This window comes from Pseudoalteromonas sp. APAL1, assembly GCF_021532475.1.
GTDB classification, from domain to species: domain Bacteria; phylum Pseudomonadota; class Gammaproteobacteria; order Enterobacterales; family Alteromonadaceae; genus Pseudoalteromonas; species Pseudoalteromonas lipolytica_C.
This window is the reverse complement of record NZ_JAKGAW010000013.1, coordinates 57672-103744: the sequence shown is the minus strand read 5'-3', so window position 1 is coordinate 103744 and position 46073 is coordinate 57672. Positions and strand designations below refer to the sequence as shown.

Annotated in this window: 39 protein-coding genes (1 of these 39 only partly in view); 13 read left to right on the top strand and 26 right to left on the bottom strand. The window is 40.2% G+C overall.

Annotation, left to right across the window (positions count from 1 at the left end; genetic code table 11):
- The 3 genes from L1264_RS08940 to iadA form a co-directional block, all read left to right on the top strand.
- Positions 1-760 (top strand): TonB-dependent receptor domain-containing protein (locus L1264_RS08940; protein WP_235403880.1); only part of this gene is annotated, 760 nt, incomplete at its 5' end.
- Between the two features lie 148 nt (positions 761-908).
- Positions 909-2318 (top strand): putative basic amino acid antiporter YfcC, encoded by a 1410-nt coding sequence (gene yfcC / locus L1264_RS08935; protein WP_199526900.1) that lies wholly within the window; start codon positions 909-911, stop codon positions 2316-2318.
- 11 nt (positions 2319-2329) lie between these two features.
- Positions 2330-3496, top strand: a complete 1167-nt coding sequence (iadA, locus tag L1264_RS08930) for a beta-aspartyl-peptidase (RefSeq protein WP_199526901.1) — start codon at positions 2330-2332, stop codon at positions 3494-3496.
- Between the two features lie 17 nt (positions 3497-3513).
- On the opposite strand, the gene L1264_RS08925 is transcribed toward iadA, so the two are convergent.
- The 4 genes from L1264_RS08925 to L1264_RS08910 all read right to left on the bottom strand — a co-directional run bounded on the left by L1264_RS08925 (position 3514) and on the right by L1264_RS08910 (position 7937).
- Positions 3514-4803 (bottom strand): hemolysin family protein, encoded by a 1290-nt coding sequence (locus L1264_RS08925; RefSeq protein ID WP_199526902.1) that lies wholly within the window; start codon positions 4801-4803, stop codon positions 3514-3516.
- Between the two features lie 130 nt (positions 4804-4933).
- A complete protein-coding gene (locus tag L1264_RS08920) occupies positions 4934-5632 on the bottom strand; it encodes a substrate-binding periplasmic protein (protein ID WP_199526903.1) in 699 nt (232 codons plus the stop codon).
- Between the two features lie 127 nt (positions 5633-5759).
- A complete protein-coding gene (locus tag L1264_RS08915) occupies positions 5760-6869 on the bottom strand; it encodes an arginase family protein (protein WP_199526904.1) in 1110 nt (369 codons plus the stop codon).
- A 288-nt stretch (positions 6870-7157) separates the two neighbouring features.
- Positions 7158-7937 (bottom strand): DUF2189 domain-containing protein, encoded by a 780-nt coding sequence (locus tag L1264_RS08910; RefSeq protein WP_199526905.1) that lies wholly within the window; start codon positions 7935-7937, stop codon positions 7158-7160.
- Between the two features lie 145 nt (positions 7938-8082).
- Between L1264_RS08910 and udp the strand changes: the two genes are divergently transcribed.
- Complete coding sequence (gene udp, locus L1264_RS08905; RefSeq protein WP_135926553.1) at positions 8083-8838, top strand: uridine phosphorylase; 756 nt, start codon at positions 8083-8085, stop codon at positions 8836-8838.
- Here the strand turns inward: udp and cdd are convergent.
- Both cdd and L1264_RS08895 read right to left on the bottom strand, forming a co-directional pair.
- Positions 8835-9767 (bottom strand): cytidine deaminase, encoded by a 933-nt coding sequence (gene cdd, locus L1264_RS08900; protein ID WP_199526906.1) that lies wholly within the window; start codon positions 9765-9767, stop codon positions 8835-8837. The two genes, udp and cdd, sit on opposite strands and share 4 nt — an antisense overlap.
- A gap of 165 nt (positions 9768-9932) precedes the next feature.
- Positions 9933-10301 carry a hypothetical protein gene (locus L1264_RS08895; protein WP_199526907.1) on the bottom strand — a complete coding sequence of 123 codons (369 nt, stop codon included), beginning with the start codon at positions 10299-10301 and terminating at the stop codon, positions 9933-9935.
- 339 nt (positions 10302-10640) lie between these two features.
- On the opposite strand from L1264_RS08895, the gene L1264_RS08890 reads away from it, so the two are divergent.
- The gene (locus L1264_RS08890) at positions 10641-12677 is read left to right on the top strand and encodes a tetratricopeptide repeat-containing sensor histidine kinase (RefSeq protein ID WP_199526908.1); all 2037 of its coding nucleotides are present in this window, start codon (positions 10641-10643) and stop codon (positions 12675-12677) included.
- Here the strand turns inward: L1264_RS08890 and ppc are convergent.
- Positions 12674-15319, bottom strand: coding sequence for a phosphoenolpyruvate carboxylase (gene ppc / locus L1264_RS08885; RefSeq protein ID WP_135926549.1), 2646 nt, complete (start codon positions 15317-15319; stop codon positions 12674-12676). The genes L1264_RS08890 and ppc overlap by 4 nt on opposite strands.
- A 423-nt stretch (positions 15320-15742) precedes the next feature.
- On the opposite strand from ppc, the gene L1264_RS08880 reads away from it, so the two are divergent.
- Entirely contained in the window at positions 15743-16489 is a 747-nt protein-coding gene (locus L1264_RS08880; RefSeq protein ID WP_199526909.1) for an SDR family NAD(P)-dependent oxidoreductase, read from the top strand.
- Between the two features lie 10 nt (positions 16490-16499).
- Complete coding sequence (locus L1264_RS08875) at positions 16500-17108, top strand: flavin reductase family protein (protein WP_138558174.1); 609 nt, start codon at positions 16500-16502, stop codon at positions 17106-17108.
- A 3-nt stretch (positions 17109-17111) separates the two neighbouring features.
- Here the strand turns inward: L1264_RS08875 and L1264_RS08870 are convergent, their stop codons facing one another.
- Complete coding sequence (locus L1264_RS08870) at positions 17112-18191, bottom strand: M24 family metallopeptidase (RefSeq protein WP_235403878.1); 1080 nt, start codon at positions 18189-18191, stop codon at positions 17112-17114.
- A 129-nt stretch (positions 18192-18320) separates the two neighbouring features.
- Here L1264_RS08870 and L1264_RS08865 point away from each other — a divergent pair, with 129 nt between their 5' ends.
- Together L1264_RS08865 and L1264_RS08860 are read left to right on the top strand one after the other, a co-directional pair.
- A complete protein-coding gene (locus L1264_RS08865; protein ID WP_199526911.1) occupies positions 18321-19541 on the top strand; it encodes a M24 family metallopeptidase in 1221 nt (406 codons plus the stop codon).
- Between the two features lie 160 nt (positions 19542-19701).
- On the top strand, positions 19702-21108 hold the full coding sequence (locus L1264_RS08860; protein ID WP_199526912.1) for a YfcC family protein: 1407 nt from the start codon (positions 19702-19704) through the stop codon (positions 21106-21108).
- A gap of 228 nt (positions 21109-21336) precedes the next feature.
- Here L1264_RS08860 and L1264_RS08855 read toward each other — a convergent pair whose 3' ends face one another.
- The 3 genes from L1264_RS08855 to L1264_RS08845 all read right to left on the bottom strand — a co-directional run bounded on the left by L1264_RS08855 (position 21337) and on the right by L1264_RS08845 (position 23244).
- Positions 21337-21666, bottom strand: a complete 330-nt coding sequence (locus L1264_RS08855) for a HigA family addiction module antitoxin (RefSeq protein WP_199526913.1) — start codon at positions 21664-21666, stop codon at positions 21337-21339.
- Between the two features lie 10 nt (positions 21667-21676).
- Positions 21677-21964 (bottom strand): type II toxin-antitoxin system RelE/ParE family toxin, encoded by a 288-nt coding sequence (locus L1264_RS08850; RefSeq protein WP_199526914.1) that lies wholly within the window; start codon positions 21962-21964, stop codon positions 21677-21679.
- A gap of 308 nt (positions 21965-22272) precedes the next feature.
- A complete protein-coding gene (locus tag L1264_RS08845; protein ID WP_199526915.1) occupies positions 22273-23244 on the bottom strand; it encodes an integron integrase in 972 nt (323 codons plus the stop codon).
- Between the two features lie 251 nt (positions 23245-23495).
- Between L1264_RS08845 and L1264_RS08840 the strand changes: the two genes are divergently transcribed.
- Together L1264_RS08840 and L1264_RS08835 are read left to right on the top strand one after the other, a co-directional pair.
- On the top strand, positions 23496-24278 hold the full coding sequence (locus tag L1264_RS08840; protein ID WP_199526916.1) for a hypothetical protein: 783 nt from the start codon (positions 23496-23498) through the stop codon (positions 24276-24278).
- A 121-nt stretch (positions 24279-24399) separates the two neighbouring features.
- A complete protein-coding gene (locus tag L1264_RS08835) occupies positions 24400-25248 on the top strand; it encodes a DUF4062 domain-containing protein (RefSeq protein ID WP_075593592.1) in 849 nt (282 codons plus the stop codon).
- Positions 25249-25468: 220 nt separating this feature from the next.
- Here L1264_RS08835 and ppiC read toward each other — a convergent pair whose 3' ends face one another.
- The 7 genes from ppiC to L1264_RS08800 all read right to left on the bottom strand — a co-directional run bounded on the left by ppiC (position 25469) and on the right by L1264_RS08800 (position 33657).
- Complete coding sequence (ppiC, locus tag L1264_RS08830; protein ID WP_054552145.1) at positions 25469-25747, bottom strand: peptidylprolyl isomerase PpiC; 279 nt, start codon at positions 25745-25747, stop codon at positions 25469-25471.
- A gap of 63 nt (positions 25748-25810) precedes the next feature.
- Positions 25811-26443, bottom strand: coding sequence for a lysoplasmalogenase (locus tag L1264_RS08825; RefSeq protein WP_199526917.1), 633 nt, complete (start codon positions 26441-26443; stop codon positions 25811-25813).
- 58 nt (positions 26444-26501) lie between these two features.
- A complete protein-coding gene (locus L1264_RS08820; protein WP_199526918.1) occupies positions 26502-26900 on the bottom strand; it encodes a thiol-disulfide oxidoreductase DCC family protein in 399 nt (132 codons plus the stop codon).
- 2 nt (positions 26901-26902) lie between these two features.
- Positions 26903-27925 carry a zinc-binding dehydrogenase gene (locus L1264_RS08815; protein ID WP_135926535.1) on the bottom strand — a complete coding sequence of 341 codons (1023 nt, stop codon included), beginning with the start codon at positions 27923-27925 and terminating at the stop codon, positions 26903-26905.
- A 13-nt stretch (positions 27926-27938) separates the two neighbouring features.
- On the bottom strand, positions 27939-29345 hold the full coding sequence (locus tag L1264_RS08810) for a TolC family protein (RefSeq protein WP_199526919.1): 1407 nt from the start codon (positions 29343-29345) through the stop codon (positions 27939-27941).
- Positions 29338-32484 carry an efflux RND transporter permease subunit gene (locus L1264_RS08805; RefSeq protein WP_199526920.1) on the bottom strand — a complete coding sequence of 1049 codons (3147 nt, stop codon included), beginning with the start codon at positions 32482-32484 and terminating at the stop codon, positions 29338-29340. The genes L1264_RS08810 and L1264_RS08805 overlap by 8 nt, the downstream gene beginning before the upstream one ends.
- A 6-nt stretch (positions 32485-32490) precedes the next feature.
- Positions 32491-33657, bottom strand: coding sequence for an efflux RND transporter periplasmic adaptor subunit (locus L1264_RS08800; protein WP_199526921.1), 1167 nt, complete (start codon positions 33655-33657; stop codon positions 32491-32493).
- A gap of 118 nt (positions 33658-33775) precedes the next feature.
- Here L1264_RS08800 and L1264_RS08795 point away from each other — a divergent pair, with 118 nt between their 5' ends.
- Entirely contained in the window at positions 33776-34720 is a 945-nt protein-coding gene (locus L1264_RS08795) for a LysR family transcriptional regulator (protein ID WP_135926531.1), read from the top strand.
- A gap of 12 nt (positions 34721-34732) precedes the next feature.
- Here the strand turns inward: L1264_RS08795 and L1264_RS08790 are convergent, their stop codons facing one another.
- The 3 genes from L1264_RS08790 to L1264_RS08780 form a co-directional block, all read right to left on the bottom strand.
- Positions 34733-35776 carry a GGDEF domain-containing protein gene (locus tag L1264_RS08790; RefSeq protein WP_199526922.1) on the bottom strand — a complete coding sequence of 348 codons (1044 nt, stop codon included), beginning with the start codon at positions 35774-35776 and terminating at the stop codon, positions 34733-34735.
- 118 nt (positions 35777-35894) lie between these two features.
- Complete coding sequence (locus tag L1264_RS08785) at positions 35895-37730, bottom strand: serine hydrolase domain-containing protein (RefSeq protein WP_199526923.1); 1836 nt, start codon at positions 37728-37730, stop codon at positions 35895-35897.
- Between the two features lie 111 nt (positions 37731-37841).
- The gene (locus tag L1264_RS08780; RefSeq protein WP_199526924.1) at positions 37842-38693 is read right to left on the bottom strand and encodes a DUF6279 family lipoprotein; all 852 of its coding nucleotides are present in this window, start codon (positions 38691-38693) and stop codon (positions 37842-37844) included.
- A gap of 549 nt (positions 38694-39242) precedes the next feature.
- Here L1264_RS08780 and L1264_RS08775 point away from each other — a divergent pair.
- On the top strand, positions 39243-39965 hold the full coding sequence (locus tag L1264_RS08775) for a tetratricopeptide repeat protein (protein WP_135926527.1): 723 nt from the start codon (positions 39243-39245) through the stop codon (positions 39963-39965).
- Between the two features lie 71 nt (positions 39966-40036).
- Here L1264_RS08775 and L1264_RS08770 read toward each other — a convergent pair whose 3' ends face one another.
- The 5 genes from L1264_RS08770 to L1264_RS08750 form a co-directional block, all read right to left on the bottom strand.
- Positions 40037-41449: a coniferyl aldehyde dehydrogenase gene (locus L1264_RS08770; protein WP_235403877.1), complete on the bottom strand. Its 1413-nt coding sequence runs from the start codon at positions 41447-41449 to the stop codon at positions 40037-40039.
- A gap of 138 nt (positions 41450-41587) precedes the next feature.
- Entirely contained in the window at positions 41588-43018 is a 1431-nt protein-coding gene (locus L1264_RS08765; RefSeq protein ID WP_235403882.1) for an SLC13 family permease, read from the bottom strand.
- Positions 43019-43075: 57 nt separating this feature from the next.
- Positions 43076-44035, bottom strand: coding sequence for a porin (locus L1264_RS08760; RefSeq protein ID WP_199526926.1), 960 nt, complete (start codon positions 44033-44035; stop codon positions 43076-43078).
- Positions 44036-44248: 213 nt separating this feature from the next.
- Positions 44249-45619, bottom strand: a complete 1371-nt coding sequence (locus tag L1264_RS08755; RefSeq protein ID WP_199526927.1) for a sigma-54-dependent transcriptional regulator — start codon at positions 45617-45619, stop codon at positions 44249-44251.
- Positions 45616-46073: the end of a sensor histidine kinase gene (locus L1264_RS08750; RefSeq protein ID WP_199526928.1), read on the bottom strand. 1282 nt of this gene lie beyond the right edge of the window; only the last 458 of its 1740 coding nucleotides appear in the window; the start codon falls outside the window, past its right edge — the gene reads right to left on this strand; it ends in the stop codon at positions 45616-45618. The genes L1264_RS08755 and L1264_RS08750 overlap by 4 nt, the downstream gene beginning before the upstream one ends.

The following is a 46073-nucleotide window of genomic DNA, read 5'->3' as shown; positions in this document are numbered from 1 at the left end:
AGATAGAGCTATAACAGATGCTTCTCTTCGTCACTGTGGGCTAGTACCACAAGGTCAAGAAGGTATTTCGTACGAGGAGCAGCTGTGTGAAGTAACCGATAATGCTGGACTCAATATCGAAAGTGATGGCGCTAACCTTTCAGAGATCCTCACAAACTATATTAGTGAGTTTAACCCGCGAGAAGATGAGCTATTCCTGCCATTATTTAGAGACCATGTTATTCCTCTTGAAAATACCGGCACCCAGACATTAGCAGGTATCGATTTTAAATTTGATCATCGATTTAATTTTGCAAAAGGCAATTTAACACTCGCTTTCGATGGTACACACTATTTAGAGTTTGAGCGAAATAAATCTGGCTCAGATGCAATCGAAAAATTAATCGGTACTTATCGCTACCCTGAAAATGTAGGCAGATTTTCTATTGATTGGGAAGCTGAGAGTTATTACTTAAATCTCGGTGCCAATTATACCAGTAGTTATGAGGATGATATCGAAGGGCTGCGTGGTCGTGAAATAGACGAACTAGAAGAGCTTGGAGAGCTTAACGAGGAGTTAAAACGTGACGTTGATGACTGGTTAGTATGGGATTTATCAGCTGGCTATTTTGTCAATGATGCATTATCAATCCGCGCTCGTATTGATAATATCTTCGATAAAGAACCCCCTAAGCTATATGGCTCAAGCCGCGGGTTTGATTCAATCAATCATAATGCATATGGCACTCGCTATACGTTGAGTCTGAGCTATCGCTTTTAACATTAATGTGGGCGGCTCTATGTCGCCCACATTGCTAAGTTTGTGTTATTAATAACTCAAACTCGCGGCTCTCAGTGTTAATCTTTCTCAGCAAGGGCTACAATAACTTGCTTTTCTCACATTCTTCGAACAATCGTTAAGTGACTTTATGAAAAACAAACAGTTTGCGATGCCTGATGCGAGCATCATTTTGTTATGCGTCGCAGTCATCGCCTATTTAGCCAGTTTATTTATAACACCCGGTGTGTTTAATGCCGAACAAGATAGTCACAGTGTTGAATTATCACAGTATCAAAAAGCAACAGAACATACACCACCTGCCCTTTTTGCAGAAGGAGGAGGCATTGGTCTAGCCAATGTATTGTTTGAAGGCTTAGTCTCTGGTGACAAATATGGTGCAGCCATCGGGGTAATGGCATTTATTTTAATCACAGGTGGCGCCTTTGGCGTTATTTTAAAAACGGGTGCGATTAATAACGGCATTATGGCGCTGATTAATAAAACACAACACGTAGAGTGGATATTCATTCCTTTGCTATTTGTGCTTTTTTCATTAGGAGGCGCAGTATTTGGTATGGGTGAAGAAGCCATCGCCTTTTGTATTGTGTTATTCCCCATTATGAAACAACTCGGTTATGATGCAAAAGTAACTGTATTAACAACTTATGTTGCGACACAGATTGGCTTTGCTACCTCTTGGATGAACCCATTTAGTATCGCAATTGCTCAATCAATTGCAGAGATCCCGGTGTTTTCTGGTGCAGGATTCAGAATGGTTACGTGGCTGGTTTTTACCTCATTTGGCCTTCTATTTACTATCCGATATGCTAATTCAATCAGATCGGCAAAGAACCTAAGTGCTCAAGAAAATAACAAGTCAATTAGCTTAGACAGCGCAGATAAGCTTATCTTAATAACCTTTATTGCAGGTATTATTTGGGTTATTTGGGGTGTTATGGCAAGGCAGTATTATATTCCTGAATTAGCTGCGCAGTTCTTCTGCTTAGGTGTAGCCTCTGCTGTGATTGCTAGTCTATTTAAAAAACAAACAGCAAATGAAAGCGCAAATGCATTTAAAGAGGGTGCACAAGAACTCCTGCCCGCAGCGCTTTTGGTTGCTTTAGCAAAAGGCGTTATTTTAATACTTGGCGGTAGCGATTTAACATCGCCTTCAACTCTAAATACTTTGCTTTACTATAGCGCCACCAGCATCTCAGTTGTACCAGACTATATCGCCGCTTGGGGTATGCTATTATTTCAAAGTGTGTTTAACTTTTTTGTATCTTCAGGTTCAGGACAAGCAGCAATCACAATGCCGCTAATGTCACCACTGGGTGATCTATTAAATATTTCACGGCAGATTGTAGTGCTGGCGTTTCAATTAGGTGATGGACTAACCAATATATTTATTCCCACCTCAGCAAGCCTCATCGGCTGTTTAGGCATTGTCAAACTTGATTGGAGTGAGTGGGCAAGCTTTATTTGGCGTTTTACCTTAGCGCTATTTGGCCTTGCTAGTTGTTTTATTTTTCTCGCACATTTTATTAACTATCAGTAAAAGATTTAATTATGTTAACACTTATAAAAGGCGCAGATATTTTCGCTCCTTCGCCGCTTGGAAACCAAGATGTTTTAATCGCGGGCGGAAAAATCGTGGATATACAGCCTGAAATTAATATCGAAAATTATCATGGTGTTACCATCGTTGATGGATCTAATTGCATTTTAACTCCGGGGTTTGTTGACTCTTTAGTCCATATAACAGGTGGTGGCGGTGAGGCTGGTTTTGCTAGCAGAACACCTGAAATGAACCTAACAGATGCAACATTGCATGGTACAACAACGGTTGTCGCTGCCCTTGGTACTGACTCAAGTAGTCGAACCCATAGTAATTTAATTGCAAAAGCAAAAGCACTTAAAGAACGAGGATTAAACGTATTTTGCCATACAGGTTCATATCACTTACCTGCTAAAACACTGACTGGTTCAATAACAAATGACATTATGTATATTGAGGAGTTTATTGGTGTCGGTGAAGTCGCCATTTCTGATCATCGCAGTAGTCAGCCAACGGCTCAGCAACTTGCTGAACTAGCCGCTGAAGCAAAAGTGGCTGGCATGTTAAGTGGCAAAAAAGGCACGGTTAGTATTCATGTAGGTCCAGTAGATAGTCACTTATCTTTATTACATGAGATAGATAGCTTAACTGATATTTCGCTTAGCCAGTTTTATCCTACGCATATGAATCGAAATCTTGCTTTACTCAATGCGGGTGTGGCGTTTTGCAAAGCGGGTGGCACTATCGACTTTACAACAAGCACGACAGAGTATGATCTTGCCCATGGTGAATATTCAGCCGCGCAGGCACTGGCTTACTGCCTTAAAAATAATGTACAACCGACTAAGCTCACCATGAGCTCTGATGGTCATGCAAGCTTACCTATTTTTGATGATAACTTTAATCTATTAGGTCTTGAAGTTGGTAAAGAATCAACATTGCATAGCTCGTTTGTAGAAGCCGTTCAAGAATATGGTGTATCGGTTGAACACGCATTAATGGCTATTACCTCAAATCCAGCTGATGTGCTTGGTATTAATAAAGGTAGAGTGACTATCAATGCAGATGCAGATCTGGTGTTACTTGATAATGCATCACTGCAGCCCATTGAGTGTTGGTCAAATGGCGTACACATGGTGCATCAAGCTAAGGCAATAGTGAAAGATACTTTTGAATAAAGGCTGCATGAGCAGCCTTAATTGCTTTCTTCTGAAATTCGAGTAACTAAGAGTTGCTCGACCTTCACTCCTTCAACATCAACAACTTCAAATTTAAACCCGCCAAAATGTATAAACTCGGCGCGCTTCGGAAGTCGTTTCATCGTATAAATAAGGAATCCGGCAACAGTTTCATAATGTGATTGATCAGGAAACTCTTCTATCTCTAACACTTTAGCAAGCTCAACCACTGGTGTCAGGCCATCCACTAACCATGAAGTGTTATCACGTTGAATAATTAACTCTTCGCCCTGATGACTGATCAAATCACCCATAAAGCCTTTCATTAAATCTTTAACAGTGACAATGCCAACCATCAGTGCATATTCATTAACAACAACAGCAAATGGCTCAGCTGCTTTTTTAAAGGTATTTAATGCTTCAGAAAGACTGAGTGTTTCTGGTAAGTAAAAAATATCACGGCTGATTAACTCACTATCTATCTCAGCAGTTTGCCCTTTAAGTACTTTACGAAGGATATCTTTTGATTCAACCGAACCAATTAATTTGTCTAAACTACCATCACACACTAAAAAGTGATTATGCGGGTGCTCAATAATTTTGGTAGCGACTTCTTGGGCATCAGCTTTTACATCAAAAAATACAATTTGATCACGTGGAGTCATCACACTCGATAAAAACCGGGCCTCCAAATCAAACACATTGCCTATTAACTCATATTCCTGTTGCTGTAGGCTGCCATATTCAGCCCCAGCATCCATCATAGCAACGATGTCTTCTGTGGTAACAATATCTTCTCGTTCAGCCGGAACTTTAAAGGCGCGTAAAATTAAGTTTGTAGTGCCATTAAAGAACACAACAAATGGCGTTAATGCAAAGGTAACCCAGCGCATTATAGACACCACATTGACAGCAACAGCCTCTGGCATAATCATCGCTAGGCGTTTAGGCAGTAAATCTGCAAATAAAATGAATAATGAGGTTATGCTAAAAAACGAAATCAAAAAGCTAATTTGACTTAGTAACGGGCCTTGATAAATCATCCCTAAAATTTGTTCAATATAAGGTGATAAAGCTTGCTCACCGACAATACCACCTAAAATAGCAATCGCATTTAAGGCAATTTGTATCATCGCAAAAAATGCCCCCGGCTGCTCTTGCAACGTTAATACTGCCTGGGCTTTTTTATTGCCTTCGTCGACCATGACCCTTAATTTTATCTTACGTGATGCAGCAATAGCTATTTCGCTCATTGCAAACAACGCACTGATCAAAATTAATATCATAATAACGAGTAAGTCACTCATTGTGGCTCCTAGTAAAAAGCATTCAGACTGTTGAATGCAAACAACTTTTTGCTCACTTATGCTGTTTAGAGTTTGGCGAGAATGGTCAAAAAGCAGCTGATTATAACTGCTTTATAGCAATCAACAAGTGCTATTTTGAATCACTGGAAACAAAGGCTTTATTGAGCTTATCTAAAGTCACTGGGTCGATATTTCCGTTACAAGCAAAGTATAAATCAGCGCGTGCAACAGGTAGCTGATAAACGGGCTCTAGAAAAGAAAGGCTTTGATCATTTTTACTTTCAAATTGATATTGTTGGTCACTTAATACCACTAAATCAACAGTTGTACGACGACTCTTAAGAATGTCGTAAATATTTTCAAAGCTATCAAGCAGGATTAACTGTTTATTTTCATTAAAACCCTGCTCTTTTAAATAAACATGGGAGTAGTTATTTTTTAGAACTGCAGTACGATATTTTTTCGCATCATCGAGGTTATTGATACTCAGCCGATTTGATTTAAATGCATAAAAAGATGCTGAAAAGCCTTCAAGTTTATGTATCCACTTAAATTTTTTCTCTCTGGAAGGAATACGTGCTAATGAAAAAATACACGTGTTTGCGTCACGTAAAGCAGCATTGTATGTAATTGACCAAGTATTAATTGATATGTCGTACTGCATCCCTGATTTTTCGAGGGCAGCTTTAACTTTGCCCACGACAGAGCCAACTAACTCACCTTGTTCGTTCTGATATTGGAAGTTTGGAAAGTTTTCAGTTACCACTGTTATTGCTGCAAAACTAGGTTTAGCAATAATAAGCAATAACAAGGCTAGAGATTTCCACATCGCAGACAAACCAAATTTATAATTATTTTTTATAATAATATAGCGTGTAGTTAGGAATAATGGAATATTTTTAAGACTAAGGAATGAGTAAGGGGAGTAACACACTCCCCTGTTGCATCAAGGCAAATTACTTGTTCATCGCAGCAATTAAAAAGGCAGAAATTTTTGCACCTTCTTTAAGCGTTGTTTCAGAACTCGTTTGACCAATCAAAGAGCTGTCTGTAAATGGTGCAATTTCCATCATATCAGCCCCAGTAATTGGAAACTCATCAGCTAAAGCAACTAAAATGTCTAACGCATGCTGTGGTGTTAAGCCACCTGCTTCAGGTGTGCCTGTCGCAGAAGCAAATGCTTCGTCTAGTGCATCAATATCAAAGCTCACATAAAGCTCATCAACCTTATCTGCTTTAAGCTGAGCAATTACTTCTTCAGCAACAGCTTTAGCACCACGCTCAATAATTTCTTGTGCCCAATGTTGCTTAACACCAAAAGTCTCTTCCCAGTGTTGTTTCGGTTTACCACTTGAACGAATACCAAATTGAATAAGGTTACGCGGTGCAGGTAGGTACTCAAGGATATGTGTACACCATGAACCAAAACATAAATCGATACCTAAGCGCTCTACAAGTAAATCAGTGTGGGCGTCAAAATGGATAATTGCAGTGCGTTTACCTGCATCACGCTTTGCTTTTAAATACGCTTTAGTCAGCGGATAACTGATTGAATGGTCACCGCCAATCCCGAAAATACCTTTATCTGGGTAGTTGGCATAAAACCCATCACACACATCTTCAGTGATAGACAATGGTGATACATGGTATTCGCTGTTTTCATCAGCATAGAGTGCTTTTTGACAGTTTGTGATTGTAGCTTCGTTTAGGTATTTATCATGCAATAAATGAGGAATAACACGAACGTCACCTAAGTCGAACGCGCGAGCCTGTGGTTGTTGATCAATTAAGGTAGAACGTAAAAATAACGGGCCCCAGTTAGCACCACGTAAAATACCCCCACCACAATCAGAGCTGATCCCAAGAATCACAGCTTTATGTTCTGAGTCGGCTAGTGTCTCTAATGACTCTTTCCAAAGAACGTCTACGTTCTCTGTCTGACCGTATAATTTTGTTCGTAAGGCATCTTTACGTTCTTTCGCTGTATTTACCGTAAAAACACCATCGCCTGGTGGGCAAAGACATTGACTTAGTTTTTCGTGAAATGCTTTTTGTGTGTTACTCATTTCTACTCCGCTGCTAAATAACTGCATATTCATTCGTAATCGTTAAAATTACGCTTTCTCATAATCTAGAAACCGCGATGCAAGCATCACATTTATCATGAGAAGAAGGAAAAATTAACCTCTTGAAATTTATAGTTTATTATTTCTAAAGAGACTCATTATGGGTGCTCAATAACTCAATGAGCGTGGTATTTTGGCAGGTATAACATGCACGGAGGGAAAGTCAAATTTTGCAGCAACCTATTAGATTGCTGCAATAGATTTATATTCAAGCTAGGTGAATACTCATTATTCGTAACCCCTTGGCTTCTTAGTTTTTATCACCGCAATGTAAGCATGCCAACTCGCGTAGCTTAATAATGGCATAATAACAATGAAACCTGCCGTTCCAGTTACAAATCCCAGAAATACCATGAATATTATTAAAGCAGCCCAAACAACCATTGCGCCTACATTGGTTTTTACTGCATTCATCGATGAGATAACCGCCGTCATTATATCTACGCGTCTTTCCATCATTATCTGCGGGGTAAATGCTGAAATAGCAAAAACTGTTACCAGCAAAATGCCGCCAACTATCGAGCCAAGCGTAAGAAACGCAGATAGCTGTTCAAAGCTAGGATCTACAACATTCGGATACAGTGCGTGGATCAATGCAGCAAGTCTCATCCACACAATCATAATCACCATTAATAATACTGCAAATCCCCATTCACCAGCGGGGTTTCTAAACATTGATTTTAAACTGTGCATTAAGGTCGGTTTATGCCCTTTTTCTAGCTCCCAAGCAACATCGTAAAGCCCAGCCGCAAATGCAGGGCCAATAAGAGCAAAGCCAACAACCGCTGGCAAAATGACAAGATGTGTATCAAATTGATACACAAAGTACATTATTGCTGCAGGTATTAGTGTAAAAACTAAACCGTACACTAAGCTTAGGATTGGCGCATTGGCAATATCTTTAAACGCTAAAGCAAGCCAATGAAACGGAGCAGCCATAGAAACATGAGCACTCTCTAAACAGCGAGCAAATTCATGATGTTTACTCATAGATGATGAAGCAGGCATAATAGGTCCTCTTTTATCGTTACATCTTTAGGTTTAGGTTATCTGTGCAAATCTTGCAACATTCGTAATCTAATAGGACATCTGTCCTGTACTTTAAACACGTATGATTAAAGTATTACGCTTTAGACAAAAATAAGGTTTAATAATGGAAAAGGTATTTCATTTAGGGCTCACTCGTGAGGACTTAAACGGTGCAACACTGGCAATCGTCCCTGGTGATCCTGATCGCTCTGCCCGCATTTCAACACTTCTCGATAACCCAAAGTGCTTAGCGAAGACCCGTGAATTTCATGTATATCGTGGTGAGTTAAACGGCCACAGCGTGGTAGTTTGTTCAACTGGTATTGGTGGGCCATCTACATCAATTGCTGTTGAAGAGCTTGCCCAGCTAGGTATTGATACCTTTTTACGCATTGGTACAACAGGTGCTATTCAACCACACATTAATGAAGGCGACATTTTAATTAGCCAAGCATCTGTTCGTTTAGATGGTGCAAGTCAGCACTTCGCGCCATTGAGCTACCCTGCGGTATCTGACTTTTTTGCAACACAAGCTATGGTCAATGCTTGTGATAATTTAGGCATTAATTTCCATATTGGCATTACAGCTTCAAGTGACACCTTCTATCCAGGCCAAGAACGTTACGATACCTATTCAGGTTATGTTCCTCGTTCATTACAAGGCAGCTGTGAAGAGTGGCAAAAGCTTGGCGTGATGAACTATGAAATGGAATCAGCAACACTTTTCACTATGTGTGCAGCACTTGGCTTACGCGCAGCGTGTGTTGCAGGTGTATTAGTAAACCGTACTAAGCAAGAAATTCCTAATGTTGACCACGGCGAGATTGAGAAAAAGTCAGTCGCCGTAGTCATTGAAGCTGCAAAACTATTGCTAAACTAATCTTTAACTAGCTTAGCAATACAGTGCTCAAATGCTGGTGGGTTATCAAAACTTGCCAGCACACTTTTAGCCACATCATACTGATTTTCGGCCCCTTGTGTTTCTAACAAGGTGATCGACTTAACCGTCTTATCATCAAACTTTAACCCAGCAAGATAAAACTGACTTAAAGCACTTTGAAGTGGTGATAAACTTGGGCTGTAAGCCGCATTTTCAGCATAGCTTCCGTAAAAATTATCGTTTTCAAAAGTCGTGATTTTAACGCTACAGTAGTTCGCGGTATAAGGTACGTAAGCTTTTAGCGCTGTTTCAGCTAATTTCTGATCGAGCTCATTAACACTATCGAAATGACCGTCGTTTTTTTCCTGTGAGAATAAGCTTTCGTTATTCCCTAAGTCTGTTGGCCCAAACGAATACGGCAAAAGCTCATTTAAAGTAAAGTGTCTTTCAGGAAGTAATATTTCAAGTGATTGCGCTGTGCTGAGCTCATTCATAAACTGGCGACAGTATCCACAAGGGGCATCACTGATCGCAATTTTATCTATTGATTGAGCACCGTTTAACCATGCATTATTTATCGCAGATTGTTCTGCGTGAACAACTAAACTTAGCGCTTGATGAGAAAACTCCACATTAGCACCAAAATAGAATGTCGTTTCACCTTGCTGATTTTTACCTTGTGCAATAGCACCGACATAGAATTTTGAAATTGGTGCGACAGAAAACAAACTCGCAACAGGTACACACGCTTTTAAGAGTTGTGACTCTGTTAACTGATGTTGCTCACTAAGTAATAAAATATCAGCTTGAGATAAGATGCCACGTTGGCTTTTCAACTGACTAAAAAGAGATTGCTTTTGCTCATCACTGAAGTCAAAAGGTGTTGTTCTTGACACAGAATTAGATACGTCTTTCCTAGTTACTGTCATAACAAATTATAATTATTAATTGGCTAAACAGTTTAAAAGGTTATGCATTTAAATACTAGGTTTCAACGCGCCGCGTCTCGAAATTTACAACAAAAAAAGTGTTAAATAGGCATTTTTTGTAAGCGCAAATATACACAGAAAATGAATTTCAGCTAGTTTCTCTGTTTATTGATGAACTAGCCAATTTTTAGCTTTACTAAAACACTCAAAATTCTCGGCTTGAAGGTTGTAACGTTTAGCTTTTTGCACAAATAAGTCATGCATAAAGCCATCGAAACTCACCACAATAGCTAATACAGCTCGCTTTAACGAGTTAGCAATCACTGGCATTATAGTAAACAAGTCTGCTGGTGCGAAGTCATGGGTTAACTCAGATACATCAACAAGAATTTTTTCTGACCCATATAATACTGAATATTGATGGGCTATTTGGTAAAAATTAATCACATCCTGTGCACTTGCAGTCCCTCTTAACGTCATCATCACTAAAGACGTCGATGCATCATAAGTGATGCACGTTGACACTTTCGACATAGGTTACTCTAAAATGCGTGGGTAAAGGTAAAATTAATGGTTGCTGAATAAAAGCCGGGCTATTTTATGGATCTGCCTTGCTTAGTCAATACCTAGCAATAAAATAGGTATGACCAGTTGTAAAGTTCACACTTAAGGATTGGATTTACACCCGCAAATGTTACCTCCTTTCATAATCTATTTACCTTTTGAATATGTATGAGTTTTCTAATCCATTATTAAGCTTTTTCGTATAACTCTATTTCTAATTAAAATCCATAATAAATAACCTCACATATGTAGACGAAAGGATTATGCACTTTCCATCCTTACTCTGGTTTGTATAAAGGATTATTTGTAATGAAAATTCGTTTTCTGTTTTATCTATGCTTGATGCTGTTCACAAGTACTGCTCTGTCACAAGCAATCACAGAAACTGAATTCAAAGAAATAGAAACCTCAATTACTGAAACCTATGCCAGCTCTCCTACCAATGCCCTGCAGCTAGTCAATTCATTATTATCCTCTGACACAGTAATATTTTCATTAGAACAACGAGCAATAATCACAAATTATAAGGCTTGGTTTTTACTTGAAAACGATGAATTAGAGCAAGCCATGAAAACACTAGTTCATTTCATGGATATAGCATTACAGTCGAGTAATAAGGATTTAATGTATGGCTACTTAAACATATCTGGCGGTATTTATGCCCGATTAGGCATGTATCAAGATGCATTACACTATTATAGCGATGCATTACCTGTGGCAAAAACAATCGGAAAGCACCTTTTACAACAAACCGAAATCAATATTGCTCTGATTAACCTCAATTTAAAACGTTACCGTGACGCTACCATCGCTTTTGAACAATACAGAGATACCGCAAAAATAGAGAATCAGCCCCTAGATGAGTCGTTTGCAAGTACCCACCTTGCAATAGCGCTAATTGGTTTAGGTGATTTTGATCATGCATTAGATGTATTAAATGACGCGATAATATTACAACAACGCCACGGCTTTACTGCTCATCTAAGTAAAAGTTTTGTATTGAAGGGAAAGGTATTACGTTTAAAAGGTATGTTAAATGAATCAGAAGAATTTCTAACTGATGCGGTAGAGCTTATAAAAACTCAAGCCTACAGCGGTGATTACTTAAGTGTGGTTTTATGTTTAGCGCAAACATACGATGCACAAGATTCAGCTAACAAAGCTCTTAATTTACTCGCTTCGATTGAAACAGATACTTTTAAGCTCTCTGATATCACAACTCAACTTGAAGTAACCAAGTTGACTGCACAACTACTTGAAAAGCAAGAACAGTATGCTGAAGCACTGATTGCATACAAACACTATGCACAGATCAATGCGGAAATTTTAAAACGCCAAGCAAATGTTAATTTAGCTAAAGCGTTAGCGCAGGCTGATGCAAAAGCCAAAGAGCTCAAAATTGCAGAACTTACACGCGCAGAGCAAGTAAAAGCAACAAAAGCGCAGGCGTTTAAAGATCTTACTATCGTCATATCAATATGCTTGGTAATCATCTTGTTTGGTTCTTTTATCGCGATAAATAATATTGATAAGCGAAAACAAGAACTTGAAAAGATACTAATACAATTAAATGAAACGCAAGATCATTTAATTGAAATCGAAAAGATAGCCTCTTTAACCTCATTAGTCTCTGGCATGGCCCATCAATTAAATACACCAATAGGCACAATTGTCACAGCAAGTTCACTCATCGACGAATATTTAGAGTCTTTGTCAGATAAATTTAAACAACAAAATTTATCAAGCAAATACTTCCATGAATTTATTACCAACACCGACAAGGCCAAGGATCTTGTTATTTCTGCTATTAACCGCTTAGCAGGTATTGTTGAGGAATTTAAAGCACTTAATGTGTCTATTAACTTAGACAAACCCTTATCGAGTATTCCATTAAAAAACTTTATTCATCATAAACTAGAGCCTATGAGTAAATATTTGGGTAAGAAAATTACTTATCATGTTGATGGAGACAGTGTAGCCATTACTTCCTGCCCTTCAATTTTAGAGGATATTCTAAAAACTCTGGTTATTAATTCATATGAACATGGTTTTACACATACAGCAGAAGGAAAGGTAGACATTACCATCCGCGCAGGTAATGACAACGTCAAAATTATCTATCAAGACAACGGCGTAGGCATTAAGGAATCAATCCTGCAAGAAATTTTTACCCCATTCTATACCACTAATTTAGGTGGCCATCACTTAGGGCTTGGTTTGAACGTGGTTTTTAATGCTGTGAAATATAACTTGAAAGGCAATATTTGCGCCGTACCATCAAAGCACGGCGCACGGTTTGTGATTACATTACCAATCGATGCACGATTAGTTGACGACATCAATTAACCTGTATTGCGCATACCTGCAGCAATACCAGTCATTGTAATCATTAGGGCATTATCGATATCACCTTCAGAGTTTTCATCTGCTGCACGTGAACGACGTAATAGCTCCACTTGTAGTAAGTTAAGTGGATCAGTGTACGGGTTACGTAGTGCAATCGACTCTTTGATCCAAGGTTGGTCAGCAAGTAAGCTTTTTTGTGGGCTTAATGACTGCACCAGCTCAATTGCCTCACTCAACTCTTGGCGAAGCTTCACACCAAGTGGTTTATATTGCTCAGTTACCAATGCATCATCGTAATGAGCACTTAACCAACTATCGGCTTTACTAAATACCATTTCTAGCATCTCTAAACGAGCACGGAAGAAAGGCCACTTTAAGCTCATTTCGTGAAGTGTCTCGATGCCATATTTATCTAAAGCAGCTTTAAGACCTGTTAACGCACCTAACCAAGCAGGCAGCATTAAACGGTTTTGGCTCCAAGCAAAAATCCATGGAATTGCACGAAGGCTTTCTACACCCCCATTGGGGTTACGCTTCGCAGGGCGAGAACCCAGTGGTAGTTTAGAGAGCTCTTGCTCTGGCGTTGCCATTCTAAAGTAAGGAACAAAGTTTTCATCATGACGCACAACTTGACGGTAATGCTCACACGAGTCAGCACTGATAAGCTCCATCACCTCACGCCACTCGCTTTTCGGCTCTGGCGGTGGTAGCAGGTTACTTTCAAGTACTGCACCGGCGTAGATATTTAAACTTTGTAGTGCTACAGCTGGCAAACCAAACTTAAAGCGGATCATCTCACCCTGCTCTGTTACACGCAGGCCACCTTTTAATGAACCAGGAGGTTGTGAGCGAAGTGCTTGCGCAGCTGGCGCGCCACCGCGACCAACCGTACCACCACGGCCGTGGAATAAAATAAGCTCAATGCCGCGATTCTCGGCTAATTGAACCAGCTTATCCATTGCTTCATATTGTGCCCAGCCTGCAGCCATCATACCTGCATCTTTTGCAGAATCTGAGTAGCCAATCATGACATTTTGTTGGTTTTGAATATGACCACGATACCAGGTGTTATCAAGTAAACATTCAATAACATCTTTACCATTATTTAAGTCATCTAACGTTTCAAATAATGGTGCAACCGGTAAGTTAAACTTACAGCCGCTTTCTTTAAGCAATAACTGCACTGCCAGTACATCAGATGCAGTACGAGCCATCGAAATAATATACAGGCCGAATGTTTGTGCATCTTGCGCTGCAATTACATCAAATGTATCAAGCACTTCTTGTACTTCAGGGCTCGGTTGCCAATGTTTTGGAATAAGCGGACGGCGAGAATTTAGCTCAGCAAGTAAGAATGCTTGTTTGTCTTCTTCTTGCCATTGATGATAATCACCTAAGCCTAAATAACGTGTTAACTCAGAGAAAACATCACCATGACGCGACGAATCCTGACGAACATCTAATTTAGCAAGGCGCAAACCAAAGCTGTTAATACGACGCAGTACATCAAGCAGTAAACCATCGGCAACTACCTTCATATTGGTTTTAATCAGCGAGCGATAACACACTTCGATTGGATGTTTAATTTGCGCTATATCTGTAATTAAATCTTCAGAATCAGTTCGCTTTTTCTTAATTTTAGCGCCTAAATGCGTCACCGTTTCGGCAATTTGATTCTTGAGTTTTTTAAGTACCGCACGATATGGTTCAAAGTCTTGGCCTGCAAGTTCAATAAGCTCATCACTTGCATCTGACATTGATAACTCATTGCTTAGCGTTTCGATATCACGCGAATACAAATCAAGCGCCATCCAGCGGCCATGATCAAGTACTTGCTGTGTCACTTCAGCAGTTACAAACGGGTTACCATCACGGTCTCCGCCCATCCAAGAAGTGAACTCAATTGGGCTGTAATCAATCGGCAACTCTAAATCGAGCTCAGTTTTTACATCTTCGCTAAATTCACGTAAGAAACGCGGTACAGCATGCCATAAGCTATTTTCAATAACAGCAAAGCCCCATTTTGCTTCGTCAATTGGCGTTGGGCGCGAACGGCGAATATCGTCAGTATGCCATGCTTGGCTAATTAGCTGAGCAATACGGTTTAATAGGTCAGCACGTTCGCTTGGTAAATTGTCTTTACGCTCTAAAGATGCAAGACAATCACTAAGTTCAACGTGTTTATTAATCATAGTACGACGCGTCACCTCTGTTGGGTGTGCGGTTAGTACAAGGTTTATGTGGAGTTTTGAGAGTGTTTGTGCCAAGTGATTTGGATCTACTTGACCTTGTTTTGCCGCTGTTGCTAACGCTTTTAATGTTTGAGTGAGAGGGTTTAATTGGCAAAAGCCAACATCATTAAAACGCGATACGGTATGAAATTGTTCAGCAACATTAGCAAGATTCAAAAAATGATTAAATGAGCGTGCAACCGGTAATAGTTCTTCATCTGTGAGAGCGTGTAGTACATCGATAAGCGCTTGTCTGTCGGCTTCGTTACCACTACGTGACGATTTAGATAAAGCGCGAATTTCTTCTACCTTATCTAAAATGGCTTGTCCTTGTGCATCTTTAATGGTTTGACCCAGCATTTGTCCAAGCATACTAACATTACCGCGAAGTGCAGCATATTGTTCACTCATTCTCATACTCCTTTCTTTAGCTAAGTTGAAAGTACTTACTGCGCAGTATTTAACCAAGCACGAACGCAGCTAAATACTGATCCTTTCTATTAATATCATTGTCGGCGTTAATTTAATAGATCGAATTTTCTAACAAACTCGTAAAAAAGAATAACCAATCTATCAACATAAAAGTGTAATAAACACGCAGTTTGTTTTGATAGAAGGGTTAGCGACACACACAATTGGTAAAATGGACTTACCAATTAAATTGTCAAAATACGCGTAAATTAAGGCATTCTTAATATCAGTTTGGTCAAATTTTTACCGAGCCTTTTTATCTACTTTAGTTTAGGTAAATTAGATTCTAAACCGCTATCGCAATACTTATTGATGATAGATTGAGCTAAAAAAGTTTTTTAAATATTTTATAACAGGTCAAAAATGCAACTCTTTATTCTGTGCGGTGCAAGCAGTGAAATCGCAAAAGCCTATTTCACAACACTAAAAAAACAAATCAGTCGTGGTCATATCGTCACCATCAGCCGTAATAAATTTAATGATAATTTTGATGAGACATCGAACAATGAAATCAGCCACCAGCATTTTACAACTGATTACTCAGAGCAAAGCTTAGGTGAAATTGCCAAAGAACTTGCCAACAGCCAATATGACTTAGCTCAACTAATGATATTTAATGGCCTATTACATGATCCAGCTAATGCGCCTGAACGTAAACTTGAACAAATATCTGAGCAGCACTTTATCAATAGCATGCATACAAACGCCCTACTGCCAATTCGCTGTGTGACTTTATTCTCAACGCTTTTAAAGCCGCAAGTAGCAACAGTGATTTGTGCACTTAGTGCGCGGGTTGGCAGCATTAGTGATAATAATCTAGGCGGTTGGTATAGCTATCGTGCCTCGAAGGCAGCTTTAAATATGTTATTTAAATCTGCTGCGATCGAACTTAGCAGGCGCTATAAACAATGCCATTGCGTGTTATTTCACCCGGGTACCACTGATACACCACTATCAAAACCGTTTCAGGCAAATGTACCCGAAGGAAAGTTATTTACCCCTGAGTTTGTAGCCGATCAGCTGTATTCATTGATAAGTGATGCTGATTATTTACAACAATCACCCAGCCCAGCCTACTTTGACTGGCAAGGAAAACCCATAGACTGGTAACAGGACAATTATGCATTTAACAAAGCAAGCCATTGCAGATTTAGAAAGCCGCTACCGCGCCCATTTAATTAATAGTTTGTCGGGATTTAAAAGTGCTAACCTAGTCGGCACACAAGATAGTAACGGCCAAACTAATTTAGCCATTGTTAGTTCAGTATTTCATCTTGGCGCACATCCCCCTTTAGTGGGTATGATAATTCGCCCTCATTCAGTGCCTCGCCATACCCTAGAGAACTTACTAGCGACTAAGCAATATACGATTAACCATGTCAACAAAGACATTTATAGCAAAGCGCACCAAACATCGGCACGCTACGATAAAGACGAGTCTGAATTTGATGCAACAGGGCTTACTACTCAATACCTAAATAACTTTACGGCGCCTTTTGTTAAAGAAAGTAAGCTTAAATATGCCCTTGAACTCAAAGAACACCACCACCTTGCCATCAATGGCACGGAGCTTATCATAGGTGAAATAACTGATATCTACTTAGATGAGGCGTGTCTGCAAGAAGATGGCTTTGTCGATATTGAAGCCATTGGCACAGTGGCCGTTAGCGGGCTTGATAGTTACCACGTAACTGATCGTTTAGCCCGCTTAGCCTATGCTAAAAAATGAACCTTAGATTATGAATGGCTTAGGCGCATGAGTAAGCACCTCAAAGCCTGACTCGGTGACAACTATGTCATCTTCAAGGCGCACACCACCGTAGCCTGGTATATAAATGCCAGGCTCAATGGTGATCACATTTCCTACTTCAAGCTTGTAGTCTGTCAGTGTGTTGATAAATGGCACTTCATGTAAAAATAACCCTAAACCATGGCCAAGACCTTTACCTGCGTACTCGCCAAAGCCCGCATCAGCAATCACCTTGTTTGATATGGCATTTAAATCTAAACAATTAACACCCGGTTTAACCATTTCAAGTGCTGTATTTTGTGCATCTAGAACAGTATTATAAATACGGGTTTGTTTTTCTGATGCTTCGCCAATAATGTAACTGCGAGTCATATCTGAGCGATAACCATTTACAACGGCACCAAAATCAAGCGTTACAAAGTCACCTTGCTTTAACACCTGATCTGATGGATTACCATGTGGCAAGGCAGAACGTTCAGCAAACAGCATAATGGTTGCAAACGACATACCCTCTGATCCTAGCTTTTGCATTCTAAATTCAAGCTCTAAGGCAAGGTCACGCTCGGTTACACCCGGTTTAAAATAAGGCAGCGTTTGTGCTAATGCTTCATCAGCGATGGCTGCGGCAGCCTTTATTTGCGCCACTTCCCAGCTATCTTTAACGCGTCTTAGTTTTTCTATTAAGCCGTTTACTGCTGTTAAAGTATGGCCGCTAAGATCATCTGCCACACCTTGCCAAATTGCTACTGTGACATAACTTGCATCAAATGCGACATGGCTGTTTGGGCTAAGGTGTCTGTTAAAACAATGACCAAGAGTTTCGTTGTCTCTGTCTCGGCAAACAACTTCAAATCCTGTTGTTTCTGCAATTGCTCGTTGGTGGTATCTGTAATCAGTGATCAACACACACGCGTTTTGAGTAATTAATGCATAAGCGGCATTACCACTAAAACCACTTAAGTAACGGATATTTTCATGACCAAGTACTAACATGGCGCTGTAACCTTGTTGTTCTAGCAAGGCTTTAAATTCAGCTTGTCTTTTTAAGTAATTAACTTGCATTGTCGCTCCTTATTTTTTGCGCATGCTAACAATAATCGCCACAAATACGAATATTATGCGATTAGTCGCAGTGAGTTTGCATCAGCTGTTCACTCAAGCCACAATGCAAAAAAAACCAAGGAGTACACAATGACAACATATGGTATTGGCACACAAACGCCAGAGCAGGCGCTTGACTCTTTGTCAGATATGACAACAGATTTAACCCCTATTCAAAACGACGAATTTCATGCGCGTATCGCAAAAGCACAAGCGTATATGCAAGCAAACAATATTGACGCAATTTACTTGAATGCAGGTACTAACCTTGCCTATTTTACGGGTATGCGTTGGTACGCAAGTGAGCGTTTAGTTGGCGCGATTTTACCTGCTAAAGGTGATGTGCAATACATAGCACCATTTTTTGAAATCGGCAGCTTAAACGATTTTATGGTGATTGATGGCCCAATTCGAGGTTGGCAAGAGCACGAAAATCCTTACCAACTGTGTGTAGATGTACTTTCAGAAATGGGCATTAGCAAAAACGGCACCCTTGGTATTGATGAAAGCGCACAGTTTTTCATCTACGACGGCATTAATAAAGCTAATAGCAATTACAACATTATTAACGCACAGTGCGTAACGGCTCACTGCCGCATGCATAAATCAGCCAATGAACTTGCCTTAATGCAACGTGCTATGGACATGACTTTAGAAGTACACAAAGCAACGGCGAGCATGCTTTATGAGGGCATCACCACCACTGAGGTTGAAGCATTTATTAAAAAAGCCCACCAAAAAGTCGGCGCACCGGGTAACTATTTTTGTATTGTGTTATTTGGTGTTGCGTCGTCTTTCCCGCATGGTGTTAAAAACCCGCAAACCCTTAAAAAAGGTGACGTGGTACTGATTGATACTGGCTGTAAAGTGCATGATTACCTCTCAGACATAACCCGTACTTATGTATTTGGTGAAGCAACCGAACGTCAACGTATGTTTTGGCAGCACGAGAAAAATGCCCAACTTGCTGCTTTTGCTGCTGCAAAAATTGGTGAGCCATGTGGCAAAGTAGATGATGCTGCAAGACAGTACCTAGCCGAAAATGGCATGGGGCCAGAATATCAAACACCGGGCTGTCCACACAGAACAGGCCATGGCATTGGGTTAGATATTCATGAATGGCCATACTTAGTTGGTGGAAACCCTACCCCACTCGCAACAGGTATGTGTTTTAGTAATGAACCTATGATTGTCGTACCTGATGAGTTTGGTATTCGCTTAGAAGATCACTTTTATATGACAGACGAAGGTCCGCGCTGGTTTACCGAGCCGGCTCATAGCATTGATGACCCATTTGGTTTAGCTAAATAAAATTTCAATCATTATCAAAAGGCCAGATTTCTGGCCTTTTTTGTATCTAAATTACTACAATCTTTAACAGTGTGTTTAGTTAAGAGGCAACCTATCAGCTTTTATCATGTTATGATTTTAAGAATTTAACTTAAATACCTAACATAATTACGGAGAATAAATGGGTTTACGTTTTAAAGTTCCACATACCTTGATACTTCTGCTTAGCATGATGGTCGTTGCGCTTATTGCTACATGGTTAGTACCACAAGGTTTTTTCACTACCACATTAAGTGAATCTGGCCGCGAAATGGTCGTTGCGGGTACCTATCAAACGGTTGCTGAGCGGCATTACTTAACCCCATGGGATTTATTACAAGCCATACCCCGCGCGTTTGCTGCTGCTCAAGATGTTATTTTCTTTGTGTTAATTGTTGGTGGCGTATTAGCTATTGCACGTGCGACAGGCACTGTCGATGCACTCATTGGTAGGCTTTTAGAGCGCCACGGTAAAAAGCCGCAGCGGTTAATTTTTATGGTGGTGTTTTGCTTTGCCTTGGCATCAAGCAGTATTGGTACCGCCGGTGAATATATTCCTTTTGTTATTATTTTAGTAGCGCTTTGTAAAGCAATGCGCTTAGACGCAATGACCGCCGTGGGTATGATAGTCGCAGGTTATGGTATTGGTTATGGTGTTTCGGCATTTAACCCATTTACCGTATTAATCGCACAGCAAATTGCAGGCATTCCTGTTTACTCTGGCCTGTGGTTACGTTTAGCCATTTTTATTCCATTCGTGCTCATTGGTTTTCATCATGTTTGGCAATACACCAAAAAGGTAGCTAACGACCCATCTAAATCAATGATGATTGGCGTGCCTTGCCCACTCGAAAATCAAACAGCAACAAGTTACCCAGCACTAGCCCTGCGCCATAAACTTATTTTAGGCAGCTTTATTATTACCCTTGCAATTGCAGTATGGGGCATCGCTACAAAAGGCTGGTACTTATACGAACTAGGCGGTGTTTTTATTGCTTGGGGTGTAGTTGTCGCCATTCTAGGTAAACTTTCTGCTGACGAAGCAGCAAACAAATTTATAGAAGGCGTATCTGATCTTGTTACCACCGCAGTGTTAATTGGTGTTGCACGCGGTATTGCCCTTATTTTAGAAGACGGTCAAATCCTGCATAGCCTTGTACATGGCATGTCGTTACCGCTTTCTTATGTATCAGCTGAAATATCTGCAATTGGCATGTTGGTTATTCAAACCCTACTCAATACCTTTATCCCTTCAGGTTCTGGGCAGGCTTATGTCACTATGCCACTAATGGCACCACTAGGTGATTTAGTCGGTGTACCAAGGCAAGTCGCCGTACTTGCTTATCAATTTGGTGATGGCTTTTCAAATATGATCATCCCTACAAATGCTGTACTTATGGGTATTTTAGGCATGGCTGGTGTGCCTTACGGCCATTGGTTTAGATTCTGTTTACCACTGTTGATTAAGCTAATGGTCGCAGCATCGGTTGTATTAGTTTTAGCAGTAATGTTTGGCTATGGCTTAGATGTGCAGCCTACACTAAATTAAGTTAGTAGAGTGAGCTAATTGGCTCCTACATTAGATGAATAATGCCCGCTAACACCTATGTGTTAGCGTGGCTTTTTGCATTACCTGCCACGAAATATTGTCAGATGAAAAAGCTAATTATAAAAACTTCTGTACGAAAGCTTTTAACTCATCTTTTTCAGCTTCACTAGCAAATGAATTTGCCGGAATGATCAAGATTGTGTATTAACAATATACGTTACGAGTTCTTTAAATAGTTTGTGATGTACTTAGTGAAGATTCTTGAGCAGAAAACAAAGGTTTTACAGATTTAGCTTCTTCTTGATAACGATTTCTCGTATCCCATAAATCTACAGAGTGCTGGATATTAAGCCAAAACTCTGGGGTATTCCCTAACGATGCAGCAAGTTTAATTGCAAGGGGCGCTGTTAAGCTACCGCCATTAATCAAATTACTAACTGTATTTCTATGTACACCCATTGCTTCAGCTAAAATTTTTGATGTAATGCCCATAGGCTCCAAAAACTCTAGCTTGAGCATTTCACCTACACTCACAGGACGACGCTTTGTTATACGCATAACTCTTACCTCAATACTTATGAGGGTCTAAATAGGTGTTTTCTGCTACACCATCAACCCACTTAAAAATCAATCGATACTGTTTGTTCACTCGTATTGAACACCAATCTTTCAAGTTACCTTCAAGATGTTCAAACCGGTTACCTGGTGGTACTCTTAAGTCAGCTTCAGACTTTGCTGCATCTAATATTTCTAGCTTACGATATAAAGCATTCTCTATAACCTCAGGGATTAATCGATGCCGTTTATCCTCTTCATAGAATGCTTCGAGCCATTCATCCTTAAAATTTATAGCCATATCCTTGCACTGTCCTATTGTGCATCAATATACAAATAGTAGCGCACAGTAGCAATGTGCACAACACATATATTTAAAAAGTACTCCAGGCACTTTTGTCGTGTATAAACTTATTCGTAGAAAACCATTTTTGAATATAAATGAGTTGGTACTGAATGATGGCTCTGTGCCTAAATCAAAAAATAAGCCATACCTTGATTATGCCCCAAAATAAGTTAGGTTAAATGCTCTAACTGCTGCTTTGAGGAATCAAGAAACGGCCCAAGCCCTACACATTGAATCATAAGTTAACGCATCTTTAATAATAGCTAGAAAATTTTGCTTAATGGGCTTACAACACCGTTTGCTCCTTGTTGTAAAACATGGGTGTAAATCTGTGTGGTTTTGACATCAGAATGGCCCAATTGTGCTTGAACGGTGCGAATATCGGCGCCACTTTGCAATAGGTGCGTTGCAAATGAATGGCGCAAGGTATGAGGCGTAATAACCTTTGTAATATTGGTTTGCTTTAATACTTTTTTAATCGCTTTTCTAACACATGTAGGGTGGAAATGGTGGCGACGTATCTCGCCAGTTTCTGGGTCATCACTTAATTTGTAGGAAGGAAATAAGTATTGCCACGCTAGTGATTTATTAGCTGAGGGATATTTACGAGTTAAAGCGTTAGGCATCCACACACCTGCGTATCGCTCGTTTTGTAAATCTAATCTTAAATATTCTTCAACTTGCAAAATTTGATTTCTAAGTAATGGGATCAACTCCGTTGCAAGAGTAACTATACGATGCTTGTTGCCTTTTCCATTCCAAATTTGAATGCATTTGTAATCAAAATCAATGTCCTTTACTCGCAATTGCACCGCTTCCATCACACGCAAACCACTTCCATACATTAACCCCGTGATTAAGTAATATCGCTTGGAAAGATGACTCATCAATTGCTTTACTTCATCAGGCGTCATCACTACAGGCAGCTTGGGTTGTCGATTACTTCGTGCAAAATTCAAGTTTAAAGAAAGCTCATTTTTGACAATATGTTTATATAAAAAAGCGAGCGCATTTAAAGCTGCACTTTGTGTTCTAGGTGACATATTACGTTTTAATACAATATGGTCTAAAAACGCTTTGACTTCTGCATCTCCCATTGAGCTTGGGTGACGTTTGTTGTGAAAGTGAATAAATTTTCCGATCCAACCTAAATAAGCGTTAATTGTTCTTAATGAATACTGACGAGTGAGCATATAGTCTGCAATGTAGTTTAAATAAGGAGAGCGAGTATTCATTTTCATTCCTTTGAAATGAAGCTGTATATATACAGTTTTAGCTCAGTCGCTCGTATAGTCAAGAAAACGACCCAATCGCTCGTTTTTATCCTGAGGTAAAAGCGAGAACTCCTAAATTTTAATAACACTGGTAATTAGTTAACAAGTTTGTTAGAAATAATCTAATAAGAAAAACGAGCTACGCTGTGGTAGAAAAACGCGCGATTAGCTCGCTATAAACATGTTAGCTTTTATTTCTGACCGAGGTGAATTTGTCCAAACTTAAAATGACACTACTTGAGAACTCAAAAAGTTTTTTTATTGAGTCAATATCAAAAGCAGTGCAGGCAGAAAAGTCAGAAGAACATTGGAAATTTGCAATTTTATTGCTCGTACAAGCAATTGAAACCTGTTTAAAAGAAAGGCTAAGGTGGACTCAAGAAATATTAATATACTCTAATATTGATAAACCAAAACACACTGTAGATCTATGGCTTGCCATTAGCCGGTTAGAAAAAATATCAAAAGTAGAATTTGATTCTTCAGACTTTTCAGCGATAAAAACAGCATCAGACTTAAGAAATCAGATTGTTCACTTTGAGTTCAATTTATCGATTGAGCAAATAAAATCAAATTTTGTAACGCTAGTAGGTTTTTATACTGAATTTTGCCAAAAACATTTAGATGAAGACATTATCGCCAACTTACCTTACCCCTTAGACCAAGAAGTAATGAAACTTGATAAATATGTCGATGAACTTGAGCAAAGAGCAAAATCTAGAATAGAAAATGAAGTCATAAACTTCGAAAATGTTTGGGAATGTAGTGCCTGCAAAAGAGATTCATTTGTTATTGAAGATGCAATTGACACTTGTTATGTATGTGGTTATTACGAACCCACCGTTGAGTGTGAAAGTTGCTCGGAATTGGAACTTGAAAGTGAAATACAGGGCGTCGATTTCGGTAATATGAAAGGTATTGAAAATTGGAAGTATTTTTGCAGAGATTGCTATGAAAAGCTGGAAACAGAAAACCCATATGATGAGTATTACTAAAAGCTAACAAGGCAATTATGAAGGGACGCAAAAAGCTTGGCTGCGTCAATTCGTTCCTATTTTAGCCAAGCTTTTATGCGCCCCATATTGCGGCGTTATATTTACAAGGAGAGTTCAGGTTATGAGTTACGAAGCCAAAGTATTCAATGTAATGATTGCTTCACCAGGGGATGTAGCATCTGAAAGAACGATCATTCGTGATGTAATATATGAATGGAATGCTGTTCATTCAAAGTCACGAAATATTGTTTTGTTACCTGTTGGATGGGAATCTCATTCATCTCCAGAAATGGGGGCATCTCCTCAGGAAATTATAAACAATCAAATTTTAGATAAATGTGATTTCCTCGTCGGTGTTTTCTGGACTCGTATTGGAACAGCCACTACTGAGTACGCTAGTGGGACTGTTGAGGAAATTGAAAAACATATCGCGGCTGACAAGCCCGCAATGCTCTATTTTTCCAGTCAGCCTGTCGTAATGGATACCGTTGACCCCGACCAATATTCAGAATTAAGTAAGTTTAAAAAATCTTGTCAATCTCGTGGCTTATATGAAGGTTATGATAGTCATTCTGATTTTAAAGAAAAATTTTATCGTCACCTTCAACTTAAAGTTAATGAACACTCTTTATTTCAATTTGAGGTAAGTGATTCATTCTCAACTCAAAGCGAAATTGTAGAATCAAATACTTCAATTCCAAAACTATCAAACGAAGCTCGTATATTACTTAAAGAAGCTAGCCTCGATAGCGGTGGCACAATTATGTCGCTAAGTTATATTGGTGGTGATGACGTTCAAACAAATGGGAAAAATTTGATTTCATCACAAGAGCCTAGAGAGGTAGCTCGCTGGAAATCAGCTATCCAAGAACTAGAGAATGAATATTTAATTGAAGATCGTGGTCATAAAGGTGAAGTATTTAGAATTACCAATCTTGGTTATCAAATCGCGGACATGATCGAATTGTAAATATAACAAGCGGTTTATGGAAGGGACTCGTAACAGCTTGCTCGGGTTCGTTCCTCACCAGTTTAGCAAGCTAATACTCGCCCCATAACCGGGCGTTATTGATTAAATACTCTAACGTGTTTTTGTCCAAAAACGAGTTAAAACCACAGGCTTCAACTCACTAATAATAAATATTAAGGGCTAACAACGTGTCTTATTAGTTTTAGGCAGGCGTTAAACTTTACGTTCTGTATAGCACTTTGATTACATGCCAACCAAAGCGCGTTTTAACTAAATGTGGTTCTAAAATTTCGCCGCTGAATGCTACTTTGTCAAACTGTGGCACCATTTGCCCGCGTCTGAATTCACCTAAGTCGCCGCCTTTTTTACCCGACGGACAGGTTGAATATTTTTTAGCTAAAGTCTGAAACTTAGCCCCTTTTTTAAGTTGCTTGATGATGTCTTCAGCTTGTTCTTTATGTTTAACAAGAATGTGCAGTGCGTGCGCTGTATTTGCCATGGGAAATCTCGAAAATTAAAACGCACGCATTTTATCACGGCAATCAATACTGAGCCACTGCGGCTATTTATGTTTACTCGTTGCCTGCAAAAACCCTTTAATCAAACAAAATTGCGCTAAATAATAACTACACATGATTGCGATATCTGCATGCGCTATTTCTAAATAAAAGCGGTTTAGGCCAAGTATAGAGTCTGATACAACAAACACTGCGCCACCTAGCACTAATAAACCGTTCGATTTATCTGTCATCCAAGTAAGGCTTGCCATTATAGTGAGCACCAACATATAGAAAAGCACGGGAATGAGCATGCCATTTAAGTTTGGATAGAATAAGCAAAAAACAATGATGGCCAAAAATAGATAAAGGAGTACAACTTCTATTCGCCAATTTTTAATTGGCAACATGGTAATAATATAAAAAGCGTGACTTACAAAAAATGCTGCTAAACCGCTAATAAACAGCTGCCCACTATCGATTGCAAGTAGCACATCACCTAGTGCGGAAAAACTAAGTGCAAACAATAAAGTAATAAAAGTGCGATTTTGTAACTGACTGCGTGCTTTTAATACCATAACAATCAATATACCGATTGGTAAGGTTTTAAAAAGCGCTAGTAAAGGCTGAGACAGTGATGGTTGTAAGAGCAGTAAAGCAATGTAAACCGTGCTTAAAATTAGAAAGAGAATGTTCATATTGTTATTATTGTTATTTGTTCCCAATAACGAGAATAGCAAGCTTTACTTTAAATGTTTATAAAAAATGCCGCTTTTGTTTTTCGGTCAGTAACTTACATTGTGTTCGTTGACCAAAAAACCGATAACGATTACGGCCAAGCCAATCATACATACGATCGCGAAAGCCTTTTGGCAGTAGCTTGAAAACGTTAGCCAAAGAGAATGGAAAACCTAATTGAGTTGCGATAAATAACACAGCGTCACTTTGTTTGTATAGCTGATTTTTATCAATGACTAACATTGAGGAAAGTGGATCTTTAACTTTCTGAGCCTTTAATAAACGCTCACCTTTATCGCTTTGCATGGGGCATAACTTAAAGGTTATTTGCTTATCAAAGCGAACAATAATACGAACACAAAAATGGCACAGATTGCACTGACCATCAAACAGTATGACTGGGCAGTGAGTTTGCAAAATTAACCGCTTACTTGCACAACTTGTTTACCGGTAAAGCCACCAGCAAGTTGTTTATTTAATGCCGCTGAAACAGCCTCGGCGGTAAAGTCTACGGCATGGATTTGCGGCAATTTTATCTCGCCACGAGCTGCATTATCGAGTAATAAGTTACCCATAAAACTCAGCTTTTGTTGCGCACATAAGCTATTTGCAAGCCACGCTCCGCCTAACGATACAATGCCAATATTTGGTGCGCGTCTAAACATCAGTTCTTGTTCAAACTTAGGTAATTCATTTAAACAGGCAATACGGCCACAAAAGCGCATTAACTCAACGTTACGAATGGTGGTATCGCCACCAATACAATCAAGCACCGCATCAAAGCCTTGCGGGCCTAATTCACGGCGAATTTTATCTTCAAGTTTTGGGTCTTTGTAATCAAACACCACATCAGCACCTAATTGCTTAAGTAACTTATGATTGTGTTTGCTGGCAGTTGTAAATACGGTTGCGCCACGTTGCTTAGCAAATTGAATAGCAAATTGGCCAACGCCACCTGCCCCTGCGTCAATAAACAGTGAATCCCCTTCGCTCAGCTGCAACTTATCAAGGGCAATTAATGCCGTCATACCTGAACAAGGTAAGGTTGCAGCGTCTGCAGGTGATACGTTATCTGGCACAACCGATACCGCATAATTAGGCACCGTGGTGTATTCAGATAACACACCTTGATCACCAAGGCTAGCGTGCCATACAACGCGTGCACCAACACCAGGGAATACACCTTTATTTGCCTGAACAACCACCCCAACAGCATCATGACCTAATACATGCGGGTAATGCCACTTACAAAAACCTTGTTTTGCAAAGTTGGCATCAACATGATTTAAGCCCACATATTCAACTTTTATCAAAAGCTCATTGCCTTCAGGGCTCGGTACTGGCAAAGAAAGCTCAGCTAACGCAATTGCGTCATTGGGCTCAACCACTGCTAGCGCGCGCATTGTTGACGGAAGATCTGTAGTTTGTTGAATATGCGACATTTAATACTCTGGGTTAAAGGTTGTTTAGTTCAAAGCTCCAACGACCATTAAACGCTTGATAAGCACTTACTTTGGCCTGCAATGAAGCAATTGTTGAATCAACAGCGTTCTCTTGCGCTATTAAAACATCCTGTCTCGCATCTAACAACTCTAAGTAAGGAATTTGTCCTTCTTGATACATTGCTTGAGCTTGACCAAATGCTTTATTCGCATAATTAAAACGCTGATCAGCATAATTTAACTGTTGCTGCTGTTTGACTAGTCTTTGCAAAGTAAGTTCACTATCGCTAATCGCTTTTAATACTTTACTTTGATAGTCACTGTAAGCGGCTTCACTTAAAAACTGCTGTGCATCACGCTGAGCTAATAATGCAGGATAGCTGAGTAATGACCATTCAACTTTTGGCGTTACTTGCCATTGTTGCACGGTATCTTCTAAACCATTGCTGGTTAAACTCACCACACCTGCAAACCCTGCCAGACTAATATCTGGCAAAAGTGCTTTTGAGGCTGCAACACTCAATGAATAAGCCTGACTAAACTGATATAAAGCACTGGTGATATCTGGTCTGAGAGCCATTGCTTCGCTTGCTTTACTAAACGACACGCTAAACTCGTGGCTTAATAATTCAGGCTCTTCAATCAATGTTATGTCGCTTGCAAGTCGGCCGGTTAGCACCGCTAGGGTTGCTAAGTCGCGATATTGCAAGTAACTAAGCTCAGGAATAAGCGCTTGTTGCTGCTTTAACTGCGCAAGGGTGCGGTTAAGATCAAGCTCATTTGCAACCCCCTCTTCTACTCGCGCTTTTAGCACATCAATACTTTGCTCGAGTGCCTCGATTTGCATTTCAATGATAGCTTGCTTTTGCACATTACCTTGATAGCTTACATAGCCTTGCACCACAGCAGAAACCACTTCAACCTGTAGTGCTCTTAGCTGCTCTGCTTGGTTTAGTGCACCTGCATTAGCTGCATCCACCAGCGCGGTAATACGGCCAAACAAATCGAGCTGCCAATTAACATTAACCCCTGCGTTTGATTGGCGGGTAATTGCGCCATCTAAGCTGCTGCGCTCTGCGCCTACGCTTAGGCTGCCCTGCGGATAATAATCCGCACGGGCTAAACCTAAACGGGCAATGGCTGCATCAAGTTGAAGTTGGCTGGTTTTTAGGTCGTGATTCATTGCTAATGCATCAGTCACTAAATTGTTTAACTGCGCTGAATCTAAACTGCGCCACCAGTTATTTTCGCTCGCACCTTCATTTTGCTCACCAATTTGTGTATCACTTACAAATTGTGTCAGGCTCACTTGCTGCTCTTGCATATCGACGCTTTGTGCGCAGCCTGCCAGTGCACCGGCTAACAGCATCGCACTGACTAGTTTGCCTTGTTTAAAGATTGCATGAAGTGGCTTATGCATCGTGTTGCTCCTTCTGCGATTTTTTTGTGACTAACATATAAAATACCGGGGTGAACAATAAGCCGAACACAGTTACACCAATCATGCCTGAGAACACCGCGTTACCCATGGCATGACGCATCTCAGCACCAGCACCTGTTGCTAAAACAAGGGGTACAACGCCTGCCGTAAAGGCAATTGATGTCATTAAAATTGGGCGAAGTCGTAAGCGACACGCTTTGATGATAGCTTCAAGGTGAGACATCCCTCCTTTATGCTGATCTCGTGCAAACTCAACCATCAAGATGGCGTTTTTACTTGCTAGTGCAACCAGTACGATTAATGCGATTTGCGTGAAGATATTGTTGTCATCACCGACAAACCACACACCTAACAAGGCCGAGAAAATCGTCATAGGCACAATCAAAATAATAGCCAGTGGTAATCTTAAGCTCTCGTATTGCGCCGCAAGTACCATGAACACAAGCAATACAACTAGTGGGAAAACATACACCATGGTATTACCCGCTAATATTTGCTGATAAGTTACTTCCGTCCACTCAAACTCAATACCATTTGGTAATGTCTCAGCAAGGATTGCTTCAATCGCATGTTGTGCTTGGTCAGAGCTATAACCAGGTGCTGGGCTACCATTTAATTCAGCTGTAGGATAACCGTTATAGTGCATTACACGATCTGGCCCTGTTGTTGGCGTGACCGTTAATACAGAGCCTAATGGCACCATCTCACCCATGCGGTTACGCACTTTAAGATTCAAAATTTGCTCAGGATCTTGACGGTAATCAGCATCAGCTTGTGCGTTAACCTGATAAGTACGACCAAACAAGTTAAAGTCATTTACGTACATCGAACCTAAGTACACTTGTAAGGCATTGAACACTTCATCAAGTGGAATACCTTGAATTAGCGCTTGCTCACGGTCGATGTCGATATCCATTTGTGGCACTTGAATTCTAAAGCTTGAGTAAAGGCCCATCAATGCTGGGTCTTGCTGCGCTTTAGCAATGGTTGCTTGTAAGCTATTAAAGAGTGCTTCAAAGCCTTTATTAGAACGGTCTTCAATTTGCAGTTTAAAGCCACCCGTTGTACCTAAACCTTGAATTGGCGGTGGCGGGAATACCGCAACAAATGCTTCATCAATAGCAGCAAACTTTTGATTTAACTGCGCCGCAATTGCCATTGCCGACATACTCGGATCTTGACGCTCTTCAAAAGGGGCAAGCGGAGTAAACACAATGCCGCTATTAGGACTATTTGTGAAACCGTTCACAGATAAACCTGGAAACGATACTGTGTTTGCAACACCCGGTACTTGTAATGCAATTTTTTCCATTTCTTGCACGACTTCTTGGGTTCTATCTAAGCTTGCCGCATCAGGTAACTGTGCAACAGCCACTAAGTATTGCTTGTCTTGCTGTGGAATAAAACCACCCGGAACAGCATCAAACAATTTAACTGTGCCACCCACAAGTGCAACATAAGCGACTAATACAATCACACTCATACGAATCAGTTTTTGCACCAGCTTTTCGTAGCCATTGGCGCCTTTATCAAACAAGCGGTTAAAAGGTTTAAACAGCCAATTACCGAATACGCGGTTTAATAACTTAGTTAAACGGTCTGGTTTTGCATCATGTCCTTTTAATAATAACGCCGATAACGCAGGCGATAATGTTAACGAGTTAAACGCTGAGATAACCGTTGAAATAGTAATGGTTAACGCAAATTGCTTATAAAACTGACCAGATAACCCCGTAATGAACGCCGTTGGAATAAATACCGCACAAAGTACGAGTGCAATAGCGATAATTGGTCCTGTTACTTCGGTCATCGCAACTCGGGTTGCTTCGAGTGGTGATAAGCCTTGCTCGATATTACGTTCAACGTTTTCAACCACAACGATGGCATCATCAACAACAATACCAATGGCAAGTACCAAGCCGAATAGCGATAAGGTATTAATCGATACACCTAACCATTGCATAACCGCAAACGTACCAATTAAAGACACCGGTACAGCAATCAGTGGGATAACCGATGCACGCCATGTTTGTAAAAACACCACAACAACGATTACCACTAACGCAATTGCTTCAAGTAGCGTTTTAATAACAGCATCGATAGAGCCGCGTACGAAAATTGTTGGGTCATAAACAATGTCGTATTCAACACCTGCCGGAAAGTCTTTTGATAACACTTTCATAGTTTCACGCACTTGATCAGAAAGCTCAATAGCATTTGAACCCGGGCGTTGGAACACTGGCATTGCCAAGGCTGGTTGACCATCTAACATTGCTCTTAGTGCATAGGTGTCTTGGCCTAACTCAAGGCGTGCTACATCACTTAGGCGTGTAAGCTGACCTTGCTCACCTACTTTGATGATCACATTTTCAAATTCTTCTTGTGAGCTTAAGCGCCCTTTTACATTCATCAGAATTTGAAATTGATTACTTTTCGAAGTTGGTTGTGCACCTAAACTACCCGCAGCTACTTGTTGGTTCTGCGCGCGTAATGCATTTACTACGTCCATGGCTGTTAAGTCACGTGCAGAGAGTGCATCAGGGTTAAGCCAAACACGCATTGAGTATTGACCACCACCAAACATCCGAACATCACCCACACCAGGAAGACGTGCAATTTGGTCTTTGATATACAAATCAGTATAGTTCGCTAAGTAAGTTGTATCATGCGTTTTTTCTGGTGAGTATAAATGCACCACCATGGTTAAATCTGGTGATGACTTTTCGGCTACAACACCTAAACGCTGAACTTCTTGCGGTAAGCGTGGTAGTGCACTATTTACACGGTTTTGCACTTGGACTTGTGCACGGTCTAAATCAGTGCCTAATGCAAAGGTTACCGTCAACGTCATGCGACCATCACTGGTTGCTTGCGAAAACATATACAACATGTTTTCAGTACCATTGATTTCTTGCTCAAGCGGCGTCGCCACTGTTTCAGCAATTACCGTTGGGTTTGCACCCGGGTAACTTGCCGTCACAACAACCGTCGGCGGCACTACCTCTGGGTACTCACTCACTGGCAATTGAAATAACGAGATTGCCCCTGCGATGAGAAAGATAAGCGACAGCATCGCTGCAAAGATGGGTCGCTGGATAAAAAAGTGTGAAAATTTCATTTTGCCCTACTTCTTCGCGACTAGATCAGATTGATTATTTGAAAGAGTGAATGCAATTCCGTCGCTATTTATAGTGACTGTGTTTGGTGAAATAGGCATACCAGGGCCTACACGCGCAGGGCCATTTACGGCTATCACATCGTTTTCGTTTAAGCCCGATGTAATCGCTCGTAGGCTGCCGTAACGCTCACCAACTGTCACTAATTTATATTCAAGAACATTGCCTTCACCGACAGTGAGTACAAAACGGTTCTTCAAATCTGTCCCAATTGCACGCTCTGGCACGATTACTTTTTCGCTTACTTTATTGGCTGCAAGCTTAATACGAGCAAATGAACCTGCACGCAGTTGTTGCTCATCGTTTTCGAACACGGCACGAACACGAAGAGTACCGGTAGTTTCGTTAATTTGATTATCAATGAAGTTGATTATGCCATTAAAGTTAAAACTGGTTTCACCCACTTTTTGCATCACAACCGCTTGTTCACTTTGCGCAGTCACATCAGCGAATGACTGATTCCACGTGCGCTCATCAATATCAAAATAAGCATACATTTGCTGGTTTGAAACAATGCTTGTTAACACACTTTGACCAGCAAGCACGTTGTTACCTTTGGTGATATTAGCGCGCGATACAACGCCATCGATTGGCGAGCGCACTTGGGTAAATGCTAAATCAAGCTCAGCGGCAGTAAGCTCAGCTTGTAGAGCTAGCAATTGAGCTTCGCGTTGTCTTAGCGTTGATTTACGAGATTCAGCTTGCTCAGTAGAAATCGCTTTACGTTCAGTTAAGCGCTCTGCTCGTTTTGCTTCACTTTTTGCTTGCTCAAGTGCCGCCTTTGCACTCTCGATTTGCGCTTTTAAGCTATCAACCACGGCAGCAAAAGGACGAGCATCAAGGGTGAAAAGCAAATCGCCTTCTTTAACGCTGTCACCTTCTTTAAAGTTAATTTTATCAATCACACCCGAAACACGCGGCATAAGGGCAACTTCTTGGGGTGCTTCTAAACGCGTTGTATAGGTGTGCCAATTTTGTACTGGCTTAACAAGTACTTGCGCTACATCGATAGGTTGTAAATGCTGTTGCTGCGCTGCTTGGTTGGCTTCTGTGCCACACCCTGCAAGCGTTAAGCTCGCAATGGTCACTGCCACTGCAAGAATAGATTTGTTCATCACGACTCTCCTGTTAATAGATTGGAGACAATGTTACGGAACTAATTAGAGGATAAAAACGATAGATTTTTAAATTCATTAATGCCAGAATGGCACCAATAAAGTTTAAGGAACTGCTATGGATACCACCAGCCGCTTATTAATGTTACTTGAAGTGATTGAACGAGGCTCATTTGCTAAAGCCGCAGAGTCTAGAAATATAGACCGTTCAGTCATATCAAAACAAATTAGCCGTCTTGAAGATGAATTAGGGGTACGTTTACTCAATCGTACCACGCGATCTTTTTCGTTAACTGCCGCTGGTGCTGAAATGGTAAAAAAAGCAGCTGAACTTAGAGATTTGCTATCAGATACCGTAAGACTTGCAGAGAATTACCACCAAGAACCCCGTGGTACGTTAAAAATTACCTCATCAAGTATTATCGGTAAGCGTTATATTCAACCAGTCATTAACGACTTTCAAAAGCGCTTTCCACAAGTTGAAGTGGAGCTTCGCTTAGACGACAGACTAATTGATTTAGTGTCAGAAGGTTATGATTTAGCTTTTCGCGTTGGCGAGCCAAAAGACTCATCATTTATTGCCCGAAAAATTGCCCGCAACCGCATGTTACTGCTGGCCTCACCTGAGTTTATTGAAACTTACGGTATGCCAAAGCATGTTGAAGATTTAAAAGAGCTACCTGCCGCTAGCTATTCAAGCCCAAGCAAACGCATTAGTGGTATTCGCTATCGTAATGTCGATGGCGATATTATTGAGCAAAACATTAAAAGTGTCTTTCGTGCAAACGATGCTGAAGTACTTTTGATGAAAGCTATTTCAGGCAATGCTTATGTTCTTGCTCCGGCATTTATTCTTGATGATGAAGTAAAACGCGGTGATTTAGTGCCCATTTTAACCGATATGGAATTACTCGATTACAGCGCCGTGTACGCGGTTTACCCACACAGAGACTTACCAGTAAGAACACGTTTATTTTTTGATGCTATGCGCGAGTACATAGGCAAAGATATTCCAATATGGGAAGCGAACATTCCTGATTTTGACACTATGTACAAGGGTTAAGTCTATAAAGCGCTAGCTCGCTTTATTACACCGGGTTAATTGTTGGTTTAACTCATAAGCCGTTACGACTCTGTTTCGGCCTTGCTGTTTAGCTTGATAAAGTGCATCGTCAGCTCGTTTTATAAAGCTTTTTAGGGTTTGGTTTGGTGTATAGCAAGCAACACCTATACTCACAGTAAGGTTGATCGCTTGCTCGTCAATATTGTGAATTGTCGATGCTAACTGCTCCCTTAATTCTTGTGCAAAATCTAATGCACCTTGAGGGTCGCTGTTTGGTAAAAAAATAGCAAACTCTTCACCACCAATACGAAACACATATCCTTTAGTAATCCTTTGTCTGAAAAACCTAGTCACCTCAATTAAAACGCGATCTCCCATTTCGTGGCCATATTGATCATTAATTTTTTTAAAATAATCAAGGTCTAACATAAGGATAAACAAACCATGTTTATTTGTTTGTTCAATTTCAAAATAGTGTGTCATTGCTAAGCGATTACCAGCACCCGTTAACGGGTCAAGTAAAGCTAAGTTTTCGAGCCGCTGACCATACTCTGCACGACTGTTTTCAAAGGTATGAGACACCGCCCAAATACTGATGTAGGTGAAAGAAAAATTAAGTAAGAAATTAATAGTATTAAGGGGTTCTAAACTAGGTTTAGCTAATAGAATCGCGGCTTGAGTGACAGCGGCTATTAATGAAAGGTACAAACCAACTTGTTTACCTAACAGCAAGTAAAACAAAATAGGTAATGAACATGTCCAAATAAACAACACGCTTTTTATGTTACTTAAATACGTGCCGAGCGTGATTAAAACCGTTAAAAAAATACATAATGTTACGGATTGCCAGCGATGACCATTGTGATTTCGTGTATAAAAGAAAATATAAAAACAGAACAGGGCGAAGATAACTTCAAGTGCCCCTAATAAAATCATGTTTGTAACAAGTAAATTAAAAACGGCAAAGATACTAGCAAGCACACCCAAGCAAAATCCCATCCATTTCAGAACGTTATTTCGTAAAGCCTGAGTACCTCTCAGTGCGCCGATATCCATTAGATTTCCTGCCGTAATTATAGTAAGCAGATTTTAACGTGATTCACCATAATTAGGAACATTTTATTACCAAACAGTGCATAACAATGCACTATTTTACCTACAATTGTTAAACATTTTAGCTCCAAAGCAATAAGGGAAATACACCCCAAAGTGCTAAAATGAGTGACCATTGCAAAGCAGCTACCATTGCTAAACTATTTAACAAATTCATTTTACTCAACTTTTCATGAGCAAATATACGCCATAACCCGTAAGCCATAGCAAACGGTAATATTGTCGTGGCTAATGCTAACAATGCACTGGCAAGTGTAAACTCACCAATATTTAAAAATGATTGAGTTAAAAATAAAGGCAGCGGTACAAAAAGAAATAGCGTCGCCGTAAAAGGCAATAATAGAGGTGACGACAAGCTTAATTGCCCCTTAACCAAGCAAATAGCGCCATATACTAATATCCATAGTATGGCGATTACGCCGATGACGAGGCTGAGCCACATCGGCAGCAACTTCCAAAGACTGGTTTGTTCATATGTTCGAAAAACATCACTGATCATATGTTGACCATTTTCAGAAATATACAGAGTGTGTGAAGGTAATCGCTTTGTTTCTTCACGAAACAAATTACCGCCTATAGCTAGCAAGGTTTTTTGCTGAGACTGAAATGGTGACAGTGTTAGCGTTTCGCCATTTGAGCTCACTGTTGCAAAATGAAGTAGGCGATCAAAATAGGCAAATCTTTTCATTCTGTTTGGGGAAAGCGTGTAAAACCCTTGCCAATCATCAAGCGCTACTTGCGGTTTTGATGGAGCTATTGCATCGGCCTTATTTACACCAAGGTTGCTAATCAGCATGCTATCAAATTGTTTGTAATTTGCAGTTTCTACATCGGCATTAAAAGCGATAAAAAATGCTTTTTTTTGCTCAGGAAAAAAACAAAAGTTGGTGCGGTAACCTAAAGTAGAGCCACTGTGGCATTTGCCAACCACATTATGCCGGTCACGTGTAGTGACCCCTAGCGCATAGCCGATATCAGTTAAATTATTTAAGGCAGCTTCTGTTTTAAAAGGCTTTCCCATGCTTGTTAATAATGTCGGTTCAATAAATATGCGGTCATTAATCTTGCCATCGCCCATTAAAAACTGCGCAAACAAAGCCATATCATAAGCAGTCGTTGTGAACTGCCCTGCCGGTCTTAAAAACATTGGTAACGTGGCTTGGCTAACGCCATTTTCAAAATGGCCCATAGCAAGCGCAGGATCGCTAAACTGCCCGACTTGAGAAACAAAATTAAATGTACTCATGTGCATACCCAGCGGTTCAAGCAAATGTTTATCTAAGTAAGATTCATAGCGCTCTTTAACAACGGCTTCAATCACCATAGCTAAAATTGCATAACCAAGATTAGAAAAGGATAAGCGGCTTCCGGGGCGATTTCTAATACGCAACTGACTTTCAGTAAAGGTTTCTTTTAGAGCCGTATCAGGCTTTGCTTTTGTCGTTAATAATTGCCAAAGCCGAATGTCTTCAAGCCCTGACGTATGATCAAGTAAATGTCTAACCCGAACTGGTGTGTTCAAGGCCCAAGGATTTTGCAAGCCAATATCTGGTAATATTTCAGTAACCGGGGTATCCAAGGAGAGTTTGTTATCTGTTACAAGATGCAACACCCCTGTAGCAATAAGTGTTTTAACGATAGAGCCTGTTTGCACCTTATTAGCTGTTGTCATAGGTTTTAAATTCGTAAAGTCTGCATAGCCTTTTGCACCTTGCGCAATTTTATTTGCATTCACTGTTGACCAAACAACGCCTATTAGAGATTCGTTATGCAAAGAGTGTTCAATTTGATTACTTAACTCTATTTCTGACCCAAACTTTTCGTTAGCCAAGGTTACATGAGATACAAAAAATAATGCCGTTACAGCAATAACTAAAAATTTTACAAGGTGTTTCATGTTTTATTAAACCATTCCTTAGGCAACAAGAAGTTGACCTGCGGCGTATTTAGTAACCGCAAGCTAGAAAATTATTTATTAAAATTACGACTATGAGCGAGGCGTGATTATTTAGTCATTCATTAAATCTGTAACATCATCGATTAGATCATCAAGCTCTTCACGAACATTTCGACGCTGTTTGTCTGTAAGAGTTGGTTTTAAGGCAAGCAGTAAGGTTACGTAGTCATCTAGATTTTTATCGTCAGCTTTGATTAATTCATCACTCATAAAAGCCAAACGATTATTAATGATCACCGCTAACTGTTGATCAAAATCCGCAGGCTTAGTTTTTTGCATAAACAAGGATTTTAAAGCATCTAAGCGCTTTTGTTTGTACTGCATCCAAAGTAAAAATGTACTAATGCGAGTGTTAGATGCCGATTCGATCAGTGCTTTTTTTTCAGCTGATAACTTTGTGCCAAACCACTCTTTATAGTTCTCAAGATTTTCATCTAGACGTTCTTGTTTGTGCTGCTCAGCAGATTTTTCTTGATGCTCTAAATATTCTTCATTGATTTTATCTTGCAGTGCCGCTACAAATTCAACTCGTTGTTCATAACTCAATGCGTTAGCTAAATCGATCAATTCTGGTTCTAGCTTATCAACTAGTGTTTGCCAATGTTGCTTTGCTTGGCTGAAATGCTGTTTTAATTGAGCGTGATTAACGTCAGTTTCTAACATTAGTTTTAAACTTTCTAAGTCATGTTTATAAAGAGGTAGTTGAGTCTCTCGATGCCAATCACGGCTGGTTTTAACTATATGTTCAAACTTTTCAGCTTGCTCATTGTTTAAGTCAACATAGTCATCAATCCAGAATCCTGACAGCCAACCTAAATTGTTATAAGTAAAGCTAGGAGAACAACCAGCAACTGCCAAAAGTAAACTCAATGTGATTAAACACTTTGCTATTTTTTTCATCATGCTCAATTTATTAATCTAATTTTAATTAGTACCTTATTAAGTTAACACTGAGAATAAATAATCAGCAAGACCCTCTAAATGAAATTAATTATCATTTAAGTGTTGACGCCCACGTTAATCTAAGTAATAATCGTTATCAACAAGTTCAGGTAGGCTATTAATCTCACAACAATATCAATGTCTATAAGGCTTTGATGGTGTTTTTCTGGATTTGTTCAAGATTTAACACTTGATTGTTTGCGGCTTCCTCGACCCAAGCAGCGACATAAAACGTTACACTTTACTTGCTACATTGCTCATATCGGTGACGGTAGATATGACACTAAAAAGCCCATCATGGGCTTTTTTTATTTCTTTAATTTTTCTGTAAAATCTGTATCTTGTGTCTACTTTTTTAATTATGTACTTGCTATTGCCTTCAAATTGGGCATTTAATACTGTTGGGTCTAAACTAAAAATAATGTTTTGCCCTTTTGCGAGTTTGGCAATGCATTTATCAATATCTAAGTTTGTAGCTGTTGATAACTAACACACATTTGGAGGCAGACAATGATCAAGCCTAACTTAAAATCACTATTGCTTACTAGCGCATTAATCCTCTCACCTTTTGTACATGCTAGCCTAGAAGATGCTCAATTGGCGGCTAATGAAGGTCGCTTTGAAGAAGCATTAAAAGAATACAACTATTTAGCAGATCGGGGCTTTGCGCCGGCAATGTATGAACTTGCTAAAATGTACGAAGGTGGTTTTGGTGTACAGCGTAACTACCAAAAAGCAGCTGAGCTTTATCAACAAGCAGTAAAAAAAGTTCACGCTGATTCGATGTTTGCACTTGGAGTTCTTTACCAAGAAGGCAAAGGTGTAAAACTCGACAAAGAAAAAGCTATTTCGCTGTTTGAGATGGCAGCTAAGAAGAATCACCCCGCAGCTCAATATAACCTAGGTGTTATGTATGCAAATGGTGAAGGTGTATTACAAGATTACCGCACTGCACTTAGCTGGTATCAAAAGGCGGCAGCGAATAATTTTACACTTGCCCAGTTTAATATGGCTTTGATGTACTATGAAGGCCTTGGAGTTCCAAAAAACCTAGAGAAATCTTATATTTGGAATACCATTGCTGAATACAACGGCAACATGGATGCAAGCCATAGCCGCAAGCTTGATGAACGCAGTATGTTACCGGCAGAAATTGAAGCCGCAAAAGAAAAAGCTGATGCAATTTACGCAAAAATTCAGGCAGGTTTATATGCCCCTGATGGCCGCTTATAAGCGTAACTACTTGCTTAATTCAGTGATAACCAGTTAGCTAAAAATGAGCATTAAATGTTTTGTACTTGCGCCTAAGGGCGCAAGTACATCCATTTTAATATCTTAATAAGCCACTTATTCTGCTTTAATAACAAGTGTGTGCGTGGGTTGAATTTACCCGAAACCAAAGTATTGCGCGCATGACTGAAAGTTTTAAACCCTTCAATACCGTGGTAATTACCCATTCCAGACTCACCTATTCCGCCAAACGGTAATTGATCAGCTGTCACCTGCATAAGTAAATCATTAATTGCTAAAGTTCCACTGCGAATAGATTGACTGACTCTTTTGATTTGCTCTTTATTATGGCCAAAAATATACAGGGCTAAAGGTTGAGAGCGGTGATTGATGTAATCTATGACTTGCTGCTCTGTTTCGTAGGTCATAATTGGTAACAGAGGGCCAAAAATTTCATCCTTCATAACTTGCATATCGTTATTCACTTGTGTGATTAAATGCAAGCCCATACGATGTTTTAAGTCATCATGATGGTCATCATCAAGTGGGCTAAACAGTTGCGCCCCCTTTTGCTCTGCATCGTGTAGGTATGACTTTAAACGTTGATACTGAGCATCTGATATTATTGAAGTTAAGTTTTTGCCCTCAACACCTTGCTTATAAACTTTTTTATACAGTTCACATAGCTGCAATACCAACTGGTGCTCAAGCTTTTTAGGTACAAACACATAGTCTGGGGCAACACATATTTGGCCTGCATTGTTGAGCTTTCCAAATAACAGTGTTTTTGCCGCCATCTTAATATTTACGTCATCAAGAATAACAACGGGTGATTTTCCGCCAAGCTCTAAAGTAACAGGTGTCAAATGCTTACTTGCTGCTTGCATGACTTTACGACCAACAGAAGTTGAACCTGTAAATAACAAATGAGCAAAAGGGATATCACAAAAATTTGCGGCTACTTGGGCATCTCCCTCAACAACAACGCAGTGCTGTGCTAACTCATCAGTCATTATTGATTTGATTACCTGGTTAGTGTGGGGTGTAAACTCACTAACCTTTAACATTACCCGATTACCTGCTGCTAAGGCACTTATCACAGGTACTAAAGATAATTGAATAGGATAATTCCACGGTGCTATAACCCCTACGACACCTTTTGGCTGGTACTGAATATGTGCATTTGAAGGCCATAAGCTAATACCAACTGCACGCTTTTCGTTACGTGACCATTTAGGTAAACGTTTAATTATGTCGCTAATTGTTTTAACCGTTGGTAATAAATCACCAAGCACAGTATCAAAGGAAGTACGATAACCAAAATCTTTACTCGTTGCAGCGACCAATGCTTGTTCATTTTCAATAAGCCGTGTTTTAATTTGTTTTAACAGCTTAATACGACTGGCGATAGGTAAATAAGGCTGGGCTAAAAATGCCTCATCAAGTTGTTTAAATTGTATTTGCAAAGGTACATCTGTGTCAGTCAAAACGTCATCTCTTTCAAAGCGATTTTATCAACTATAACCAGCAATGCATGTATGGGCAACATTAGTCGTATCAAAAAAAACAGCGCTCACTAGGAGCGCTGTCGGTGGTTGGAAATGGTTGAGAAGATAATCTAGTTATTAAAAACCAAATACTGCTCCTGCAATTGTCATCGTGACAAGAGTGATCATAACAATCGCAATAATATTCAGTGCAAAACCAGAACGAATCATATCGCGCATTTGAATTTGCCCAGAGCCAAAAACAATCGCATTAGGCGGTGTCGCAACTGGCATCATAAACGCACAACTACACGCAATCGCTGCCGGAATAACCCACACAAGCGGCGTACCAAATACAGATTCAGCTACCGGGCCTAATAGTGGTAAGAAACCTGCTGCTGTTGCTGTGTTACTAGTGATCTCAGTTAAGAAGGTAATTAAGGTAGCCACTGCTAGTACACTTAAAACCAATGGAATTGCACTTGCCCCTTCAATCATATGGGCAATGTATTCCGCAAGGCCTGATGACTTGATTTGTGCAGCCAGTGTTAAACCACCACCGAATAAAAGTAACACACCCCATGGCACTCTAGCTGCGCTTTCCCAGTCAAGAATACGCTCACCATCACCTTTGTTCGCTGGTAACACAAATAATAATAAGGCTGCTGCGATTGCTATACCGGTGTCAGAAATTTTTAAGCCAGAAAGATCAGCCAGTAACGGTCTGAAGATCCAACAAACAGCTGCCAAAACAAATACTATTGCTACGCCTTTTTCAGCGCGTTGCATTGCACCAAGCTCTTGTAACTGCGATAAGAATAGCGATTTAGTATCTTTACTCGCTGCTTTTGCACATTGTGTATCTACTTTATAAGCAAATTTAGTTAACCAAACCCAGCATAAAATAAGCATAACAGTCGCAAGTGGTACACCTACTTTCATCCATTCGGCAAAACCAATATCAATCTTGTAGCTATCTGATAAGTACGCTGCCATAAGTGCATTTGGTGGCGTACCAATTAGCGTTGCAATACCACCGATACTTGCGCCATAAGCGATTGATAATAACAATGCTTTACCAAATTGGTCATTGTCAGGGTTAGACTGTTTAACCAACATAGTAATCGACATAGCAATAGGTAGCATCATTACTGCTGTTGCAGTATTTGACATCCACATTGATAAGAATGCTGTTACTAACATCATGGCTAAAATTTGCAGGCTAGGTTTAGTTCCGGCACGAAGCATAGTGTTAAGTGCAATACGCTTATGTAAACCCCAACGCTCCATCGCGATTGAGATCAAAAAGCCGCCCAAGAATAAAAAGATCAAAGGGTGTGCATACGGTGACGCGACCCCTTTGATTGCTGCAATATCAGCAAGAGGTGATATTACAAGTGGCAATAATGAAGTCGCAGGAATTGGCACAACTTCACTGACCCACCAAGAAGCCATCCAAAATGCAAGGCCTGCGGTACGAAGTGCAGCTACACTCATACCTGCAGGAGGCTCAATAATACAGGTTAATAACATCACTAATGGGCCCAGAAGTAACATTACTGTGCTCATTAATGGGCGTGGCTGTGAGCCATCTTTTGTTTGATTTACTAATGACATACCGACTCCTTAGAACTTGTATTTAAGGCCAATTGCAACGCTGTTGTCTGATTCAAGTTCTAAATCTAAATCAGTATAGAATAAGTATGCTGTGGTTTGTTTATCAAAATTATAGTCAACACCCGCTGTCCATTGTTTACCTTCTTCAGCATGGCGAATTTTTGAGTCATCTTTAACGTATTGCAGTTTAGGTACCCATTTATCAATTGCATAGCTTGCACTGAGTGCATAGCCATTGCCTTCTTTCGTGCCATCTGTTGACTCGCTGCGCTGGAACAAACCCGCAAGCTGGAGGTTTTCAAGTTTCCATGCTGCAACCACACGGCTTGCCGTCAATTTGTTAAGTGCATCGACATGGCTAATAGCAACATAGTAGTCTTTTGATTTTAATGCACGGTCACCATAAATAACCGTTGCCGCAAAACCATCTTCATCGTTGCTGCTGTCATCTTTTGGTGCATAAGTCAGCGCAAGTGATGCGCCACCGTATGTTTTTGAGCTATAGGTAATGGTATCGCCGATACGGTCTTGACCTGGGATCAGCTGAGCGATATCTGCTTGTGTTTCATTAAAGCCGTCTAGTTTACCTTCAGAGTATTTAAAACGAGTGTCGTTACGACCCACAACGACCTCACCAAAATCTCCAGCAAGCCCTAAATAAGTATTACGCGCTGAAAATGGCTCGTTTGTGTCATCGTGCTCAAAGCCTTTTACTTGTACTTCATATTTAAATACCGCTTTAAGCGATTCTGTTAGTTTGTGGCTGCCTTTAATACCAATTCGCGAAAAAGGTGCCTCAATTTGTGTACCTTCGTCAGCATAGCGCATAACGCCGGTATCTGTGTTTGCTATTTGAACTTCTGCTTTACCGTATACAGCGTACTCTGCTGCCATTGCTGAGCCTGTTGTGCTCGCTAAAATTACAGCCGCTGCTACGCGTGTTTTTGTATGAGTGAATATTGTTGTCATTATGCGCCCCTTATTAGGTTCAAATTGTTGTTCCTAACAAGTAAGGCAAGTTGGTTGCCAACTTAGTTAATTTTATAAAAACTAATAAATAACAATAAGTTAGATTTGTTTATCTATCTAAGACTGGCTTTTATGGGTGGATATCCACACATTTTTAAAAACATGCTGTCACCAGTTCCACCCATTGTGAAGAGTTTAATCTGAGAGGTTTGTTTAGTCTTTGAACATTTCGCGATTAATACCATATTTGGTCATCTTGTCGTAGAGAGTTTTACGCGCAATTTGTAATGTGACCATGGTGTCTTTGATGCTACCGTTGTTACGCTCAAGGGCTTCTTCAATGAGTGATTGCTCATAAAAACTAATTTTTTCGGCTAGGCTTAAGTCCTGAGCAAGTTCGTTCTCATTGTTTGAATCGCTGTATGAGGCAAAGGCTAGATCAGAGCCCAGCAATACAGCACGCTCGGCTTGATTTCTAAGCTCTCGCACATTGCCAGGCCAATCATAAGCAAGGAGCCGTTGTTTTGCCTCACTACTCAACGGTGCCGGTGGTTTATGAAAACGTGTAGCCGCTATTGAGCTAAAATGTTTAAAAAGCAGTGGAATATCGGCTTTTCTGTCGCGCAATGCCGGAATACTCACTTTTACTAAATTTAGGCGGTAATAGAGATCGGCTCTAAACTCCCCTGCTTCGACCAGTGTCATTAAGTCTACTTTTGTGGCCGCAACTATGCGCACGTCTAAATCAATGGCGTGGTTATCACCTACAGGCGTTACTTTTCGCTCTTCAAGCACCCTCAATAACTTTACTTGTAAGCTTGCGGGTGTTGACTCTATTTCATCTAAAAACACAGTGCCGCCTTTAGCAAATTCAAACTTACCTTGGCGAGATTGCGTAGCACCTGTATATGCGCCACTGGCTGCACCAAATAGCTCACTTTCAATCAGTTGCTCAGGGATAGCGCCGCAGTTTATGGCAACAAAATTAGCCCCAGAACGATTACTTTGATCATGCAAGTAACGGGCAACTAACTCTTTACCTGTGCCTGTTTCACCTTCTATTAAAACATCGGCGGGAGTGTCGATTACCGCATTGAGTAAATGCATCATTTGTTGCATTTGCTCTGTTTCACCTAAAATACGCACACCGGGTGCAGAGGTTTTCTCTACTGCTAATTTTAACGCGCGGTTTTCCATCACTAGAGCACGCTTTTCTGAAGCGCGAGCGATACAATCTAACAACTGCTCTGTTAGTGGCTTTTCAAATAAATCATAAGCGCCAAGCTGCATAGCTTTCACGGCGACAGATACATCAGCAAAGCCGGTAAGAAAAATAACCGGTAACTCGCTATCGAAGGCTTTAACTTGTTCTAAAAATGCCAAGCCATCCATTTTTGGCATGTTTATGTCGCTTAATACAATCCCCTCAAAACGACGACTCAATTTTGAAAGCGCCGCGGTTGGTTCACTAAAACACTGAACTTGATAACCTTCAATCTCAAGGAGTTGCTTTAATGAATCGCGGATCACCGCTTCGTCATCAATAACGATTACCTGATTACAGGTCGCTGCAACTACACTCATGATGGTTCCTTATTTGTTTGTAAGGTTATTATAAATTGTGCGCCGCCTTCAGGGCGGTTGTGCGCAGATAATCGACCGTTAAATGAATCGATAATTTGCCGTGAAATCGATAAGCCCAAACCCAAGCCATTGTTGGTTTTAGTACTGTAAAATGGCTCAAAGATGTTACCTAACGCGTGTTGATCAATACCCGGGCCCGTATCAAGAATAGAGAGTTTTACGCGGTCATCGAAAAGTTCGAGCTCAAAACTCAATTCGCGTTTTTCAGATTCACTCATTGCTTGGCTGGCATTAGTGATCACATTTACCAATACTTGTTCAAACTTAACGCTGTCAACCCACACGGTTATGTGTGCGTCAATATCAGCGGCTTTCACTTCGATATCGTCTTGTTTTAATTGTGCACTGGCAATCATTAAGGCATTTTTTAACATACTTGCGAGGCTTTGCTGCC

Excerpts from the sequence above, each read along its gene's own strand:
- L1264_RS08775 (WP_135926527.1), top strand. The coding sequence starts at position 39,243 with ATGATCAAGCCTAACTTAAAATCACTATTGCTTACTAGCGCATTAATC.
- L1264_RS08785 (WP_199526923.1), bottom strand. The coding sequence starts at position 37,730 with ATGAAACACCTTGTAAAATTTTTAGTTATTGCTGTAACGGCATTATTT.
- udp (WP_135926553.1), top strand. The coding sequence starts at position 8,083 with ATGGAAAAGGTATTTCATTTAGGGCTCACTCGTGAGGACTTAAACGGT.
- L1264_RS08780 (WP_199526924.1), bottom strand. The coding sequence starts at position 38,693 with ATGATGAAAAAAATAGCAAAGTGTTTAATCACATTGAGTTTACTTTTG.
- L1264_RS08890 (WP_199526908.1), top strand. The coding sequence starts at position 10,641 with ATGAAAATTCGTTTTCTGTTTTATCTATGCTTGATGCTGTTCACAAGT.
- L1264_RS08810 (WP_199526919.1), bottom strand. The coding sequence starts at position 29,345 with ATGCATAAGCCACTTCATGCAATCTTTAAACAAGGCAAACTAGTCAGT.
- L1264_RS08860 (WP_199526912.1), top strand. The coding sequence starts at position 19,702 with ATGGGTTTACGTTTTAAAGTTCCACATACCTTGATACTTCTGCTTAGC.
- L1264_RS08855 (WP_199526913.1), bottom strand. The coding sequence starts at position 21,666 with ATGCGTATAACAAAGCGTCGTCCTGTGAGTGTAGGTGAAATGCTCAAG.
- L1264_RS08835 (WP_075593592.1), top strand. The coding sequence starts at position 24,400 with ATGAGTTACGAAGCCAAAGTATTCAATGTAATGATTGCTTCACCAGGG.
- L1264_RS08920 (WP_199526903.1), bottom strand. The coding sequence starts at position 5,632 with ATGTGGAAATCTCTAGCCTTGTTATTGCTTATTATTGCTAAACCTAGT.
- L1264_RS08790 (WP_199526922.1), bottom strand. The coding sequence starts at position 35,776 with ATGGATATCGGCGCACTGAGAGGTACTCAGGCTTTACGAAATAACGTT.
- L1264_RS08865 (WP_199526911.1), top strand. The coding sequence starts at position 18,321 with ATGACAACATATGGTATTGGCACACAAACGCCAGAGCAGGCGCTTGAC.
- iadA (WP_199526901.1), top strand. The coding sequence starts at position 2,330 with ATGTTAACACTTATAAAAGGCGCAGATATTTTCGCTCCTTCGCCGCTT.
- L1264_RS08755 (WP_199526927.1), bottom strand. The coding sequence starts at position 45,619 with ATGAGTGTAGTTGCAGCGACCTGTAATCAGGTAATCGTTATTGATGAC.
- ppc (WP_135926549.1), bottom strand. The coding sequence starts at position 15,319 with ATGAGTGAACAATATGCTGCACTTCGCGGTAATGTTAGTATGCTTGGA.
- yfcC (WP_199526900.1), top strand. The coding sequence starts at position 909 with ATGAAAAACAAACAGTTTGCGATGCCTGATGCGAGCATCATTTTGTTA.
- L1264_RS08815 (WP_135926535.1), bottom strand. The coding sequence starts at position 27,925 with ATGTCGCATATTCAACAAACTACAGATCTTCCGTCAACAATGCGCGCG.
- L1264_RS08880 (WP_199526909.1), top strand. The coding sequence starts at position 15,743 with ATGCAACTCTTTATTCTGTGCGGTGCAAGCAGTGAAATCGCAAAAGCC.
- L1264_RS08765 (WP_235403882.1), bottom strand. The coding sequence starts at position 43,018 with ATGAGCACAGTAATGTTACTTCTGGGCCCATTAGTGATGTTATTAACC.
- L1264_RS08870 (WP_235403878.1), bottom strand. The coding sequence starts at position 18,191 with ATGCAAGTTAATTACTTAAAAAGACAAGCTGAATTTAAAGCCTTGCTA.
- L1264_RS08915 (WP_199526904.1), bottom strand. The coding sequence starts at position 6,869 with ATGAGTAACACACAAAAAGCATTTCACGAAAAACTAAGTCAATGTCTT.
- L1264_RS08805 (WP_199526920.1), bottom strand. The coding sequence starts at position 32,484 with ATGAAATTTTCACACTTTTTTATCCAGCGACCCATCTTTGCAGCGATG.
- L1264_RS08925 (WP_199526902.1), bottom strand. The coding sequence starts at position 4,803 with ATGAGTGACTTACTCGTTATTATGATATTAATTTTGATCAGTGCGTTG.
- L1264_RS08910 (WP_199526905.1), bottom strand. The coding sequence starts at position 7,937 with ATGCCTGCTTCATCATCTATGAGTAAACATCATGAATTTGCTCGCTGT.
- L1264_RS08795 (WP_135926531.1), top strand. The coding sequence starts at position 33,776 with ATGGATACCACCAGCCGCTTATTAATGTTACTTGAAGTGATTGAACGA.
- L1264_RS08845 (WP_199526915.1), bottom strand. The coding sequence starts at position 23,244 with ATGAATACTCGCTCTCCTTATTTAAACTACATTGCAGACTATATGCTC.
- L1264_RS08800 (WP_199526921.1), bottom strand. The coding sequence starts at position 33,657 with ATGAACAAATCTATTCTTGCAGTGGCAGTGACCATTGCGAGCTTAACG.
- L1264_RS08875 (WP_138558174.1), top strand. The coding sequence starts at position 16,500 with ATGCATTTAACAAAGCAAGCCATTGCAGATTTAGAAAGCCGCTACCGC.
- ppiC (WP_054552145.1), bottom strand. The coding sequence starts at position 25,747 with ATGGCAAATACAGCGCACGCACTGCACATTCTTGTTAAACATAAAGAA.
- L1264_RS08895 (WP_199526907.1), bottom strand. The coding sequence starts at position 10,301 with ATGTCGAAAGTGTCAACGTGCATCACTTATGATGCATCGACGTCTTTA.
- cdd (WP_199526906.1), bottom strand. The coding sequence starts at position 9,767 with ATGACAGTAACTAGGAAAGACGTATCTAATTCTGTGTCAAGAACAACA.
- L1264_RS08850 (WP_199526914.1), bottom strand. The coding sequence starts at position 21,964 with ATGGCTATAAATTTTAAGGATGAATGGCTCGAAGCATTCTATGAAGAG.
- L1264_RS08760 (WP_199526926.1), bottom strand. The coding sequence starts at position 44,035 with ATGACAACAATATTCACTCATACAAAAACACGCGTAGCAGCGGCTGTA.
- L1264_RS08825 (WP_199526917.1), bottom strand. The coding sequence starts at position 26,443 with ATGAACATTCTCTTTCTAATTTTAAGCACGGTTTACATTGCTTTACTG.